Here is a 55939-nt window from a genome sequence, read left to right as displayed (position 1 = left end):
CCGAATGCGTGTGCGCCATCGAGCAGTTACGGCGCAGGGTGCGGGGTCATCGGGGGACCGGTGTGGCGCCGGTCGCGGAGAGGGACACCGACCAGAGCCGGGCCGCCTCGCCGGGTTCGATGGCGTACGCGCGGACACCACCGTCGTCCATGGGCGTGCCGGGTGCAGAGACACGGGCGATGTCGCAGTCCTCCAGGTAGAGACCGCCCCGGCCGTCGAGGAGCGGGGACGTCGCGGCCCACAGCCCGGTGGCGGCCCCCTGGGACGGGGTCTTGAAACCGTCGCCGATGACGGTGCCGTGTTCGTCCACCCAGCCTCGGTCGATCTGCGCCTGGAGCGTCATTTCCCGCTGGAGACCAGTGATGATCTTGCCGGGGTGGAGGGCGAACGCCCGGACGCCGTCGTCCTTCCCGACGGCGTCGAGGTGCACGGCGAAGAGGGCGTTGGCGGTCTTGGCCTGACCGTAGGCCAGCCACTCGTCGTAACCGGTACGGAAGTGCGGGTCGTGCCAGCGGATGCCGGTGAGGGTGTGTCCGGCCGAGCTGTTGACCACGACGCGCGCACCCCCGGCGGCGGCCAGGAGCGGGTAGAGCTCACAGGCGAGAGCGAAGTGCCCGAAGTGGTTGGCGGCGAACTGGCCTTCCCAGCCGGGACCAACGCGCCGCTCCGGGGTGGCCATGACCCCTGCGACGGCCATCAGGAGGTCGAGCCGGTCGAACCGGGCGCTGATGTGCGCGGAGGCTGAACGCACGCTGGTGATGTCGGCCAGGTCCATGGGGACGACCTCGCAGTTCTCCACCCCCTTCAGTGCGACACGGGCAACCTCGGGGCGACGGGCGGGGACGATGACCCGGGCACCGCCGGCCACCAGCGCCCTGGCGGTCTCCAGGCCCAGGCCGGAGTAGCCCCCGGTCACCACGGCGGTCGTTCCGGAGAGATCGAGGCTGGCCATGACGTCCTCTGCGGTGGTGGATGCGGAGAAGGGCGAGCCCAGCGGCTGCTGTTCAGGAGTGGTCATGCCGCGGACGCTACGATCTAGAGCGAGGTCTAGATCAAGTCCAGGTGGGAGCGGCATGACGAACACCGAGGCCGCCGCGCCGTCGCTGAGCATCGGTGAGGTGGCGGAGCGGACCGGACTGAGCGTGCACGCCCTGCGCTACTACGAGCGCGAGGGCCTGTTCGTCGGGCCGGTCGAGCGCACATCGGGCGGTCGGCGGCGCTACACCTCGCTCGATGTCGAGTGGCTGCTCATCTGCGTCAAGCTCCGCGAATCCGGCATGCCGCTCGCCGACCTCAAGCACTTCGCCGAACTGGTACGCCGGGGTCCGGGCAACGAGGCGGAACGGCTGCGGTTGCTCGACGCCCACCGGCAGCGCGTCGACACACAGATCCGGGCGCTGGAGGAGTGCCGGTCCGTCATCGCGTGGAAGGTCGGCGTCTACACCGAGCACCTTGCCCGTGGTGAGGCCGACGGGCTCTGGGACCCGACGGCCTGACGCACGCGGGGGAGACGCGGCGTGCGCGCCGCGCCGTGCCGCTCCGGTGTCTTCAGCGGCCCGCCCCGGTAAGAACTACTTGCGGGTTCCGCCGCGCTGATCGCGCCGGGCGACGCTCTCGGCCTGCCCATCGTGTATGTCGTTCACCCACTCCCAGCCCGGCTTCGTGGACGGGCCGAGGCGTGGGTCGTCGGGGGCGAGACCGTCGCGCAGGGCGTGCACGTACGCACGGTCCTGCTCGATCCGTGCCCGCACCTCATCGCCTCTGCCGACCGACCCGTGGCCGGGGACGACGACGTCGAGGCCGTCCGCCACGTCCTCGAGCAGTCGCAGCCCGACGAGGTAGTCCCCGATCGGGTCGGCGGCATCGTCGAGCATCGGGATCAGGACGTCGGAAAGCATGTCGCCCGCGATGAGAACCCTGCTCTGTTCCAGCAACAGCGCGGCATGGCCCGGGGCGTGGGCCGGGTGTTCGATGATCCGGACTTCGGGGCCGGACCAGGGGATTCGTGTGGTCCCGGCGGGCAGGGCCGTGATGCGGCCGAAGAGGTCCAGTGGTGTTTCCCCGGCGATTTCCGGTGGCAGTCCCTCGGCGAGCCGGGTCTCCCAGTCCGTGTGGGACAGCAGGTCTTCCAGGAATTCCGCGCAGCGGGCCGTCCCGTAGCGAGGCGCGTCGCCCAACTCGGCATGCCAGAGCGCATGATCCCAGTCGGGGTGCGTCGAGAAGCCGGCCGTCACGGGATGGCCGTACACACGAAGGTCGTTCGCCAGACAGGCCATTTCGTCGCCCGTGATCCCGGGGTCGACGAGCAGCACGCCGCCCGTGCCCTGCACGACAACGGTGTTGTTCTGGAGCAACTCGCTCTGGTGGACCAGCACTCCGTCCGCGACCTGCTGCAACATGGGGTCCCTCCCGTTTGTGGCCCGCAGTCGGTTGCTCGGACGGTAGCGCACCGCCGCCGCCCCGAGAGGCGGTTCGTACGGCTATGGGGTGCTGCTCCGAAGGCGGTGGTCCCGGGGCGGGGCGGAGGGTTCGGGCTCGTGGGACGCCACCGCGCCGTCCTCCAGCCACTCCGCGATCTCCGCGTCCGTGCAGCCCGCCGCCGCGAGTACCTCCCTGGTGTCGCCGCCCGCCGGGCTCGGAGGGGCAGCTGCCCGGCCGGGGGTGCGGCTCAGTTTGATGGGGACGCCGACGCCGCGGTAGCCGTCCTGTTCGACGACGAGTTCGCGGTGGCGCACCTGGGGCGCCGTCATGGCCTCGGCGATGTCGTGGACCGGGGACGCCGGGACGCCTCGGGCGAGGAGGTGTTCGGAGAGTTCGGCGCGGCGGCGGTGTGCGATGTGCTCGGTGAGGATGGCGCGCAGCTCCGCGACGTTGCGCACGCGGTCGGGGTTGGTCGCGAAGCGGGGGTCCGTGGCGAGGGCGGGCTCGCCCAACACGTCGACGAGCGCGGCGAATTGGCGGTCGTTGCCGGCGCCGATGAAGAACAGGCCGTCGAGCGTGGCGAAGTTCTCGTACGGGGCGATGGTGGGGTGCGCGGATCCGGTGCGGGACGGAACCCGGCCGTCGGCCAGCCAGGATGCCGAGTGGGGGTGGAGGAGGCTGATGACGGTGTCGAGGAGTGTGGTGTCGACGAGTTGGCCGCGTCCCGAGCGCTGCCGTTCCTGGAGGGCGAGCAGGATTCCGGAGAAGGCGAGGATGCCGGTGACCTGGTCGACGACGGGGACACCGATCCGCAGTGGTGGTCCTTCCCTTTCGCCGTTGATGCTCATCAGGCCGCCGTACGCCTGGAGCACGGCGTCGTAGCCGGGGAGCGCGCCCAGGGGTCCGTCCGTGCCGAAACCGGTGATGCGGCAGTGGATCAGAGCCGGCCAGCGCTCGCGGATCACGTCGTCGGGGTAGCCCCAGGCTGCGAGGGTGCCCGCCTTGAAGTTCTCCACCACGATGTCGGCGTCGGCCATGAGGGTGCCCAGGACGGCGCGGCCCTGGTCGGTGGCCAGGTCGACGACGATGTTCTTCTTGCCGCGGTTGACGTTCGCGTAGTACGCGCTGGTGTCCTCGGTGAGGAACGGCGGCCCCCAGCGGCGGGTGTCGTCGCCCGCCGGGGACTCCACCTTGACGACGGTGGCTCCGTGGTCGGCCAGCATCTGGGTGCACAGCGGTCCCGCGAGGACGCGGGAGAGGTCGAGGACCTTGAGCCCGGACAGGGCGCCCGGCGCAGGGGAGTCGGGGACGGTCACAGGTGTGTTCATCAGTAGGACCTCGGCAGACCGAGCACGTGCTGGGCGACGTAGTTGAGGACCATCTCCTGGCTGACGGGCGCAAGGCGCATCAGGCGTGACTCCCGGAAGTACCGCTCGACGTGGTACTCCTTCGCGTACCCCATGCCGCCCAGGGTCTGGACGGAGGCGTCGGCGGCCTGGAAACCGGCGTCGGCGCACAGCCACTTGGCCATGTTCGCCTCGCGGGCGCACGTCTGCCCCTGGTCGTAGCGCCAGGCGGCGTTGCGGGCCATGAGCCGCGCGGCGTCGAGGCGGGTGAGGGCCTCGGCGAGCGGGAAGGCGATGCCCTGGTTGCGGCCGATGGGGCGGTCGAAGACGACACGGTCCTTGGCGTACTGGGTCGCCACGTCCAGGGCGGCGCGGCCGATGCCGAGGGCCTCGTGGGCGAGCAGGATCCGTTCGGGGTTGAGGCCGTCCAGGAGGTAGCGGAAGCCCTGGCCCTCCTCGCCGATCCGGGCGGTCGCGGGCACCCGCAGGCCGTCGATGAAGATCTCGTTGGAGGCGACGGCGTTGCGGCCCATCTTGGGGATCGGCCGGATGTCCATGGCGCCGCGGTCGATGTCGACGAGGAAGACGGAGAGGCCGTCGGTGGGCTTGGTGACTTCATCGCGCGGCGTGGTGCGGGCCAGCAGCACCATCTTCTGCGAGTCCCCGGCCTTGGTGATCCAGATCTTGCGGCCGTCGATGACGTAGTGGTCTCCGTCGCGGCGCGCGAACGTGGAGACGCGGGTGGTGTCGGTGCCGGCGTCGGGTTCCGTGACACCGAAGCACACATGCAGATCGCCGGTGACCGCGTGCGGAAGGACCTCGCGGCGCAGCCGCTCGCTGCCGTGCTTGGCCAGGACGTTGAGGCCGAAGATGGTCAGGTGCATGGTGGAGCAGCCGTTCATGCCCGCCCCGGACGCGGCCACCTCTTCCAGTAGGAGAGCGGCTTCGAGGACACCCAGGCCACCGCCCCCGTACTCCTCGGGCACGGCGATGCCGAGCCAGCCCGCCTTGGCGAACGCCTCGTAGAACTGCCAGGGGAATTCCGCGCGTTGGTCCTGCTGCGCCCAGTAGTCGGGGCTGAAGGACCGGGCCAGGTCGCGCACGCCCGACCGGATGTCCTTTTGCTGAGCGGTCAGTTCGAAGTCCATGTCGCTGTCACTTCCTTGTGTCGTGGCCGGTGTCGCCGGACGGTTCCAGCGCGGCGAGCACCGAACGGGCATGGGCAAGGACGGGTGCGTCGACCATCCGGCCCTCGTAGCGGAAGACGGCCCCGTGGGTCTCGGCCGCCGCGAGGACTTCGCGGGCCCACCGGCCCTCCTCCTCGGTGGGCGCGAACGCGGCGCGGATGGGCGCGACGTGGCTCGGGTGGATGCAGGCCTTGGCGCGAAAGCCGACGGCCGCGGCGTCCTCGGCCTCGACCGCCAGGCCGTCGAGGTCGGGGATGTCCAGGTGCACGGCGTCAACGGCGTACTTCTGGGCGGCTGTCGCGGCGAGCAGGACACGTGCCCGTGCGTGCAGCACCACGCCGCGGTAGCCGCCGTCCGGGCCGCGGCTGGAGCGGCCGCCCAGGTCGGCGATCAGGTCCTCGCCGCCCCACATGAGTCCCGCGCAGTTGTCGGTGCGTGCGAGGGACTCGGCGGCGAGGACCCCGGCCGCGGTCTCGCACAGGGCGAGGACGGTGCGCGGTGCGCAGGCACGTACGTCGGCCGCCGATTCGGCCTTGGGCAGCATGACCATGGTGTGTTCGGGCAGCGCCGCCAGGTCGTCCTCGCCCCACGGTGTGTCGAGGGCGTTGATCCGTACGAAGGTGTGTGCCGGATCGAGGTGGGGGAGGGCCCGCACGACGGACTGCCGGGCACGGGGCTTGTCCGCGGGGGCCACGGCGTCCTCGAGGTCGAGCACGACGCTGTCGGCGCGGGCGGCGGCCTTGGCGTACCGGTCCGGGCGGTCGGCCGGGCAGAACAGCAGGGCGGGGCCGTTGAGCACGCTCATCGGTCCGCCTTCGCGGGGGAGTCGGCCGGGAGGCGCCGCATCAGGGCCACGCGCCGGACGAGAGCGACGAGTTCACCGCGCTGATTGCGGCCGCGGTGCTCGAAGGTGACCACGCCGTTGTCGGGGCGCGATGCGGACGCCCGCTTGGCGACGACCTCGGTCTCGGCGTAGAGGGTGTCGCCGTGGAACACCGGTGCGGGGAAGGTGACCTGCTCGAAGCCGAGGTTCGCGACCGTCGTGCCCTGGGTGAGCTGGCCGACGCTGAGGCCCACGACGGTGGAGAGCGTGAGCAGGCTGTTGACCAGGCGCTGTCCGAACTCCGTGTCCGCGGCGGCGTGTTCGTCCAGATGGAGGCTCTGGGGGTTCATGGTCAGCGTGGTGAAGAACGTGTTGTCGGCCTCGCCGAGGGTGCGTCCGGGGCGGTGCGCGTACCGCACGCCGGGCTCCAGTTCCTCGAAGTACAGCCCGCGCTGGGTGACTTCGGTGAGTGGACCGGTGTGGGGCTCGGTGGCCGACGGCGTGCCCGGTTTGGTGGTCGGCAGGGGGTGCGGCTCGGTGTGCATGACGATGTCCGTTCGTATTTGCGTCATCGCGTTCGCAGATACGATCAACGTAGGTGTGCGGATGCGGCCGGTCAAGAGTCGACCGGGAGCTTTGGGGGCGGATAGAGTTCGTAGATACGAACCGAGAGGGAGGGCCGCCGTGGCCGAGACCGTCGCCAAGGCGCACAGGACCGTCAGCCGGGTGACCGACATCCTCGAGATCGTCGCGCAGCGGGACGGTGCTCGGATGCATGAGCTCTCCACCGCCCTCGACGCCCCGAAGTCCTCGGTCTTCGGGCTGGTCAAGGGGCTTGTGTCGACGGGTTACCTGATCGAGGAGCACGGCGTCTACCAGCTCGGTCCCGCGCTCGCGAACCTGCTGTCGCAGCCGTCCCTGGACGTGGCCGGGGCCGCGCAGCCCAGCCTCGACGCGCTGCGCGAGCAGTTCCAGGAGACGGCGATGCTCGGCGTGGCGGTCGGTGACTCGGTCGTGTATCTGGCGTCCGCCGAATCGCAGCAGTTGATCCGCTACTCGGCGCCCATCCGCGTCCGCCGCCCGCTGTATCCGCCGAGCGCGGGCAAGGTCGTCCTCGCGTACCGCCCCGCGGCGCAGCGCGAGGCCTACCTGCGCGAGACGCTCACGGATCCGGACGCCTACCGCTCCGCGCTCGACGAACTCGCCGCCGTGCGCACCGATGGCGTGGCGTTCAACAGGGGAGAGACGCTCCCCGACGTCAGCGCGGCGGCCCGCCCGATCCTCGTCCAGGGCGCGGTGCGCGGCGTCATCTCGGTCGCGGGACCCACCCAGCGCATCGCGGAACACCTCCCCGCCATCGCGGACGCGCTCACGGGCGCGGTGGCCGCGGCAGCGTCGCGACTCGGCGGCCGGTAGTCAACGCCCGTGATGCCGGTTGCTCCGACGGCTGAGCCGAGCGAGTAGAAGAGCATGTAGCCGCCGATGACGCTGCTCGTGTGGTGCGCGTAGGCGGCCGTGAGCATGTGTCGATTGCTGACGTGCACCGCCTGCACCGCGAAGTCGAGGACGATCACGCCGCCGACGACCAGCCGGAGCGACCAGGACGCCTGCCCGGCCGCCAACCACGATGCGGCCGGCAGCACGAGTGCACCGCCCGTGGTGAGACCGGCTCGGCCGGTGTCCGCCCCCTGTCCGGCACGGGAGGCGCCCAACGCCCCGGCGAGCCCGGCCATCCCGCTGACGCCCGGCCGCTCCTGCGGGCCGAGTGCGTCCGGGACCATGAAGCATGATCCCGGACGACTGGCAACTCACCGACGACGTCGACGACTTCCTCGCCCGGGCCGGAGGCTTCCTGCGCTCACGGCCCGCGCTGCACAACACCCCACTGACGGACATCGAGAAACTGCGGGCGCGCGGGACCGGCGCGCAAGGGCGCGAAGCGCGCGTCTTCGGCCGTCTGGAGTCGGAGGGTGAAGTCTGCGCCGTCTTCTATCGAAGGCCGAGCGGACACCTGTGGATCACCCCGCTCTCCGTCGAGCAGGTCGACACCCTCGTCGCTCGCCTGATCGGCCTCGGCCACTGCCCGCCCGGCATCCTCGCCGACCACGACACCGCCACCGCTTTCGCGGAGGCGTGGCAGCGGTGCACAGGTGCGAGCCACGTCCCGTTCTGGCAGACGCACCTCTACCGCCTTGGCACGCTCACCCCGCCGCGTCGGCCCCCGGAGGGTCGGGGCCGCGTGGCGGGCGAGAGCGACCGCGAGCAAGTCGTGCGTTGGTGTCGCGAGTTCTGTGTCCTCGTCGGGGAGCAGCCCTCCCTCGACTTGATCGATGCCGGCTCCTGGGGCGACTCGCGTTTCGGTGACCGACACTTCACATTCTGGGAGGGCCCGGACGGCGTTCCCGTCTCCATGGCGGCCGTGACGTCCGTCGTCGGCGGGATGGTCCGGGTGGACCCCGTCTATACCCCGGCCCACCTCCGGGGTCGCGGCTACGCGGGCGCCGTGACGGTCGCGGTGAGCGAGGCGGCGCTGGCCGCGGGGGCGACGGAGGTCGTCCTGTTCACGGACCCGGCCAACCCCACCAGCAACGCCCTCTATCAGCGCATCGGATATGTCCACCTCGCCGACTTCACTGGATACAAGTTGGGCCCTGCCGACTTCTTGACGCCCCTTTCGGCGCTCGCCTAGCCTTCGCATATCCGAGTCATGGTTCGTATATAAGAACTCGTATATGAGGACTCACCCGCTCCTCCGGGCTCCGACGCACCGCAGGCACGGTCCGCGTCCGGCTCGGGCACCGAAAGAAGAGGGACATGGCAAGTACGCTCGACGAAGAGCGCGCGACCGCCTCGCGGGCGCCGAAAGGCGTGCGCTCGGCCGTCATCGCGGGGTCCGCGATGGAGTGGTTCGACTTCTACCTCTACGCCTCGATGGCGGCACTGGTGTTCGGGAAGGTGTTCTTCCCGGCCGGGGAACCCGCGTTGGCCACCATGGCCGCCCTCGGCACCTTCGCGGTGGGGTTCTTCGCCCGCCCCGTCGGCGGCATCGTCTTCGGGATGATGGGCGACCGGCTGGGTCGCAAGAAGGTGCTGTCCCTGACCTTCACCCTGATGGGAGCCTCCTCCGCCTGCATCGGCCTGCTCCCGAGCTACGCCTCCATCGGTGTCATGGCCCCGGTCCTGCTCATCCTGCTGCGCCTGCTCCAAGGCCTGGGCGCGGGCGCCGAGTTCGGCGGGGCGATCGCCGTGGCGTACGAGCACGCGGACACCACGTCGCGCGGTCGGCAGGGCTCGTGGCCCGCGCTCGGGGTGAACGTCGGGCTGCTCGCCTCGTCCCTCACCGTCGCCGCCCTCACCAGCATGAACGACGACTTCCTGTACAGCGTCGGCTGGCGGATCCCGTTCGTCCTGAGCTTCCTCCTCGTCGGCATCGGTCTGTGGGTGCGGCGCAACCTGCCCGAGACACCCGCCTTCAAGGAGATGACACACCAGGAGAGCGCCCGACCCACCACGCGGAAGAAGAACCCGCTCATCCAGCTCTTCAGAACGGACTGGCGCGGCCTCGCCGTCGTCATGGCCATCACCATCGGCTACAACGGCGTGAGCTACACCTTCAAGACGTTCTCGCTCTCCTATCTCACCGACTTCCAGGGTGTCTCGGCCGGCGTCGGCGCCCTGGGCATCAGCATCGCGAGCTGCTGCTCACTCATCACGGTGCCATTGGCGGGCCGCCTGAGCGACGTCATCGGCTCGAAGAAGGTGGTCGTCCTCAGCGCCGCCGCCACCGCCGCGCTGGCCTTCCCGTTCTTCTGGCTCCTCGACACCCGGAACAACTGGCTGATCTGGCTCGGACTCACCCTGGCCACCGGCATCACGGTGCCCGCGCTGCTCTCCGCCCAGGGCGCCTTCCTGGCCCGCCAGTTCCCGCCCGCGGTACGGGGCACGGGCCTGGGCACCGGACGCGAGGTGGGCGGCGCCTTCTCCGGCGGCCTGGCCCCGCTCGCGGCCTTCGCCATCGTGCAGGCGTCCCCGACCCACGCGACATGGGGCGTCTCGCTGCTGTTCCTCGCGGGTGCGCTGTTCATCGGCGTCGGGGCGGTCTGCGACCAGAGCCGGCGGTACAGCAGCGACTTGAACTGACCGGCTCTCAGCCCTTCAGCCCCGACGACGTGATCCCCTCCCGCAAGGGCCGCTGCCCGATCACGAACACCACCACCGCCGGGATCATCGAGAGGACGACTCCGGCCAGGACCACGGAGATCGATCCCGTGCCGAGGTTCCCCTGGAGGGAGACCAGGCCCAGGGGCATCGTGAAGTTCTGGTTGCTGGTCTCCAGGATCAAGGGGCGGAAGAATTCGTTCCAGTGATAGTTGAAGGCCAGTACGCCGACGATGGCGAGGCCGGGCGTCGCCAGTGGCGCGTACACCGAGCGGAAGACCCGCCACGGGCTCGCTCCGTCGATCATGGCCGCCTCGCCCAGCTCCTTCGGCATCGTCAGGAAGTACTGGCGCATCAGGAACGTCCCGAAGGCGGTCGGCACCGCCGGCACGATGAGGGCGAGCAGCGTGTCCGTAAGCCCCATCCCCTTCAGGATCAGGAACACCGGCACGATCGTGACCTGCACCGGCACCATCATCGTGGCCAGGACCAGGCCGAACAGCGGCCGCTTGAAACGGAAGTCGAGGAGGGCGAACGCGTAGCCGGCAAGCCCCGCCGTGATCATCTGTCCGACGGCGATGAGGCCGGTCACCAGCGCGGAGTTGAGCGCGAGCAGCCACACGTCGAGCTGTCCGAAGACCTGCCGGTACGCCGACAGGGTCCCGTCGGCCGGGATCAGCTGCGGCGGCAGGTCGAAGGACTCGGCCGGCGAGCGCAGCGACGTGGACACCGTCCACACCACGGGCCCGATGGTGAGCAGCGCGACGACGAGCAGCCCCGCGACGCGCGCCGCCGTGCCGAGCCGCCGCGCGGTGAGCGAGCCGACCCGCTCGCGCAGCCGCTCCGGCGCGGACGGGGAAGTAGAGGAGTACGACACTGCGGTCATGGTGGGAAGGCCTCTCACTGGTAGTGCACGAAGCGGCGGCTGAGGCGGAACTGCAGTGCGGTGACGGCGAGGATCAGCACGAACAGCACCACGCCCACCGCCGACGCCTCCCCGAACCGCAGCTGCTCGAAGGCGGTCTGGTACAGCACCATCACCGCGGTGCGGGTCGCGTCGCCCGGCCCGCCGTCGGTGAGCACGTACGGCTGCTCGAAGACCTGCAACGCGTTGATGACACCCACGACGGATGCCACCAGCAGCGTGGGGGAGAGCAGCGGGATGGTGATCCGCAGGTGCTTGCGCAGGCCCGTGGCACCGTCCATCGCCGCCGCCTCGTGCAGCTCGCGCGGGATGTTGGCGAGCCCGCCGACGAACAGCAGGAAGGAGAAGCCGAACTGCTGCCACACGTAGACGAGGACCACCGCGGCCATCGCCCAGCCCTCGGACGTCAGCCAGGGCACGGGGGAGGCGCCGACCTGCCCGAGCAGCCAGTTGACGACGCCGAAATCCTGGTTGAACAGGTACTTCATGACAACCGATATGGACGCCGCCGACAGCACGAGCGGGAAGAAGAACGCGGAGCGCAGGGCCTGTTGGATCCAGCGCGGCATCCGACCCTGCAACGCCAGGGCGAGGACGAGCGCGACCGCGAGCTGAAGTGTCACCGCGAACACCATGAAGAGCAGCGTGTTGCGGAAGGCGGTGAGAATCGAGGTGTCGGCGGTCAGCTCGGTGTAGTTGGAGAGTCCGGCGTACGTCGGGCGGTCGATGACGTCCCAGTGGAAGAAGGACAGGACCACCGACCCGACGATCGGCACCACGGTGAAGACGAGCACACCGAGGATGGTCGGCGCGAGGAACAGCCAGGCGGTGACCCGCGCGGCGCGGCTCCTGACCGTGGCGACGGAGGGGCTCCGGGTGCTGCTCATACGTCACGCTCCATGGCTCGCTCCAGGTCCCGTTGCAGCGCCCGCAGCGCCGGTTTGACGCCGCGCCGGCTGCCGAGCGCGGTCGCGGTGTGCTTGGTGAGGGCGAGGTCGACGGCGGCGACCTGCGGAGGGGCCGGGATCGGGCCCGTGGTGGGGAAGCGGTCGAGGGTGTCGTAGAAGACGTCCCAGTGGGCCGGGCCCGTCTTGGCGTACCGCTCGGCGGTGACCATGGAACGGCGGGCCGGAGTGGTCTGGTTCGCCTGGAAGAGCCGTGTCATCACGTCCTTGCGGACCGAGTACTTCACGAACTCCCACGCCTCGTCCTGCCGCTTCGAGGTGCGCAGGATCGCGTACCCGGCGGCGCCGTACTGGTGGCGCTGGGTACGCCAGCGCGGAAAGAACTGGGTGTCGTACGCGTCCCTGCGCACGCCCGCCGTGCTCAGCCCGCCCGCCCAGAAGCCGCCCGCCGGGGTGGCGCCGACGCGGCCGGTGGAGAACGCGCCGATCAGATTGGTGCCGCTGCCGCCCTCGGGCCGCGAGCACAGGCCGTCGTGGACGAGCGAGGCCAGATACTCGTAGACCTCCTCCACCCGCGCGTCGAGCGCCTGCGGGGTGGTCCAGCGGAAGCCGCCGCCGCGGCCGCGCCGCATCCTGGGGTCGTAGAAGGTGTTCCAGAGCCAGTCACCGCCGGGTGCCTTGGACTCGGTGAGGACGTTGGTGCCGTTCGCGAAGAGCCACGGCACGACGCCGCCCCACAGGCGGTTGGTCCAGAAGAACGGGGTGAAGCCGCGGCCGCCCGCGCGCTTCATGTCGCGCAGCAGCGCGGTGAAGTCGTCGCGGGTCCAGTCGGCCGGCGGGAGTTCGGCGCCCGTGCGGGCGAGGACCTTCTTGCTGAGGTACATGTCCGCGGCGTTGAACTCGACGGGAAGCTGGTACAGCGAGCCCTCGTACATCATCGATTCGACGAGGGAGGGGTGCACGTCGGCGAAGAACTCCCGCAGTTCACCGGCGTCCCGGCGGACCCGGTCGTCGAGGGCGAGGCCGAGCCGGTCGGCGAAGAGCTGCACGCCCTCGGTCGCGACGTACACCACGTCGGGGGCGCTGCCCGCGGCGATCTGGGTGAGGATCTTGGCGAAGAAGTCGTTCCAGTCCGTGGCCTGCACGGCGAGGAGCCGCACCTTGATGCCGGGGTGGAGCCGGTGGAAGTCCTCGACCAGGACGTTCTGTTGGTTCGGGTCGATCGCGGAGCCGAGGATCGCGACGGTGAGCATCGACCCGTCGCGGCCCGGGATGTCGGAGGCGGTGAGCCGGTCCCAGTTGGCGGCGGTGGAGGCGAGCCCGGCCGCGGCGAGGCTGTAGCCGCCGGCGCGCAGGAGCGTGCGGCGGCCGGGAGTGCTGCGGCGCGGGGGTGGTGAGGGTGTGGTCATGGCCGCCGTCCCGGGGCAGAGGGGAACATCAAGTCCGACCTAACTCGTGATAGTTGAGGTGACCCCGGGATGATGAAAGCGCCGGGCGGGTCGCGTCAAGAGGGTGGCCCGAGGTTTTTTCGGATCCCGCTCACCCCTTGCGGGACTTGACCTAGCACGAGTTAGGTTCATGCTCGTCCGAGAGGGCCGAATGTTCCGAGAGGGGCGCATGTGATGGCGCGCCCCTCGCCCCGACCGAAAGGCCAACCATGGCGCCCCGACCCGTCACCCGCCGAGCCGCACTCCTCGGGGCCTCGGCCCTGGGCGGCACACTGGCCCTGTCCGTCCCCGCCTCCGCCGCCCCCGCGAGACCCAAGTCGGCGGCAGCGCTGGGCAGTTACCGCGCCACGTACCACTACACGATCCCGGACAACTGGAAGAACGACCCCCAGCGTCCCGTCTGGATCGACGGCGCCTACGCGTACTTCACGCTCTACAACGCCGACTACATCACCGGCGCCGAAGGTACCTCCTGGCGGCTCGCCACCTCCCCCGACCTGGTGCGTTACACGGACCGGGGTGTCGCCCTGCCCAAGGACACCACCTCCGCGGGCGACGCATGGTCGGGCAGCGCCGTCGTCGACGAGGACGACACCGCGGGTTTCGGTGCGGGGGCCGTGATCGCCCTCGTGACGATGGAGCCCGACTCCGCCACCAACTCCCAGGCACAGTACCTGTGGTACTCCACCGACTCGGGCCGCACCTTCCGCCCGCACGGCACCGGGCAGGTCCTGCCCAACCCGGGCGTCAAGGACTTCCGTGACCCCAAGGTGGTCCGCGACACCGACCGCGACCGCTGGGTCCTCGCCCTCGCCGAGCGGAACAAGATCGGGCTCTACACCTCCGACGACCTCAAGTCCTGGACGTACCGCAGCGGATTCGTCCGCGACGGCTACGGCACCCTCGAATGCCCCGACCTGTTCCGCATCAAGGCCGCCGACGACACCTGGCACTGGGTGCTCGCCGCGAGCGCCAACGGCACGTCGAGCGGCCTGCCCGCCACGTACGCGTACTGGACAGGTGACTTCGACGGCGACACGTTCACCGCCGTCGCGGACGCGCCGCGGTGGCTGGACCACGGTCCCGACTGGTACGCCGCGGTGACCTGCGAGAAGAGATCGGCCGACGGGACGGTGGACCCGGCGGCGCGGTACGCCTTCGCCTGGACGAACAGCTGGGAGTACCCGCACAACACACCCACGCTCGTCGCCGACGGCTTCAACGGCACCGACTCCGTCACGCGCGAGATCACCCTCCAACGGGCGGGCGACGGCACCTACTTCCTGGCCTCGCGCCCCACCCCGGCCCTGGACGCGTACGTCACCGACACCACCGCCCTCGGCGACGTACGCGTCGACGGAACGAAACCGCTCGACTTCACCGGCACCGCCTACGAGATCCGCGCCGAACTGCGCTGGACCCCCGGTGAGACGGAGAACATCGGCCTCCAGCTCCGCAAGGCCCCCGGCGGCACCCGGCACGTGGACGTCGGTGTGTACGTCGCCGGTGGCTACGCGTACGTGAACCGCGGCGGCACGCTGTACCCCGGTGGCACCCGCGAGACGCACACCCCGGTCGACGCGGCCGCGGGCAAGCTGGAGCTGCGCGTCCTGGTGGACCGCACGACGGTGGAGGTGTTCGTGGGCGACGGTCGCCACGTCCACACCCACCAGGTGTTCGGCCTGCCCGGCGACGACCGGGTCGCGCTGTACGCGTCGGGCGGCCCGGCCGTCTTCGGCGCGCTGGAGATCCGGGAGTTCGCACTGGGGTGAACCGGGCTCGCGCACGGGCGGGCCCGGTCGATCGGCGCATGTGTGAGTCGAGTTCGTGTGCGCACGCGGGTTGATGTGTGAGTCGAGTTCGTGTGCGTACGCGGGTTGATGTGTCAGCCGAGTTCGTGTGCGTACGGCGGTTCGGCGCCCGCCCGTGACACCGTCACTGCGGCCGCCCGCGCCGCGAACCCGAGGATGTCCCGCCACTGCGCCCCGGTCAGCGCCGCCATCGCCTTCGCGTTCAGCGCGTCGTGGGCACAGAGGCGGTGCAGCAGGGCGGCGTTGACCGTGTCGCCCGCGCCGATGGTGTCCGCCACGGCCACCGGCACCCCGGGCACGGTGACCTCGCCCGCGTGCGTGAAAGCGGTCAGGCCCGCCGCGCCGCGGGTGACGACGACGGCCGAGGGGCCGTGTGCGAGCCAGGAGGCGGGGTCGCCGCCGAGCCAACGGCTGTCGTCCTCGGACAGCTTCACCAGCGTGGTGCTCGCCAGCCAGGAGCGGAAGCGCGCCCGGTAGGCGGCGGGGTCCGGGATCAGGCCGGGCCGGATGTTCGGGTCGAGGGCGGTGCACAGCCCGTCCGCGTGGGCGCGGCGCAGCACCTCCTCGTACGCGCTCGCCCCGGGCTCCAGGACCAGCGAACAGGTGCCGAACGACACCGCCCTTGCCCCGCAGGGGAGTTGGGCGGGCGCGCTGAACAGGCGGTCGGCGGTGCCTTCGACGTAGAAGGAGTAGCCGGCCGATCCGTCGGGGCCGACCGAGGCCACCGCGAGCGTCGTGGGCTCGGCGCCCCGCTGCACGCACGACACGTCGACTCGCGCTTCGCGCAGGCCGGTCAGGAGTTCCTCGCCGAACGGATCGCGCGAGACACGGGACAGGAACGCGGTGCGTTCGCCGAGCCGTCCGAGCGCGATGGCCGTGTTGTACGGGCCGCCGCCGCGCTTGGGGGCGAGGGCGGCGAGCGCACCTCCGGGGCCGGGCTGCGGGACGAGGTCGATGAGGGCCTCACCGGTGACGACGATCAAGGGACGTTTCCCTTCGTGGAGTTGGGGTCGAGCGGGTGCCCCGGTGCCCGGGGCGGCCGATGCTCGCGACGGGGCGTGGTGACTGGGGGAGCCGTGAAGCTATCACGTGTTAGGTTGCGCTGCGCAGGGCTTGCGCGAGAGGCCGTCGGCCCGCTCCACGCCCCGCGAAACGCAGTTGCGCACCTTCTTGCACCCCCTTCACGACGCCGAGGAGTCACGCCGCATGCCGCACCTCACGCACCTCGCCCCGCACACCCCCGCAATGCCCGCCGACGACCGCTCGGCGCCGCGCCACCACGTCAGGCCCGCCGCGGGGAACTGGTGCAACGACCCCAACGGGCCGCTGTACCACGACGGTCGCTACCACCTCTTCTTCCAGCACAACCCGCACGCCGCGGTGTGGGGCGACATCCACTGGGGTCATGCCTCCAGTCCGGACCTGGTCCGCTGGAGCGACCACGGCGTCGCCCTCGCTCCCGGCGCCGAGCTGCCCGACCGGCTCGGTGCCTGGTCCGGCTGCGCGGTCCTCGACCACGGGGTCCCCACCGCCGTCTACACCGGCATGAACCGCGACGACGGCATCGGCAGTGTCATGCTGGCCCGCGCCGCCGACCAGGGGCTCACCCGGTTCGAGGCGCTGCCTCGTCCCGTCGTCGACGGCCCGCCGCCCGGTCTCGACCTGCTCGCGTTCCGCGACCCGTATCTCTTCACCTTTGAGGGCCGCCGCTGGGCCCTGGTCGGCGCGGGACACCGAGGTGCGGATCCGCGGCCCGACGTCCTGCTCTACCGGATCACCGGTGACACCCTCGACTCCCCCTGGGAGTACGCGGGTTCACTCCTCGACGCCGCCGAACCGGCCGCCGCCCGACACGCGATGCCCGCCACGGCCTGGGAGTGCCCCGCCCTGTTCCCCGTGGGCGAGGACCGCTGGACGCTCGTGGTGTCCCTGTGGGTGGACGGTGTCACCCACACCGCCACCCACCTCACCGGCACACTCGCCCCGCACGGCGAGGGTCTGCGCTTCGTACCCGAGCGCGGCGGACTCCTCGACCACGGACGGGACTTCTATGCCCCCACGACCCTCGTCGAGTCCGACCGGACACTGATGTGGGCCTGGAGCTGGGAGTCGCGTACCGAGGCGGAGTCCGTCGCGGCGGGCTGGGCCGGCTGCCTCACGCACCCCCGCGAGCTCGGGCTGCACCCCGACGGCACCCTGCGACACACCTTCGCCCGCGAACTGACCGCCCTGCGCGGCCGGGAACTGCCTCCCGGCGAGCCACTGCCTCCTGCGTACGAGATCCAGGCCGACGTCCACGCCCAGGAACCGGACGCCGAGGTGACGGTGCGCCTGGGTGCCACCCTCACCCTGCGGCTCAACCCCACCCGCGGCACCCTCACGCTGGACCGCACCGCCGCGCCCGCCTCCGCCGCCCGACCCCGCACCGGCACGGTCACCGCCACCGGACCGACCGGCACCGGCGGACGGCTGCGCGTCCTGGTCGACGGGCCGCTCGTGGAGGCGGTGTGGGACGAGCGGGTCGCCCTCACGGAGAAGGTGTACCCGGCGCCGCGGGGCACGTGGCAGGTCTCGGTGACCCAGGGCGCCGCGGACGTCGACGTGACGGCCTGGGAACACCCCTGATGCCGTGACCGCCGGGCGCTCAGGCGCCGGCAGGAGCCGCCACCGAGGAGCGCGCGACGACCGGGCACTCCAGTCGCCGTACATGCCCCGTCGCGAGCGGCTCGCCCGACTCCACCGCGTCGAGCAGCGTGTCCACGGCCTTCGCGCCCATCGCGTGATGCGGCAGCGCCACGGTCGTGAGGGCCGGGACCAGGTGTGCGGCCATCTGGTCCTGGTCGTCGTACCCGACCACGGAAAGCCGCTCGGGGACCGGGATCCCCAGCCGGGCGGCGGCCAGCAACACGCCGGTCGCCACCCGGTCGTTGGCACACACCACGGCCGTCGGCGGCTTCGCCGCGTCCAGCAGCCGCAGCGCGGCCGCGTACCCCTCGTCGATCTGCCAGCCGATCCGCAGCAGCCGCCGCTTGCGCACGGGCGCACCCGCCGCGCGCAGCCCGTCGGCGAAGCCGAGGGCGCGGTCGTCGGCGGCGATGTTCCCTTCGGGGCCGCCCACCAAGGCGATGTCGCGGTGTCCCGCCGCGAGCAGCACGTCGACGGCGCCGCGCCCGCCGGCCCGCTCGTCCGTGACCACGGCGGCGTACGAACCCTCCTTGCGGGGAAGGCAGTTGGCGAGCACTGTGCGGGCCGGGTCCAGGCCCTCGGGGATGTCCTTCGCATTCAGATCCATGGCCGCGTACACGAACCCGTCGACCCGGCGCGCCCGCAGCTCGGCGACCGCCTCGGCCTCCGCGGCGCTGTCGCTGCCCGACTCCATCAGCAGCACCTGGTGACCGCGCGCACGGGCCGCCTCCATCGCGCCGAGCACCATGCGTCCGGCGAACGGGCTCGTCGCGATCGAGTCGCTGAGCATCCCGATCACTCCCGTGCGCCGCGCGCGCAGCGACCGCGCCACCTCGTCGGGCCGGTAGCCGAGCGCGTCCGCCGCCTCCTTGATGCGCTGCTGCGTCCGGGCGGACAGATTCCCCTCGGCGCGCCCGCTGAAGACGAACGACACGGCTGCACGCGAGACGCCGGCGAGCTGGGCGACGTCGCGGGCGGTGGGGCGCTTCACGCGGGGGCTCCTTCGGGGGCCGGGTGCCCGCCCGGGCGTGACCATGTGACCGGGCGGACGGAGCGATGGGCCTCCAGTGTGCCGGATCGCGTCACGGGGGCGCGGGGCGCGGGCACGTCACAGGGAGCGGGTCGAGTCATCGCCCGGGGGTGCGGTGCAACCCGCAGGGCCCCACTGCGCCAGATACTCCTCCACCCCCTCCGCCGTCTCCCCGGCCCACGCCACATAGCCGTCCGGGCGGATCAGGAACAGGCCCGGGCCGTACGCCTCGTACTCGGGGATGCGGGCGCTGCGTATGAAGTCGTCCGCCAGGAGCGGGGATTCGGTTTCGGCACCCACCGCCAGGAGTGGCAGTTCGGCATCCGTCCCCACCGCCAGAAGTGTCCAGTGGGGTCCCCGGAACACGTCGAAGAGGCGGACCCCGCTCCGCCGGCCGTCCGGGGCCCGGTCGCCCGCCCGCAGGGCGTCGTCCGCGAGGTCGGGCCGTGTGTCGTGGGTCAGGGGCGACTCGCGGTAGCCGATGCCCAGTTGGCGCATCTCCCCGCCCCGCCGCGTGTGCCGGCCCTCCGAGCTCGCGCGGTGGATCCGGGTGCTGATGCCGAGGATCCCGGCGGCCACGGGCCTGCGCTCCTCCTCGTATGTGTCCAGGAGCCGGGCAGGGGTGCCGGTGAGGACCGCCGCCAGCTTCCAGCCCAGGTTGTACGCGTCCTGCACGCTGGTGTTCAGGCCCTGGCCCCCGGCAGGGGAGTGGATGTGCGCCGCGTCGCCCGCGAGGAAGACCCGGCCCACCCGGAAGCGGTCCGCGAGTGCCGCCCGAGCCTTGAAGTCCGAGGCCCACGGCACCTCGGCGATGTGCTCCGCGTCCAGCACGGTGCGGCTCGCCAGGAGCTTGGTCACGCCGTCCGGTGTCGGGTCGGGGGTCGCGGACTCGTCGGCGTACTGCGCCGCCAGTTGGAAGAGGCGTCCCTCCTGTGCCGGGTCGGGCGGCAGCGGGCAGAAGGCCACCGTGCCGTCCGCCGCCTTCGGCCACACGTGCCAGTGCGTGTCCGGGAGCGGGGCGTCGGCCGTGAGCCGCACGTCCGCCACCAGCATCGGCTTCGGGTCGACGGTCTCCCCGGTCATGCCGATGCCCAGCAACTTGCGGACCGTGGAACGGCCGCCGTCCGCCGCCACCACGTAGTGGGCGCGCACCGCCGAGCCGTCCTCGAAGGTCGCCGTCGCCGAGTCCCCGTCCTGGGTGAGGCCGCTCAACGCCGCGCCGAAACGGACCTCTCCGCCCAGCTCCCGCAGTCGCGCGTACAGCACTTCCTGCGTGCGGCCCTGGGGTATCAACCAGCCCTCCGCGTACGGGATCTGCTCGGTGGGCTCGGAGCGCTCCATCATGTCCCACTCCTCGCCCGGCCGGTCGCCCTCCCACACCCGCATCGTCGGGTACCGCGTGCCCGCCGCGTGGATCGCGTCGAGGACCCCGAGGTCGTACAGCACCTCCTGCGTGCGGGGCTGGAGCCCCTTGCCCCGCGAGCCGGGGAACAGGCCGTCCGCCCGCTCGACGAGCAGCGCCCGCGTACCGCGCCGCGCCAGATCCACCGCGAGCGCGAGCCCCGTCGGGCCCGCCCCCACGATCAGCACCTCCGTCGATTCGGCGGCCTCGGCCTCTGCCCCTGACTCTGCCCTCGTGTTCTGCTTCGCGCCCACTGCCACCCACTCCTTAACGTCGTTAAGTTCCGCTGTGTCGAGCATCGCCTTAACGGCGTTAAACTGTCAAGCGTGTCCGAGAACGAGAAGCCGAACGAGAAGTCGAACGGGCAGTCGAGCGCGCAGTCGAGCGCGCAGCCCGCCAAGGCCAAGCCCGCCAAGGCGCAGTCCGCCAAGACGAAGCTCGACAAGGCGCACGTCGCCGGCACCGCCCTCGACGTGCTGAACGACGTCGGTCTCGAAGGGCTGACCCTGCGCGCCATCGCCAAGCAGCTGAACGTGCAGGCCCCCGCCCTGTACTGGCACTTCAAGAACAAGCAGGCGCTGCTGGACGAGATGGCGACCGTGATGTTCCGGCGGATGACGGAGGCGGGCGGGGCGTCCCTCGCCTACGAGCCGGCGGGGGACTGGCGGGAGCATCTGCTGCGGGTCAACCGGCAGCTGCGGGCCATGCTCCTGCGGTACCGCGACGGGGCGAAGGTCTTCAGCGGCTCGCGGCTCACGGGCACGGACCACGGCCCGGAGCTCGAGGCGCATCTGCGGCTGCTCATCGACGCCGGATTCACCGCCGAACAGGCCGCCTGGGCGAGCAGCACGGCGAGCATGTACACGCTCGGCTTCGTCACCGAGGAGCAGGGCATGCTTCCCGAGCCGACGCGGGACGAGACGCTCGTGGACCTCGCCGAACGCGCCGAGAAGCTCGCCGACTACCCGCTGGCCGCGGCCGCGGGGGACCAGCTGTTCGCGGCGTACGACGAGCGGTTCGAGGAGGGGCTCCAGCTGATCGTCGCGGGGATCGAGGCGCGTTACGGGGTGCGTTGAGCCGCCCGCGCCGTGCGGTTAACGGCCGGGGTGGGCGGCATCGTTCGGGCGGCGTCGTTCTCAACCCCTGAACACCGCCGCCCCGGGCCTTGAAACTCTTGTTGAATCCAATGATCGACGACTACGCCTACCGCACCGAAAGTGAACCCCTGTGACCAGCATCGCGTACCAAGGCGAGCACGCCTCCAACTCGGCGACCGTCGCCCAGACGTTGTTCCCGGGGTGCACGGAACTGCCCTGCGTCGGCTTCGAGCAGGCGCTGGACGCGGTGACGTCGGGCGACGCCGACCTGGCGGTGATCCCCGTGGACAACTCCACGGCCGGTCGCGTCGCCGATGTGCACCACCTGCTCCCGGAGTCTGGCCTGTTCGTCGTCGGCGAGTACTTCCACGCCATCCGCTTCGACCTCATGGGTGTGCCCGGGGCTTCGCTCGGCCAGGTGGAGTGCGTCCGCAGTCATGTGCACGCTCTGGGGCAGTGCCGCAAGATCGTGCGCGCGGGCGGCTGGCGCACCCGCGTCAGTGACGACACCGCGGGCGCCGCCCGCGAGGTGGCGGAGCTGAACGACCCCCGGCACGCGGCGCTCGCTCCGCCGGCCGCGGCCGGGCACTACGGTCTCGAGGTGCTCCAGGCGGGCGTCGAGGACGACCCGGCCAACACCACGCGGTTCGTCGTCCTGTCCCGTGACGCCGATTTCGCCCCCGTGTCGGGCGGACCGACCATGACGAGTCTGTTCTTCGCCGTTCGCAACATTCCGAGCGCCCTGTACAAGGCGCTCGGCGGATTCGCCAGCAGCGCGGTGAACCTCACCAAGATCGAGAGCTATCAGATGGGCGCGGGCCTCAACCCGAGCTGCTTCTACGTCGAGATCGAGGGCCACCCCGACGAGCCACGTGTCGCGCTCGCCCTCCAGGAGCTGCGGTTCTTCTCGTCCGAGGTCCGTGTGCTCGGCGTCTACCCGGCCCACCCGCACCGGTTGGCGGAGCGCAACGTGTGAGGCGCACCGATCGCACGTAGGGGTGGTCCGGCCGTGTGGCCGGACCACCCCTACGTGCTTGCGGCCGTCAGGCGGGCTGCGCCGCGGGCGCCGGGGCGGGGATCCTGCGGGTCCTGCCCGTCTCGCGGAGGAACAGCAGGCCGGTGGTCGCGATCAGCGCCGAGGTCAGGCCGTGGATGCCGACCGCGGCGGCGATGGTCCCGTGGTGCGTCAGAACGTTGATCATGTCGCCGAACGGGGCGACGGCCTCCATCAGCAGGACCCAGCCCAGGGCGCGCCGGTGGCCCGTCACCAGCAGGATGCCGATGACCAGGCCCATCGAGAATTCACGGATCCCCTTCATGACGAGGAAGCCGTCGCCGTCGCCCGCCGGCCAGTTCGGCAGGCCGACGCCGGGAGTGGACGCTGCCGGGGCCAGGATGAAGGACAGCCCGAGGTAGAGAACGAACAGGGCGCCGACGGTGGCCAGGACGGTGTTGACGTTCTTCAGTGACACGGTGCTGCTCCTTCGATGTTGAGCCCGGTGTGGGTCAAGGTGCGGGGGCGGGAGGTAGTCGTCTCACGCCTCGATCTGCTCGAAGATGTGCGGGTACGACACGATGTCGTCGGGGAACTCGGCGGCCAGGCGCTGGAACTCCGGGCTGCCGAACGCGGCGGCGAGCGTCTCGGTCGACTCCCAGACCGCGACGTTCATCAGCAACTGACTGCCGGCGGTCCCCTTGTGCATCCGCAGGGAGACGAATCCCGGCCGGGCCTTCATGAACTCCGCCTGCCTGCGGAAGAGGGCCAGGAACGCCTCGGTCCTCTCCTTCGGGACGACGAAGGTGTTGGCCAGGACGATGCGCCCGGTCTCCTCCTTGAACTGCGCGAACATCGGCGTACTCGGGTCCAGGCTCTGCAGCTCGGCCATTCTCGGCACTTCCTCTCGCTGTCGGGTGTCCCGTGGCTGGGCGGCCGGGCCGCCGCCGTACTGGATCCGGCGGCGCTCACGACCGTGCCAACATCCGTTTGCCAACGCTTGTTGGTCAACGTGTGTTGGCAAACGTAGGGCTGTGGCCCTGGACTGTCAACACGCGTTGGCCTACATTTGTTGGCATGGCAGGCAGCACGGAGAACAAGCAGGCCGCGCGGCGATCCGACGGCACCCGCGCAGCGATCCTTGCCGCGGCCCGCGAGCGGTTCGCGGCGGACGGCTACGAGAAGGCGACCATCCGGGCCATCGCGCGCGACGCGGAGATCGACCCGTCCATGGTGATGCGCTATTACGGCAACAAGGCGGGCCTGTTCGCGGCGGCCGTCGCGATCGACCCCGACCTGCCCGGCCTGACCGTCGAACCGCACGAGGAGATCGGCCGCACGCTGGTGCGCCATTTCCTCACCCTGTGGGAGGAGAACGGGGAGCTCACCGCGCTGATGCGGGTCAGCGCCACCGACCCGGCCGCCGCCGAACGCATGCAGACCGTGCTGCGCGAGCAACTGATCCCGCTGGCCCGCCGCGTGGGCCCCGAGCCGGAGCAGGCATCGGCCCGGGCGGCGCTGTGCGCCTCGACCGTGCTCGGGCTCGCGCTGACGCGCTATGTGCTGCGCTTCCCGGCGAGCGTGGCGCTCGACCACGAGGAGATCGTGGACTGGCTCGGCCCCACGATGCAGCGGTATCTCACCGCGCCCAGGCCCTGAGGAACGAGGAAGGGGCGGTCACCGCGACCCGATGAGCGTCCGGCCCGGCGTTCCGACCGGTCAGCCCCCGAGACGCGCCGCCGCCCGGCTGTTGTGGAGGTACCGCGCCCGCCCGTGCTCGTCCTCGCCGACCAGGACGAACACCTCGTGCCGTCCCGCGCGCTTCTCCACGGTGATCAGCCGGTCGGGGCCGAGGCCCGCCAGTTGCTGGGTGATGCTGTCCTCGCCGAGCAGCACCCGGGCCTCGTCGGTGCGCGGCGTGGTCGTCAGCCACGGGGTGCCGTCGGAGTGGACCGTGACCTCGAAGTCGAGCAGCGTGGAGCGGTACGTGCCGGTGGCCCGGTGCGCGTCGACCGGGGCCGGCTCCTCGGGGACCCGGGGCGGGGCCGCGAGCCGTGCGCCGGCGAGCTCGCCGAGCAGGTGGGCGCCGATCTCGTGGAACAGCGCGGCGGCGTCCCCGCCGTTGGTGAGCACCGCGACGGCGACGCCTTCCTCCGGCACCACCCGCAGGAAGGCGTATTGCCCGATCGTGCCGCCGTCGTGCCCGATCATGGAACCCTCGGGCTGGTCGAACAGCATCCAGCCGAGCCCCCAGCGGTCGCCCAGCGCCCCCAGCGGCGGCACGGACACCTGCGTCTCGCGCATCCCGTCGAAGGAACGGTCGGCCAGGTGCAGTTGGACGAAGCCCAGCAGGCCGCGGGCGGGCATCGCCAGCGCGGCGCCCGCCGGGGCGGTGGCGGGCGGCAGACCGTAGACCGGCGCCGGCTGCGCGTCGGGGCCGAGGTGGCCGATGGCCGGCAGCTCCAGGATGGCCTCGCCCACGTGGGTCGCCACGTGGCCGAGTTCGAGCGGGGTCACCAGGTGCTCGCGCAGTGCCGCGTTGAATTTCTGCCCGCGCAGCACCTCGACGAGGCGGCCGAGGACGACGTAGCCGCTGTTGCAGTACGAGAACTGCTCGCCCGGCGGATACAGCTGCTCGGCGTCGGCCAGGGTGGGCAGATAGCGCTCGACCGCGTCCTCGTTGGCGCCCGTGTCGGTGAAGCGGTCGCCCTCGATGCCCGAGGTGTGGCAGAGCAGTTGGCGGACGGTGACGGTGGCGGCGGCGTGCTCGTCGGCCAGGGTGAAGTCGGGCAGGTACTGGCGCACCGGCCGGTCCAGGTCGAGGCGGCCCTCGTTGGCCAGTTGCTGGATCAGGGTCGCCGTCCAGACCTTGGTGATCGACCCGATCTGGAAGACCGCGTCCGTCGTGACGGGCACCCCGGTGGCCCGGTTCACCACGCCGGCGGCCGCGTCCACCACCTCGCCGTCCACCAGCACGGCGACCTGTGCGCCGGGCACCTTGTGCACGGCGATCAGCTTGGGCAGGTTCTCCGTGATCCAGTCCTGTGCGACGGCCGCTCGTGGCATGGCTTCTCCCTCGTGGGCGCGGGTTCGTGGGCGCGAGTGGGTCAGCCAATGGTGCTATCGGTCCCGGCGTTTCGGAACCGGGCGGTGCCGGTGGAACCGCGCGGCCCGGCTCAGACGCCGAGTCCCGCGTGGGCGAGGGCCTGCTTCAGCAGGGCGCCGTGGCCGCCGGGCATCTCGCTCTGCACGGACGGCGAGAGGGCGTCCTCGGGGCTGAACCACACCAGGTCGAGCGCGTCCTGCCGGGGCTGGCAGTCCCCGGCCACCGGAACGATGTAGGCCAGCGAGACCGCGTGCTGGCGCGGGTCGTGGAACGGCGTGACGCCCTGCGTCGGGAAGTACTCGGCGACGGTGAACGGTTGCAGGGAGGCCGGCACGCGGGGCAGCGCCACCGGGCCGAGGTCCTTCTCGAGGTGGCGCAGGAGCGCGTCGCGGACGCGCTCGTGGTGCAGTACGCGGCCGGAGACCAGCGTGCGGTTGACGTTGCCGTCGGGGCCGATGCGGAGCAGCAGGCCGACGCTGGTCACCTCACCGCTGTCCGCGACGCGTACCGGCACGGCTTCGACGTAAAGGATCGGCATACGGGCACGGACCAGCTCCAGCTCGTCGGAGGCCAGCCACCCGGGCGTTGTCTCGGTCATGTCGGGCATGGCGTGATCATATTTCAGCGGCCCCGTTCTGTGGCCGAATTGCCCTCGCCCGGGCCTCGTTGCAAGGGCTACTTGGTGGTGTGCGTGAGGTAGACCTCGACGTCGGTGTAGGCGCCCTTGATGGCGCCGGCGCCAGCGGGCCAGTCCAGGGTGACGGTGTGCGTCTCGTTCGGGGGCGTCACCAGGATGTTGGTCGGGGACGCGAGGCTCTCGCGGGAGCTGTCGATGTCGTAGGCGAGGTTGAAGACGGCCGCGGCGCCGGCCTGGACCTCGGTGTCGCTGCCGGAGCCCGACTTCGCGTCGGTGGCCTCCGACTTCGAGCCGCCCTCGGAAGAGGAGGAGGAAGAGGAAGAGGAGGACGAGGGCGAGGTGTCCTTGGAGGACGTGTCCGACGTGCTGTCACCGCCGCCGCAGGCGGTGAGCGAGAGGGGGGCGGCGACGCCCAGCGCACGGCCCCGCGGCCGCGTCAGCCGGCCGCGCCCCGCACCGGTCGGCCGGGGAGCGCGTCGGCCCGCAAGGCGCCGTCCGAGACGACCGGCACCCCCGCCACGTACAGGTGCCGGACCCCGAGCGAGGGGCGGGTCGGGTCGGCGTACGTGGCCGTGTCGGTCACCGTGGCCGGGTCCAGGACCACGAGGTCGGCGTCCGCGCCGACGGCGAGGCGGCCCTTGGCGCGGACGGCCGGCGACACGTCGTCAAGGATGCGTGCCGGGAGGTAGGAGCAGCGGCGGAAGGCCTCCGGCCAGGACCAGGCCCCGGTCTCCCGCACCATCAGGCGCAGCGTCTTGGCGAAGGTCCCCGCCGTACGGGGGTGTGTCGTGCCGCCGGGCGGCAGCGGCCAGTCGGTGCTGTCGTGGCTGCCGTCGGGCCAGAAGACGGGCATCGCGTCGCTGGCGACCACCGCGTCGGGGAAGGCGAGCGCCTGCCGCAGCAGGGCCAGGTCGCGCGGATCGTCCTCGTCGAGGAACTCCAGGAGGCAGGGCGCGCCCGGGTCCTGGGCCCGCAGCTGCTCCAGGCGGGCCGCGTCCGCGATCCGTTCCCCGGTCTCGACCATGACGACGCTGCTGGGGCCGAGGCCCTTCAGGCGCAGCCGCTCCGGGGCGATGAAGGCGGCGCCGACGGCCGTGCTGCCCGCCCCGTACGGGTAGGCCTCCACGGTGACGCGCGAGCCCGAACGCCGCGACGCTTCAAGGGTGTGGAGCACCCGGTCGATGTGCCGGCCCGAGGTGCTGTTGACGTGACAGTGATGCATCGCCGCGCCGGTCTCGGCCGCCGCGGTCGCGATCTCCGTGGAGCCGTCGACGGGGACCGCCGGATCCATTTCGACCAGTTCCCGGACGTGGGTGAACGTGGGCGCGCCGGCCTTCGCGGCGAGCCGGGCCACCGCAAGGAACTCGGCCGGCTCGGTGGTGGGCGCGTACCCCATCAGGACGCCGATCCCGAGGGCGCCCTGGGCGAGTTCGTTCTCGAGCAGTGACAGCCAGGACGCCAACTCGCGCGGCGACGAGGAGCGTTGCCAGCGCGGGTCGCCCAGCACGGCCAGACTGGACGCGATCCGGGCGTCGGGGGAGATGCCGGCGAGTACCTGCGCCCGCGCGCCGCCCCAGGAGGCGGAGAAGCCGAAGTGGAGCGGGCGCCCGTCCGCCGCGGCCTCGGCGTAGGCCCGCTCGACCGGCATCAGACCGGCCTCCAGATCGAGCGCCGTGGTCACGCCGTCCATCGCCTGCAAGCGGTGCCCGGCGATGGAGTGGACATGGCTGTGCAGGTCGACGAATCCGGGGCCGACGACGAGCCCGGTGGCGTCGATCAGCTGCGTGTCCGGCGGTGGTGCGAGGTCGGCCCCCACAGCGGCGATCTTCCCGTCGGCCACGAGCACGTCGGCCGTCCCGTCGAACCCGTCGGCGGGTCGATGACGCGACCGCCCCGAAGCAGTGTCCGCATGCCCGTCTCCCTCTTGAACGCTCTTGAACGTCTGTCGGCCGGCCCCGCGTGCGCCTCGGGGCCGGCCGGTGGAACGTCACTCGGTCGTACCGCTCGGTCGTACCGTTCCGCTGTCCCGCTCAGCTGTCCCGCCCAGTCAACTGGCCCCGAGCCGGAAGTGGAAGATGCCCCAGGTGAGGTCGGTCCCGCGACCACCGTCGATCCAGTGGCCGAGCCCCGTCTTCATCTGGGTGAGGTAGTCGTGGCTGATCCTTCTGGCCAGACCCTCGGCCTCCAGGCGCTCGGTCTCCTCGAGGACCCGCGTGTAGTGGTTCACCAACTGCTCGCGGTGCTCCTCGAAACCGCCGTCGACGGCGGTGAATCCGAGCCGGTCGAGCTCGCGGGTGTAGAAGCCGGGGGAGCCCATGTCGTCCAGATGGATCCGGTCGAGGATCGGCTGAAGCACGTCCGCGCGGCCGCCGTCCGTCGCCGCCATCGGGTCGGTGAAGATGAGCCGGCCGCCGGGCCGCAGCACCCGGGCGATCTCCTTGAGGACCTGGACCCGGTTCCCGCTGTGCAGGAACGCGTCCTGGGACCAGACGACGTCGACCTGGTCGTCCGGGTACGGGATGTCCTCGAAGGAGCCGTCCACGACCTCGATTCTGTCGGTGAGCCCGCGGGCGGAGTTCAGCTCCTTGTGGCGCTGGTTCTCCACCTCGCTGAGGTTGAGGGCCAGGACCCGGCAGCCGTACGTCTCGGCCAGGTAGCGCGCCGAACCGCCGAACCCGGAACCGAGGTCGAGCACCACGGAGTCCCGCGTCAGGTCGAGCTTCGACGCCATGTGCTCGACGGTCCGCCTGCTGGCGTCCGCGATGGGTTCCGCGGGACTCTCGTACAGGCCGATGTGGATGTCCTCGCCGCCCCACACCGTGGCGTAGAAGGTGTCGGCATCGGGGGAGTTGTAGTAGCTGCGGGCGGTGCCGACCGCGCCCTTGTACTGCTCCTCCGCTGCGTCCGTCCTGTACTCCTTCTCCGCCACATGGACGAAGAAGTCCGGCTGTTCACGCCGGTAGGTGTGCTGGAAGTCGCCGTAGGTCTCGATGCGCTGGAAACCGACGTCGGACATCAGCCGCCGCGTGTAGTCCTTCCGCAGCGGAAACATGTTGAGGTAGTACCTGGATTTGTCGGGGAAGCTGTACCGCATGCGGCACAGGCCTTCGTCGACGTACTCCGGTTCCACGATGACGTCCTCACCGCAGTAGTAATAGCGGTGTTTGCTCGTGTATCCGTCGTCCAGGATCGCGTCGTAATTGCGCTGGTCCAGGATGAGAATTCCGTCGTGCTTGAGCATCGCGTAGAACTCGGCCAGCGCCTTGCGCCGGTCGCGTTCGGAGAAGAGATGCGTGAACGAGTTGCCGAGGCAGACGATGGCGTCGTACTCCCCGTGGACGTCCCTGTTGAGCCACCGCCAGTCCGCCTGGACGACCCGCAGGATGTGCCCGCCCTGCTTCTGGCCGTTCTCGAAGGCCCTCGCCAGCATCTCGGCGCTGCCGTCCGCGCTGACGGTCTCGAACCCGGCGGACAGCAGCGCCACCGAGTGGAATCCCGTGCCCGTCGCCACGTCGAGCACGCTCTTCACCCCCCACTTCCGCAGCAGGTCGATGAAGAAATTGCCTTCGCTCTCCGCCCTCTTCTCCCAATCGATGAGGGAGTCCCACTTCTCGACGAAGCTGGGGACGTATTCCTCGGTGTAGTGCCCGGTTTCGCGTACTTCGACAGGGTTGTCGCCGAACTCTTGGGCCGGTTGCACGATGATGGGGGACCTTTCAGTTTTGAGGTGTCTTGCCCTGGCGCGGCAGCCCAAGACGGCACAGAGCTCCGGTCTCGGGAGCCGCACGGTCTGTGTCGGATCGCTGTCCAAGACGGTGCGCTCCCATGCCTCCAAAGTTCGTATACAGGTGCCCAGTTGAGGCGGAGACCGGTCCTGGCCAGTGCCTCTGTGTCTCAAGATTGTCCGAGGCGGAGAAGGTGAAGGTGGCTCGCATAAGGGGTGTTGGTGGGCGAACCGCCGCACCGGCGATAGTCGGCCAGGGCTGGAATTCGTCCCGCGGCGGACGTGTGTGGTGTGCGGAGGTGTTGACGTGCGGTCCACCCCGCGTGAGATCTTGGCTCCCGTTCAGGAGTGTTCGGTAAGTCAGAGGCCGTTCGGGATTCCGGACGTTGCCGCAACTCCCGTGAAAGGGGAGGGACATGTCGACATCCGGAGGCCGGCCCATACGACGGCGTGAGTTCATGGCCGCATCGGCCCTCGGCACCGCGGCCGTGGCGGCCGGATCCTGGCCGGCCGCCGCCCAGGTGCCCGCGTCCGGACCCGGCGCGGCCCACGTGCCCGGGAAGAGTCTCCCGCCGTACGTCGGCGCGGGCAGCACGGCGCCCGTCCGGCCGTTCCGGCTGAACGAAGTGGCCCTGGGCAAGGGCCTTTTCCAGGAGAAGCGCGACCGGGTGAAGGCCTTCGTCCGCGCCTATGACGAGCGGCGCTTCCTCGTGCTGTTCAACAGGACCGCGGGCCGGCTCAACCCGACCGGCGTGGAGGTACCCGGAGGCTGGGAGGACGGCGGCCTGCTCAGCGGCCACTGGGCAGGCCACTACCTCACCGCGCTCGCCCAGTCCCACGTCGACCAGGGCGAACAGGTCTACCAGGACAAGCTCGACCACATGGTGCGCGAACTGGCCGCCTGCCAGGACGCCCTGAAGGGCAGGACGGTGCACCCCGGCTATCTCGGCGCGCTGCCCGAGGACACCGTGCTGCGCGCGGGCCCGCCGCGGTTCGCCGTGTACGGCAGCGACCCGGACAAGAACACGTGGGCGCCCTGGTACACCCAGCACAAGATCATGCGCGGCCTCCTCGACGCCTACACCCTGACCGGCAACGAGCAGGCCTTCGAAGTCGTCAGGGCCATGGCGGACTGGGCCCACCTGGCCCTGACCCTCGGCGACACGCAACACCCCGACTACCGGGGGCCCGTCACCCGCGACGACCTCAACTATCTGTGGGACACCTACATCGCGGGCGAGTACGGCGGCGCCAACGAGGTCTTCGCCGAGATCCACGCCCTCACCGGCGACGCGCGCCACTTGGAGACCGCCCGGCTCTTCGACAGCCGCGAGTCCCTCTTCCAGGCCTGCGTCGACGACCGCGACATCCTCACCACCACCGACGCGACCCGGCCCGGCCGCAGACGCCCGAACCACCTGCACGCCAACACGCACGTTCCCAACTTCGTCGGCTATCTACGGGTCTTCGAACAGAACCGGGACGACGACTACCACCGCGCGGCGCGGAATTTCTTCGGCATGGTCGTCCCGCACCGGATGTTCGCGCACGGTGGCACCAGCGGGACCGTGCCCGGCGCCAACACCAACCCGGAGGCGTTCCAGAACCGCGACAACATCGCCCACGCCATCGCGGGCGACGGCGCCGAGTCCTGCACCACGTACAACCTGCTCAAGCTGGCGCGCAATCTCTTCGCCTTCGACCCCGACCCGGCCTACATGGACTACTACGAGCGCGGCCTGGTCAACATGGTGCTCGGGCAGCGCGCCGACACGGACCGCACGGACGACCCGCAGCTCGCCTACTTCCAGCCGCTGACCCCCGGCGCCGCCCGCGACTACGACAACACGGGCACCTGTTGCGGCGGCAGCGGCCTCGAAGGCGGCACCAAGTACCAGGAGACGGTGTACTTCCGCTCCGCCGACGACAAGACCCTGTGGGTCAACCTGTACATCCCCTCCACGCTGCGCTGGCGGGAGCGGGACTTCACGGTCACCCAGACGACCGGCTTCCCGCGCGAACAGGGCAGCACACTGAACGTCGAGGGACGCGGCCGGCTCGCCCTCAAGCTGCGCGTCCCCAGCTGGGCGGCCGACACCCGGGACGGCTTCGCGGTCTCCGTCAACGGACGCCGCCTCACGGGCCCGCGCCCGAAGCCGGGCAGCTACCTCACCATCGACCGCGACTGGCGCCCCGGTGACACCGTCGAGATCTCGATGCCGTTCACCGTCCGCGTCGAGCGCGCCCTCGATCGTCCGGAGATCCAGTCGGTGTTCTGGGGCCCGCTGATGATGCCGGTACTCGGCGAGGTGGCCAAGGGCGAGTTCCAGGAGCTGACGCTCTACCGGCACCTCAAGCGCGACGGTGACTACGCCCGGTCGGCGTTCAGACCGGGCCGCGGCCAGACCCTCACCGCCGGCCGGCACACCTTGCGCCCGCACTACGTCGGCGACCGGAAGCCCCAGTCCGCCTACTTCAAGCGCGTCGAACCCGAGGTGGTCTTCGGCTCCCTCGCCACCGGCGTCCCCAACCGCAAGCGCGACGACGACCTGCCGCACTACGACGTGCCGGTCGACGGAGTCACCTCGCCCGGCGACGACGGACTGACCTTCCTCGACGTGGTGTGGGACGGGGCGCCGTTCGCCGAGCACCGCGACTTCGTCCGTCGGGTGGAGCGGACCGCTGCTGAATGGGCCGCTGCCGGACTCTTCACGGAGGAACAGCGCGCCACCGTCGTCGAGCGTGCGGCCGCGGCGGAGCGGGAGCTGGCACCCTAGCTCCGTGCGGAGCGGTGCCGTGCCGTCCCGTGTCTTCCCGTGCCGTCCCGGCTCCGGCGATGAATCCCGGCGCGATGGCCGGTCTGCACCTTCGACGGTCGATCCATCGCACATCAGGAGGGCAGCATGGCCGCTTCCTACACGTTCGACGTGTTCTCCAGCCTCGACGGGTTCGGCGCCGCCGACGGCGGGAGCTGGACCGGGTACTGGGGAAAGCAGGGCCCCGAGCTCCTCGACCACCGCCTCGACCTGTACCGCGAGGAGCAGCGGATGGTCTTCGGGGCGAACACGTACCGGGCGTTCACGCGGATGCTGGCCTCCAGCACCGAGGAGTCGGAGGTCCGCGACCCCTGGGTGACGCGGATGATCGGCCTGCCGGCCACGGTCGTGTCGAACACGCTGGAAGAACCGCTCGACTGGCCGGACGGGACCGTCGCGCCGGGCGACGCCGTCGATGTCGTCGCCCGGCTCAAGGCGGAGTCCCCGGTGCCGCTGCGGTCGCACGGCAGCCTGTCCATGAACCGGGCGCTGATGGCCGCCGGTCTGGTGGACCGCGTCCAGGTGACACTCTTCCCCGTGATCACCGGGAGGACCGGGCTCGACCCGATCTTCCAGGGCGCGGCCGACTTCGACCTTGAGCTTCTCGAACAGCGCACGCTCGACAGCCACATCCAGGAACTCGTCTACCGGCCGATCCTGCATGTCTGATCATTGACGGTCCGAGGCCGCCAGGGACGGCACCTCCGGAAGCGCCGTCCCGTGCACCCACGCCCGGAACACCGTGTCCACGGGCCGGCGGGCGAACCGCTCCAGATGCGCGGCGAACATCTCCGTCGTGACGACGCCGTGCCGGTGCAGGTCCGTCCAGGCGCGCAGCGCGCGGAAGAACGCCTCGTCGCCGAGCGCGCAGCGCAGTGCATGGATGGCCAGGGCGCCGCGTTCGTAGAGGCGGTCGTCGAACATGTGCTTGCGGCCGGGGTCGGCCAGGGACAGGTTCTCGGGGAGCCCAGCGAGCAGCCGGTGGGCCGCTGCCGCCAGGTCCTGGGCGGTGCGGCCGCCTGAACGCTCGCACCACAGCCACTCGGCGTACTTGGCGAGGCCTTCGTTGAGCCAGATGTGCTGCCAGTCGGCGACGGTGACGCTGTTGCCGAACCACTGGTGGGCCAGCTCGTGGGCGACGAGGCGCTCCGCCCCGCGGGCGCCGTCCACATGGTTGGTGCCGAACAGCGACAGGCCCTGCGCCTCGACGGGGACGTCGAGCTCCTCGTCGGTGACCACCACCGCGTACTCGCGGAAGGGGTAGGGGCCGAACAGCTCCTGGAACAGGTCCATCATCTGCGGCTGGCGCGCGAAGTCGCGGGAGAACTCGGTCAGCAGGTGGGCCGGGAAGTGCCCGGTCTGCGGGACCCCGTCGAGCCCCGGGTCGCCGAGCAGCGCCGTCTGGAATCTTCCGATGGCCAGGCCGACCAGATAGCTGGAGGTGGGCGCGGGCTGCTCGTACACCCAGGTCGTGGTCGAGGCCCTCGTCGTACGGGTGAGGAGGCGGCCGCCGATCACCACCTGGTACGCGGAGGGGGTGGTCAGGGAGATCTGGTACGCGGCCTTGTCGGCGGGCCGGTCGTTGCACGGGTACCAGGAGGGGGCGCCGACCGGCTGGCTGGCCACGAGCGCGCCGTCGGTCAGCTCCTCCCAGCCCAGGCCGCCCCAGGGGCTCTTCACCGGCTTCGGGTTGCCGGAGTAGTGCACCTCGACGGTGAACGCGGCGCTCGCGGACAGCGGCTTGGCCGGCCGGATCCGCAGCCGGCCGCCGCGCAGCGTGTAGTGGGCGGGACGGCCGTCGACCCGGACCCGGCCGATGCGGAAGTCGGCGAAGTTCAGCTGGAACTCGTCGAGTTCGGCGTGGCCCGCGATGGCGCTGAGCCGGGCCGTGCCGGCCAGCCGGTTGGGCTCGGGCCGGTAGTCCAGGTCGAGTTCGTAGCGGTGCACCCGGTAGCGGGGGTCCCCATTGGACGGGAAGTAGGGGTCCGGCTTGTGCTGCCCGTTCACGCCTCGTCCGCTCCCTGTCCCCGTGCCCGGTCTCGTCGCCGGGCCCGTTCTCGTACGACATGGCCAACGCCCGGCCACCACCCGCCGGTTCACGGGCGCCAGGCCTCGATCGGATTGCCCAGCCACCGGCTGCCCGACGGCACCGATTCGCCGGCCATCACCAGGGACGCGGGCCCCAGTGTGCTGCGGGCGCCGATCTCGCTGCCCGGCAGCACGATTCCGCCAGGGCCCAGCGTGGCGCCCTCTCGGAGGGTCACAGTATCCGTCCGCAAGATCCGGTCGTGGAAGAGGTGCGTTTGCAGGACACAGCCGCGGTTCACGGTCGCCCCGGCCTCCAGGGTGACCAGGTCGGTCTCCGGCAGCCAGTAGCTCTCGCACCACACGCCCGCCCCGATGCGCGCGCCGAGCCCGCGCAGCCAGGCGGTCAGGACGGGGGTGCCGGGCACGGACCCGGCGAGCCACGGCACGGCGAGCATCTCCACGAAGGTGTCGGCCAGTTCGCCCCGCCACACGAACCCGCACCACAGCGGGTGTTCGCCCGTGCGGTGGCGGCCGACCAGCAGCCACTTGGCCACGATCGACGTCGCGCACGCGAGGACGCCCGCTGCCAGCAGGACGGGGCCGCCCAGGAGCGCCGCCGCCCACAGGCCGTACGCCGCCGCGAGGGCGGCCAGCACGCCGAGGACGAGGACGACCAGGGCGGCCGAGCAGAACACCGGGACGAGCCGGCCCAGTTCGACGAGGGCGCGCGCCCAGCGCAGCCGCGCAGGGGGTGCGTACGTGCGGCTCGGGTCGGAGCCGGTCGCCGGGCGGGGCAGCCGGACCGGCGGCAGGCCCAGGTACGAACTGCCCTGCTTGGCCTTCTTCGGGGTCGCCGACAGGACACCGACCAGACCGTCGTCCGGCACCGAACGGCCGGGCGCCGTCATGCCCGAGTTGCCGAGGAACGCCCGGCGCCCGATCCGGGCACGCCCGATCCGCACCCAGCCGCCTCCGAGTTCGTACGGCGCGGTCAGCGTGTCGTCGGCGAGGAACGCGCCGTCGCCGACCGTGGTGAGGCCCGGCAGCGCGAGCACCGTGGACACCTCCGCGCCCCGGCCGACCCGCATGCCGAGCAGCCGCATCCACACCGGCGTGACGAGGCCCGCGTACAGGGGGAACAGCGTCTGCCGCGACAGGTCCATCAGCTGGGTGACGGTCCACGACTGCCAGCCCGCCCGGCTGTGCACCGGGAACGTTCCGGCGGTGAGCCCGAGTCCGATCAGACGGACGCCGGCCAGGATCAGCGCGGCGTACGCGAGTCCGTAGGCGAGGGCCGCGGGGACGACCGCGAGCAGTCCGCCGCGCACGGCCTCGCCGAGACCGGCACTCGCGGGCACGAAGGCGTGGGCGACCAGCAGGGCCGGGAGGGCGGACAGGAGCGGCAGGAGGGTGAGGGAGAGGCCCGCGACCCCGTACAGCGCGCGCCAGCCCGCCGTGCGCGGCGGCCGGTGCTTCGGCCACTCGCGCTTGGCCTTGCCGAGCTTGACCGCGGGGGAGCCCGCCCAGCGCTGGCCGGTCGGGATGTGGCCCCGGGCGGCGGAACCCGGCGCGATCTCGGCGCGCTTGCCCACCCGGGCGCCCGGGAACAGCACGCTCCGCGTGCCGACGACGGCGCCCGCACCGACCTTCACCGTGCCGATCTCCAGGCGGTCGCCGTCGAGCCAGTGCCCCGACAGATCGACCTCGCTCTCGATGGCGCAGCCGCGGCCGAGCTTGAGCAGCCCGGTGACCGGAGGCAGCGAGTGCAGATCGACATCGGGGCCGACGCGGGCGCCGAGCGCGCGGGCGTAGCGCTGAAGCCAGGAACCGGTCAGCGAGGTCGCGCCGCTGTGCTCCGCGAGGCGTTCGGCGGCCCACAGTCGCAGATGGACACGGCCGCCGCGCGGGTACGTGCCCGGCCCCACGCCGCGCAGCAGCAGCCGGGCGCCGCCCGCCGCGAGGGCAAGGCGCCCCGGCGGACTGAACAGGAGCAGCGCCGCCGGGGCGACCAGCCACCAGGAGGTGGAGGGTGCCCACGCGAAGCCGCCGAGCCGGTGCAGAACGTTGGACAAGGCGGCGAGCGCGACCGTCCAGCGCAGGCCGTTGAGCGTGAACAGCGGGATCAGGAGCAGGAGTTGGACGATCTTCGCGCGGTTGGGCACCGGGGTGATCACGCGCTGGGAGCCGTCGTCCTGCGCCGATTTCTCCAGGCGGCGCGCCAGCTTGCGCAGGACGGGACGCTCGTAGATGTCGATGACGGCCGCGCTCGGGTAGCGGGTGCGCAGCCTGGTGGTCAGCTGGGCAGCGGCGAGGCTGCCGCCGCCGATGGCGAAGAAGTTGTCGCCCGCGCCGGTGACGGGGACGCCGAGCGTCTCGCTCCATTGCTCGGCGAGCCAGGCCTCCGTGCCGTAGAGCTGCTCGGCGGGGGCGCCGGTCCCCATGTCGGGCAGCGGCCACGGCAGCGCGTCGCGGTCGACCTTCCCTGAGGTGCGCGTGGGCAGCTCGGCGACCGGGGCCAGCAACGGCACCAGAGCGGCGGGCAGTTGGCCCCGCAGCTTGTCCACGGCGGCCGCGTGCTGCCAGCCCTCCTGGGTGACGAGGTACCCGACGAGCAGCTGGTTGCCGCCGCGTGCGGTGCGCACGGCGCAGGCCGCGCCCGCGACCCCCGGCAGCGCCTGGAGCGCGGCGTCGACCTCGCCGAGCTCGATGCGCCGCCCGCCGAGCTTGACCTGCTCGTCGCCGCGCCCGAGGAAGACCAGGCCCTCAGGATCGGCCTTGACCAGGTCGCCGCTGCGGTAGGCGCGCGACCAGCCCAGGGCGGGCAGCGGCGCGTACTTCTCGGCGTCCTTGACCGGGTCGAGGTAGCGGGCCAACCCCACGCCACTGATGACGAGTTGACCGCTCTCGCCCATCGGCACGGGCCGGTCGGACTCGTCGACGACCGCGAGTTCCCAGCCGTCCAGCGGCAGCCCGATGCGCACCGGCTCGGCGCCGGTCATCAGGGAGGCGCAGGTGACGACGGTGGCCTCGGTGGGGCCGTACGTGTTCCAGACCTCGCGGCCCTCGGTGACCAGGCGCTGGACGAGTTCGGGCGGGCAGGCCTCGCCGCCGAAGATCAGCAGCCGGACGTCGTTGAGGGCCTCCGGCTCCCACAGGGCGGCCAGCGTCGGCACGGTGGAGATCACGGTGATCTCCTGCTCGGCCAGCCAGGGACCGAGGTCGGCGCCGCCGCGCACCTGGGAGCGCGGCACCGGCACCAGACACGCGCCGTGCCGCCACGCCAGCCACATCTCCTCGCAGGACGCGTCGAACGCGACGGAAAGGCCCGCCATGACGCGATCCCCCGGCCCGACGGGATCCTCGGCGAGGAACAGCGCGGCCTCCGCGTCCACGAACGCGGCGGCGCTTCGGTTGCTGACGGCGACGCCCTTGGGCCTGCCGGTCGACCCGGAGGTGAAGATGACCCACGCGTCGTCGTCCGGCCCGGGCCGCCCGGCGGGAGCGGTCGAGGTGTGGGCGACGTCGAACGCGAGCCCCGCCCCGATCACGGTCCGCACTCCCGCCTCGCCGAAGACGAGTTCGGCCCGCTCGTCCGGGTCCTCGGCGTCCACGGGTACGTAGGCGGCGCCCACGGCCAGCACGCCGAGAATCGCGACATACAGCTCGTTCGTGCCGGACGGCACCCGCACGCCGACCCGGTCGCCGCGCCCCACGCCCGCCCCGGCCAGACGCCGGCGCAGCCGGTCGACCTCCGCGTCCAGCGCCCGGTACGTCAGACGGCGCACGCCGTCGTCGAGTGCGGGCTCGTCGGGATGCTCGCGGACGGTCGCGTCCAGGATGTCGACCAGGGTGCGCGGGGCGGCGGCGTCCTTCGCGAAGAAGTGCGCCGGAGCGTCGAGCCGTTCGGTCAGCTCCGCTTCCAGCAGGCTGAGCTCGTCGTGTGCGCGAGTGGCGTCCATCAGGTCCCAACGTCGAGACGGCGACAGCCCGGCGGACGCGACGCAAGTGCCCCCGAACTGCCCGGAGTTGCCAGGCCCGGGCCGGACAACCGGGACATGTTACGGCGTCCGGGGTGTTCGGCGCGGATCGTGCAGGTCAATCGGGGCGTGGGGCGGGGGTGTTGAACTCCTGGGCGTGATCGCCCAGTTGCCGACCAGATGTGGCCGCGCGCAGAGCCCGGCATCGCCCCGGCGCACGGAACCTCCCGGCGGCGGGGCGATGTACGTGGAGAGGGCGTGGACGCCCGTGGCGTCGGCCGGTCGTGCTCTTCTAGTTGTGCTCCTCGTCGATGGTGACCGCGGCGCCATTCTCGATCTTGACGACGACCCGGACGCCGCCCTTCTTCGCCGCGGCTTCGAGCTCGCCCTCGGTGCAGCGCTTGTTGTCGCCGTTCTCGCCGCAGATCCAGCCGTTGCCGTTGATGGTCGTGGCGGTGGCGCTGTAGAAGGCGGTGGTGTTGCCGTCGCTGTCGACCAGGGAGTACTTGCCGGGGGCCATGTAGCCGAGTTCCCCGGAGCGCAGGCCGCTGGGCTTGTCGGTGTCCGAGTCGCCGCCACCGCTGTCGGCGTGGTCCTCGACGATGCTGACGGCCGTGCCGTTCTTGATCTTCACGGTGGCGGAGACGCCCTTCTTGGACGCGGCCTCGAGCTGGTCCTCGGTGCACTTGGTGGCGGCCTGGCCCTCGGCGTCGCCGCAGATCTCGCCGGCGCCCTGGATGTCGGTGTCGGTCGAGGTGAAGAACGCCTGCTCGGTGTCCTTCAGGTCGGAGACGGTGTACTTGCCGGGCGCCAGGTAGGAGACGTTGCCGAACCAGGTGCCGCTGACGCCCTTGCCCTGGGACGTGCCGCCCGAGCCACTGCCTGCCTGCGACTCCGAGCCCTCCCCGGCCCCCGAACCGGCCGCCCCGCCCTTGTCCTTCGCGTCCGATGCCGCGGTCGACGACGACGCCGAATCGCTCGACGCGGCGCCCTCGTCCGCGCCGCCCTGGCAGGCCGTGAGCAGGGTGGTCGTGGCCATCAGGGCGGCGGCGGTGAGGACGGCCTTGCGGCGGTGGTTGCGAAACATGGTGTGGTTCCCCCGTTGCTGGATGGGCGTGCGGTCGGTCGAACGGTTGGGCTCTGTGCCCTTGTTCGATCTTGAGCCTGCCTGATCGCATGTGTTCGGGGGAAGCGCCGTTACGAGGTGATGACGATCTCGCCGTGCCCCTAAGACACCCAAGACACGAGGGACACCTCAGACAGCCCAGACACCTGAGACGGTCACGCGGGGAGGGCGTCCCCGGGGAAGCCCGCGCACGGGTGAACCTCGCAGCGCATCATTCCGGCCCGTACGCACGGGTCCCCGGCCATGATCTCCGCGGCCTCCTCGGCCGACACGGTCATGACCGCGGCACCGGCCACGGTGTCGGAGGCGACCGGACACAGGATCGCGATCACCCCGTCGGCCCGCAGCGACACCATGCGCCGCTGGTGTTCGCGTTCGATCGCGTCCGCGCCCTCCATGGTGCGCTCCGGCCCCCAGTGGAGGAGTGCCAGGCTGTAGGGCTTCGCGGTCGCTGCCAGAGCCTGAACCTGTTCGTCGGTCACGGTCGTGGTCATGCTGTCTCCCTACGTCGCGATGCGATCGGCCAACGCGACGATAATTCCCCCGGCCCCGCGGACGTGGGTCATCCGCCACACGTCCTCGAGGTAGCTCAAGCCGACGCCGGGGCACGGGCGCGGGGAATACGGGTCGTTCCCGGCAGCCGGTGGACATGGATCGTTGCCGGGGGCGGGAAGGATCACGCGGGCCGTGGTTGTCCCACAATGGGCGCATGCCGGAAGCCTCGTACACCCCACCGCGCTTTCCCCGGGCCTGGCTGGCGGCCAACGTGTTGCTGCTGGCCGGGATGACGGCCTGGGGCGCCGCCGTGTATCCGCGCCTGCCCGACCGCATCCCGCAGCACATCGGCGGCAGCGGTGTCGACGCCTGGACGGACAAGTCCGTGGGCGCCGCGTTCGTACTCGTCTTCGTCTACGCGGGTGTGACCGCGCTGTTGTCCGCCACCGCCGCGATGGTGCTGCGGGCCACGCCGACCGCCGAACTGCCCGACGGCGGGCCCCGGTTCGCGATCACCGGCGGTCAGCGGCCCGCGACGCGCACCGGAGCCCGCCGGATGGCCGTCGCGCTGCTCGTCACCAACTTCGGGATCGGGCTGTCCTTCGTCGTCGGCAACCTCGTGCAGTGGCGCACGAGCGTCGCGTCGGAGGTTCCGTGGTGGTTCTTCGTCGGGCTGCTGGCACCGATCGCGGCCGGCACCGCCCTCACGATCGTCGTGGGCGTGCAGGACCGCAGGGCGGGCAACAGGCGACGACGGGAGCTCGGCCGCCCCTAGGGCTACGTCCCCGCTGATGTGTCCCACAGGGAGCGCGTGCCGTGGCCGGCCACGTCCAGGGCCAGTTCCGCGTACATCGCGTTGGCCCAGGAGAACCAGTCGCGGGTGAACTTGTCCGGGTCGTCCTTGTGGAAGGACTCGTGCATCGCCCCCGTGCCGCCGTCGGTGGCGATCAGAGTGTGCAGCAACTGGAGCCGCCGGTCGGGGTCGTTGCTGGTCAGGCCCTCCACGGCGAGGGCGATCGGCCAGATGTGACCGTCGGGGGTGTGCGGGCTGCCCACGCCCTCGGCGGCCGTTCCGCGGTAATAGGTCGGGTTGGCGGGGGAGAGCACGAACGCGCGGGTGGCCAGGTACAGCGGATCCGACGGTGAGACGTCGGCGACCAGCGGAAGGGACAGCAGGCTGGGCATGTTGGCGTCGTCCGCGAGGAGCGCGTTGCCGAGCCCGTCCACCTCGTAGGCGTAGATCGTGCCCTGGTCGGCGTGGTCGGCGTGGTCGGCGTGGTCGACGGTGCCGTGCCGCCGGGTCGCCGCGCGCAGTTCGCCCGCCAATTGGGCCGCCTCGTCGGCGAGTTCGGTGTCCCGCGCGTGCCGCGCCATCGTGGCGACGCCGTCGAGGGCCGCGGCGGCGCACAGGTTGGCGGGCACGTTGTATCCGTAGGTGCAGGCGTCGTCGCTCGGCCGGAACGCGCTCCACGTCATCCCGGTCGGGGCGACGGGTGTGCCGCGTCCCTCATTGACCAGGGTGTCGGTCGGCGGGACGTTCGCGCGCACGAAGCGGTACGTCGACAGGTGCTCGTGGTCCTGCTCCGTGCGCCAGACGGAGATCGCGGAGCGCGCCGCCTCCAGCGCCTGCGCCAGGTGGTCCGTGCGCCCGGTCGCCCGCCAGAAGCGGTGCGCGAACAGGAGCGGGAAGGCGAGGGAGTCGACCTCGTACTTCTCCTCCCAGACCCACGGGTCCTCGCACAGGTCGTCCGCGTCGTGGGCGCGGCCGGACGGCTCGGCGTTGAACGCGTTGGCGTACGGGTTGTGCGCGATCTGGCCGAACTGGCGGCGCAGCACGGCGAGGAGCAGGTCCTGAAGGTCCGTGTCGTCCTTCAGGAGCGCGAGGTACGGCATCATCTGCGTCGTCGAGTCGCGCAGCCACATGGCGGGGATGTCGCCCGTCACGACGAAGGCGGTGCCGTCCGGCATCGGGCGGATGGTGCGGGCCAGAGTGTCGTCCAGGCAGCGCACCAGCGTCTGTCCGAAGCGGGGGTCGCCGAGCTCGTCGAGACGGCGGACCGCCTGCTGGACGACCGGGTTGTGCTGGACGCTGGTGGGGAACGGCATCGTCGGCCTTTCGGTGGCGGGCGATGCCAAACGTAGATCACTGGCGTGGGGCGCGGAAGGGCGCGGCGGACATCGGGCGCGGGTGTCGGCGCGCCGGTGGACGGGCTGTCGCAGGACCGGACACCGCAGGTGCGGGGCGCGGCGTCAACCCGGACGACACCGTGCCGGTGAGCTTCCAGGACCTGCGCACCCTCAAGTCCGCGGCCCGTCGCGTGCCCGCACGTCCATTGACAGTGCGTCAGGTCTCCCGCACCGTGCCGCCATGAGCATCGTCCCGCCGCCCGCCCGATTCCGTCCCCGCGGTGCCGAGTCCTGGCGCGATCCCTACGCGATGTACGCGGCCCTGCGCGACGACGATCCGCTGCACCACGTCGAGGACGGCGACTACTGGGTGCTCTCGCGCTACGACGACGTCCTGGACGCGCTGCGCCGCCCCGAGGTGTTCTCGTCGCGCAAGGGTCTGACGGTGGTCGGCGACGACATGGCCGCGGCCGGTGTCGATGCCGCGCCGCCGCTGGTCATGCTGGACCCGCCGGAGCACACCGAGTTCCGCGGGCTGCTCACGAGGGGATTCACGCCGCGCCGCGTGGAATCCGTGGCCGACGCGGTAAGGGACTTCGTGCGCACCCGCCTCGACGCGATCGACGCGGCGGGTGACCCCGTCGACATCGTCGCCGAGCTGATGCGGCCGCTGCCGTGCTTCGTCGTCGCCCACTACCTGGGCGTCGACGAGGCCGACCGGCAGCGCTTCGCCGGCTGGACCCGAGCGATCGTCCAGGCGGGCGCCCAGGGCCACGCGCTCGACGCGCACGAGGCCGTCGCCGACCTCTTCGCGTACTTCTCCGCACTCGTCGAGCGGCGCCGCGCGGACCCCGCCGACGACACCGTCTCCGACCTCGTCCGGGTCCTGGGCGACGATCCGCAGGCCGTGATCCGGATCCTCGGCTTCGCCTTCACGATGATCGCGGGCGGGAACGACACGACCATCGGCCTGCTCTCCACCGCCGCCCAACTCCTCACCGAAGAAACCGGGTTGAGGGACCGGATCGCATCGGACCCGGAGTCGGTCGGCCCCTTCGTCGAGGAGGCACTGCGCCTGGCCTCGCCCGTCCAGGGGCTGGCCCGCACCCTCACCGAGGACCTGAGGCTGCACGGCAGGGCCGCGCCCGCCGGGGCCAGGGTCCTGCTGCTCTACGGATCAGCCAACCGCGACCCCCGCGCCTTCGGCTCCCGCGCGGACGAGGTCGACCTGGACCGTGGAGCCCCGCAGCACCTGGCCTTCGGCTACGGCCCGCACCACTGCCTGGGCGCCGCCGCGGCCCGCCTCCAGGGCCGGACGGTGCTCACCGAACTCCTCTCCCGCTTCCCCCGGTTCACGGTCGATGCCGCACGCGGCACGTTCGCGGACGGTGCCTACGTGCGCCGGTACGAGACGCTGCCCTTCGCGACCGGTGGATGACGGGAGACCCGGTCCCCGCCGAGGTCTGGACCCCGCGAGGCTCTCCGGCGAGCATGGTCCGTGCACGGTACAGCGGCCGGTGCGCGGGACCGGACCCGCCTGCCGTACGCGCATCACCTCCGAGAAGACGAGCGGGATCGACGAGGGGACGGCCGTATGCCACTGGAACCGGTGACCCAGATGTTCCTGGCGGAACTGGCCGAGACCGACGGCCCGGCGATGCACGAGTCGACACCGGCCGTCGCCCGGCTGCACGGCCCGATCCTGTCGGGTCTCAGCGGCCGGGGCCCGGACGTGGGCGAGGTGCGGGAGGTCAAGGTCGAGGGCCGGGACGGCGGGCGGTTCCGCGTCCGGGCGCTGCGTCCCGAGGGCGCCCCGCAGGCGATCCTCGTGTACTTCCACGGTGGCGGCTGGGTGCTCGGAGACATCGACCTGCAGTACGACCACGTGGGCCGCCGCCTCGCGAACGCGACGCGGGCGACCGTGGTGATGGTCAACTACCGCAAGGCACCCGAGCATCCGTTCCCGACCGCGATCGAGGACAGCTGGGCGGGGCTGACCTGGGTCGCCGAGCACGCGGCCGAACTCGCCCCGGGCGGAGCCCCGTTGCTCGTCGCCGGGGACAGCGCGGGCGGCAACATCGCCGCCGTGATGACCCATTGGGCGCGCGATCGCGGCGGCCCGGCCATCGACTACCAGGCCCTCGTCTATCCCGTCACCGACTGCGACCTGGACCGGCCTTCGTACGTCGCGCCGCAGAACCAACTCCTGCTCTCCCGCGACACGATGGCCTGGTTCTGGGACCACTACCTCCCCGACGAGCGGGCCCGCACCCACCCGGACGCCTCCCCGCTGCGCGCCGCCAGCCTCGCGGGCCTGCCCCCAGCGCTCGTCTACGTCGCCGAGTGCGACCCGCTGCACGACGAGGGCGTCGCGTACGCGCACGCCCTGCGCGAGGCGGGCGTCCCGGTCGCACTCGAGGAGGCCACGGGCCAGATGCACGCCTTCTTTCAGATGGTGGGCATCCTGCCCGGCTTCGAGGACGGGCTGCGCCTGGTGGCGGAGCACATCAACACGTACGTCGCCGAAAGGACGGTGTGAGCCATGGCCGACCACGACGTGATCGTCATCGGCGCCGGGTTCGCCGGCCTCTACCAACTGCACCGGCTGCGCGCGCTCGGCTTCGACACCCTGGTCGTCGAGGCCGGGGCGGATGTCGGCGGCACCTGGTACTGGAACCGGTACCCCGGCGCCCGCTGCGACATCGAGTCCGTCGAGTACTCCTACTCCTTCGACGCCGACCTGGAGCAGGAGTGGGACTGGAGCGAGCGCTACGCCGCCCAGCCGGAGATCCTCTCCTATGTCCACCATGTGGCCGACCGCTTCGACCTGCGCCGTGACATCGTGCTCAACACCCGTGTGGAGTCGCTCGTCTGGGACGAGGCGGCGGGCCGCTGGACGGTGACCGCGTCCGACGGCACACCCCGCACCGCCCGCCACGTCATCGCGGCCACCGGGTGCCTGTCCGTGCCCTCACGGCCCGGTTTCGAGGGGCTCGCGGACTTCGCGGGCGAGGTGCTGTGGACGTCGGGCTGGCCGCACGAGGGCGCCGACCTGACCGGCAAGCGGGTCGCCGTGATCGGCACCGGTTCCTCCGGGCTCCAGACGATCACCGCGATCGCCCCGCTGGTGGGCTCGCTCACCGTCTTCCAGCGCACCCCGTCGTACGCGGTGCCCGCCCACAACGGCCCCAACGCCGCACGCCTCGCCGCGGCGCGGGCGCGCTACCCGGAGCGCCGCGAGGTGTCCCGTGCCTCCTCGAAGGGCTTCGACTGCGGCGAGGACGGACAGGTACTGCTGGCCGAGACCGAAGAGGCCGACATACGCAGGGAGTTGGACCGTCGCTGGGACGAGGGCGGGCTCTGCTTCGGCAGCGGCTTCAGCGACCTGCTCAAGGACGCGCAGGCCAATGAGGCCGTCGCCGAGTACGTCCGCGCCCGGATCCGCGAGAAGGTGAAGAACCCCGAAACCGCCGAGCGGCTCACCCCGCGCACGTACCCGATCGCCAGCAAACGGATGTGCATCGACACCGGCTACTTCGAGGTGTTCAACCAGGACAACGTCACCCTGGTGGACCTCACGGAACGACCCATCGGGCGCATCACGGAGCGCGGCATCCGCACCGGGGACGGGATCGTGCACGAGCTCGACGTCATCGTCATGGCGACGGGGTTCGACGCGATGACCGGCGCCCTGAACGCCATCGACATCCGGGGCGCCGAGGGCCGCTCACTGCGGGAGAAGTGGGAGCACGGGCCGCGCACCTACCTCGGCCTGATGTCGGCCGGCTTCCCCAACCTGTTCACCGTGACCGGCCCCCAGAGCCCGTCCGTTCTCTCCAACATGATGACCTCGATCGAGCACCACGTGGACTGGATCACCCGCGCCCTCACCAACCTGCGCGAGCGCGGGCTGCACCGCATGGAGGCCGACCCCGACGCCGAGGACAACTGGGTCAACACCACCAACGACCTCGGCGACCTCACCCTCATGCCGCAGGCCGCCTCCTGGTACATGGGCGCCAACATCCCCGGCAAACAACGGGTGTTCATGCCGTTCATCGGCGGCGTCGGCCTCTACCGCGACCTCACGAACGGTATCGCGGTGAGCCACTACCACGGGTTCGAGCTGAGCTGACGTCGCTGCTCAGCCGGCGTGGCGTTTGCGGTAGCGGATGTGGGTGGCCAGCGGTGAGTGGAGCACCTCGACGGGCTCGAAGTCGAAGGACTCGACGCCGTCGAAAATGCGCTCGCCGCTGCCGAGCAGGACGGGTGCGATGTCGAGGGCGAGTTCGTCGATCACGCCGGCGTCGAGTGCCTGTCGGACCGTCGAAGCGCCACCGGCGATGTCCACACCCTTGCCGTCGGCGGCCTTGAGCGCCTGCGCGTAAGCGGCGTCGAAGCCGTCGGTCACGAAGTGGAAGGTGGTGCCGCCCGCCATCTCGATCGGTGCGTGGGCGTAGCGAGTGAGCACGAAGACCGGGGCGTGGTACGGGGGCTCGGAGCCCCACCAACCGTCCCACGGCTCGTTCCACTCGCCCCGGATCGGCCCGAACATGTTCCGGCCCATGACGTAGGCGCCACGCGGGCGCATCAGCCAGCCGTTGGCCGTCCTGTCGGCCTCGGTCGCGCGCGGATCGCCGATGTGCCAGCTGTGCAGCTCCTGGCCGCGCTTGCCCAGCGGATCGTCCCGGCTCTGGTCGGGCCCGGCGACGAAACCGTCGAGCGAGATCGACATGTGGCAGGTGGTGTCGGACATCAGCTTCTCTCCGGCAGACGGCGGTTGCGGGGCGTCCTGAGGCCATCGGACCACAGGACACACGTACAGACCGACAGGGACGACCGAACTCATCGCGACATCGCGAAGCTCTCGAACTCAGTTCTCGACGCGCATCTCGCTGCGGACGTGTCCCGTGAGCTCCGCCGCGTCCTCCGTGGACACACCGAGGGACCCGTCGTGTGGGGTGACGATCCCGACCGTCGAGTAGTCGGCCCAACCGCACACCGCCGTTTCCATGCGCGGTTTGTCGTCGTCCCAGTTGTCCACCTCGTAGTCCGCGCACTCCATCACTGCTCCGTCGAGTGAGTCCGCCTCCCTGTCCTCCGCCACGGACAGCTGCGAGACGACGTGGCCGGGAGCCTTGTCCGTAGCCGCGGTGAGCTTCTTCTCCACGAGCTCGAAGTAGTACGTCAAGGCCAGTTCGGGGTTTTCGAACCTGCCGTATGCGGCCGTGACCGAGAAGCTCTTGCCGTCCTGCGCACGCTGCAGCGAGTCCGCGGCCGCGCCCGGATCAGAGGTGTCGACGTTGCCGAGCATCTGGTCGGAGTAGCTGGCGGCGAGCTCCGTGGGCTTCTTCATCTCGTGCCACGCCAACACCTTGGGGTCGTCCGAGGCGAGGTTCGGGTCTGCCTCGTCGCCGTTGCGGTAGTAGTTGGAGAACGACATCGTCGACGGCGCGGTCAGCGTGTGCGGGCCGTCGTCCTTGAGCCCCTTGTAGCCGAAGAACCAGAACAGCGCGCCACCGATCGCCACCAGAGCCACCGCCACACCGCCGGTGATCAACAGGGCCTTGCCGCCTCCGCCACGGCGCGGAGGGTATCCGCCCGGCTGCTGCGGGAACCCGTAACCCCCTTGCTGCGGCTGCCCGTACGGAGCGGGCTGCCCGGGCTGGGCGTACGGGCCGGGCTGCCCCTGCTGCGGGAACGGGCCCGGCTGTCCCGGCTGCGCACCGTACGGGCCCGGCTGACCGCCGTACGGACCGGGTTGCCCGCCGTACCGTCCCGGCTGCTGCGGGCCGCCGGCGTACGGGCCCGGGTGGTTGCTGCTCACTGGTGAAATTCCTCCCCCGTGCGGATGCGTCAGGACATCCTGCCCGACGCACCCGGCCCGTGCGTAACTCGAGTACCGGGCGCCATGAGGGCGTTGTCAGTGGGGCCTGGCACTGTGTCCGTATGAGTCGGATCATCTCGTTCAGCACGGCGGACAAGGCGCAGGTCATCGGGTTCCTCGGCGCCGCCGAGAAGTTCACCGCGGAGCAGCGGCGCATCGCCGCCTTCATGCACGAGCGGGCACAGGCCCGGCAGGCGGACGTGGAGCGGCAGGAGCTGGGCTGGGAGCTGACGGTGCCCGAGGCGCTCGACCACCTGCTCTCCGGGCACGCCACGTGCACCGCGGAGGCGGCGGGCAACGCGTACGCGGCGGCGATGCAGATAGTCATCGACTGCAACGCCTCGGACCCGGTGGACCTCGCCGTCTACGCGAAACCGGCGACGTTCTTCGACGCGCTCGACACCGAGTTGCGCCGTGCGGGAGTCCCCGTCGGCCTGCTCCCCGGCGCCCACGTCATGGGCGGCCTGCCGGCCGAGTTCCCCTTCCCGCTACCGCTGCCCGAGCACGCCATGGAGAACTTCGGCCACTGGCCCCTGGACAGGGTCAAGCCGGCGATCGACGCCTACCGCGCGGTCCTGGACAAGGTCGACGAGAGCTTCGCCTTCGACCTGCAACTGCTCATCGAACGGCTCGAGTTCGAGCACGAGGAGTGGGAGGAGCACCACGACCGGGACTGGTTCACCCAGGACACGATCTTCTTTTCGATCACCGGGTGACGGGGATGTCTGATTCTCCTCGGCAGCGAAGGAGCCGTTCATGAAAGCCAAGCCCGCGCGCACCGTGGTCGCCTTCCCGGGGACGTTCTGCTCGCCGGTCATCTACGAGCGGATGCGGGGGCTGCTCGACGCGCGCTTCGACGTGCGCGCGCTCTCCTGGATGACGGAGGCACCGAGCCGCACCCTCGACGGCGTGGCCGCCTGGGTCGCCGACCGGCTCGCCGCCGACGGGTGCGGACCGGTGCTGCTGATCGGGCACTCCACCGGCGGTGCCATCGCCCTGCGCCTGGCGCTGTCCCGCCCGGACCTCGTCGGCGGACTCATGCTGATCGACACCGGGCCCCACATGCGCGGGCACGGCGATGTCACCGCTCTGGTGGACGTGATGGAGCGGGACGGCGCCTCCGGCGTGGTCGGCCCGCTGCTCGACCGTTCCTTCCACCGCGCCCCGACACCCGAGGACCGGCAGCGCCTGCTCGACTACGCGCTCAAGGCGCCCCTGGGCGCGGCGCTGGAGGTGCTGCGCAGCCAGCAGGCCGCCGACCTCACCCCGGAGCTGCCCTCGCTGCGGATGCCGGTCTCCGTCGTGCACGGCCGCTTCGATCCCGTCCGGAGCGTCGAGGCCGCCCAGGATATGGCCGCCGCGATACCAGGCGCCCGCCTGCACCTCGTCGAGGCGGGCCACAGCCCCATGTACGAGACACCCGCCGCGGTGGCCGCGGCCGTGGAGGAACTGGACGAGCGCATCGGGGCCTGACCGCCCGCCCGCTCCGGGCGAACCGGACCGCCGGTAACCCCCTGTGGAGGTGGCGCGTCGTCAAAAGGGCCCGTGGCGAAGCGATTCAAGATCCCGGGACGGCTTCACTCGAACGTGTGGCGGGAGGTAGGGTCGCAAGCGGCACGCGGGCTTCCGCGACCTGCCTCCTTCCCCCCACCGTCCCCTCCTCGCAGTCGGCCCCCACGCCCTGTTCCCCTCGAGGTCCGCATCCATGATTGAGATACCCGAGCTGGCCGCGGGCGCGCTGGCCGCCGGGACCGTTTCGGCGTTCGTGCTCGGCGGCGGGCTCGCCAAGGCCCGTCAACGCGGCGGCAGACAGCGTGTCGAGGCCGCCTCGCTCCGTTCCCGCCTTGAAGCGTCCCGCCTGGAACTCGAGGCATCCCGGGAGGAAGCGGAGGCCGCCCGCGAGGAACTCGACGAGCTCACCGCGGCGTTCGCCGCCGAGATCGCCCACCTGTCCGGCACCCGCATGCCGGCCACCGCAACCCACACCGCCCACCCGCACTACCAGGTGCCCGGCCCCCTCCAGCCCGAACTCGGCGGCAAGGAGCTGGCCGACGGCCTCGACGCCGTGCTCGACGTGCTGCGCGGAGCCATCGCCCAGGAGCGCAAGCGGGTCGACGCCGCGGCGCGCGCCGGGATGCGCGGCGCCACCCGCGAGATCCAGGCGGGCCTGTACCGGTTGCAGGACGTCCTGCGCGGCCTTCAGGAGCGCTACGACGACCCGGAGTTGGCGCAGACCCTGTTCGCGCTCGACCACGAGAACGAGCAGTCGCTGCGCCGCGCGCAGGTCGCCGCCGTGGTCTGCGGCGCCTGGGTCGGTCTCGCCCGCGGCGAGTCGCATCTGGTGGAGGCCGTCACCGGCGGCCAGTCCCGGCTCGCCGGATACGAGCGGGTGGACATCCACAACCACCTCGAGGACGGCACCGGGCTGATCTCGCACGCCGTCGAGCCGGTCGCCATCATCGTGGCCGAACTGCTCGACAACGCGCTGCGCCACTCCTCGTCCGACACCTCCGTGAGCGTGCATCTCGAACGCGTCCACCACGGCGTCAGCGTGACCGTCGACGACGCCGGTGTCGGCATGAGCTCCGACGAACGGGCGCACGCCCAGCGGATGGTGGCGGGGCAGGAGCCCATCCTCCTGTCGGAGCTCGGCGACCCGCCGCGCATGGGACTCGCCGCGATCGGCCAGCTCACCCGGCAGTTCGACCTCTCCGTCGACCTGTCGTCGCCCTCCCCGTACGGCGGTGTCCGCGCGGTCCTGCTCGTCCGCGACCACCTCCTGTGCACCATCGCCCCCGAGGAGCGCAGGCCCGCCGCCGCGGCGCCGCGCTCCACGCGCGAGACCGCCGACGACACCGTTCACGACACCACGCATGCCCTCGCGGCGGACGAGACACCGGCCGCCCCGGCCCGGGTGGCCCCGGCCGTGCCGCCCGCCCGGCCGGACACCCCGCCCACCGACGGAGACGAGCTGCCCCGGCGCCGCCGCCGGGTCCGCACCGACGCGCGGCCCGCCGAAGGGCCCGCGCCGAAGAAGCCGCGGCCCGCCGCGCACCGCAGCCCCGAGGAGCAGGCCGCCGCGCTCGGCGCCCTCCAGGCGGCCACCGCCGCGGCGCGGGAGGAGCGGCCCGCACAGCAACCGCACGACAGCGCCGGCGACCGCCCCGGCACCGGCGAGCACAGCGAAGGGAACACCCCCGATGAGTAGCCGCGACCTCGGCGACAGCGCTTGGGTCCTCGATCCGATCCTGGAGATCCCGCACGTCCAGGCCGCCGTCCTGCTCACCAGGGACGGCCTGGTCTCCGGATACACCGAGGCGCTGACGCAGGCGTCCGCGGAGCGTGTCGCCGCCATCACCAGCACCGTGCAGGGCGCCTGTCGCACCGCGGCGGCCGCCTTCGCCGACCAGGAGTCCGCGGACGTGCGCCAGGTGGTCATCGAGTCCGACCACGGCTACATCCTCGTCGCGCCCACCGCGCACGGCACCTGTGTGGCCGCCTTCGGCGACCCCGAGGTCCGGCTCGACCTGCTCGGCCACCGGGTCCACTCGCAGGTGGCCAGGCTCGGCGAGAAGGCCATGGCGGCCGCGCCCCGTGGTGCCGACGGCGGCGTCGGGGAATGACGGGCCGCCGGAGCGGCCGCCCGCTGGTCCCCGCGTACCTCGCCACCGGCGGAGTCGCGCGGCCCAGCCGCAACAGCCTGGAGCGGCTCTCCGTGCTGACGGGGGTCGGCGCGCCCTGGCCCGCCGGTCTGCCCGCCGCGCAGCACGCCTTGCTGCGCACCCTGGACGGCGGCTCGCTCACGGTCGTCGAGTCCGCCGCCCTGCTCGAACTGCCGGTCTCCGCCGTACGGGTGCTCGCCGCCGCACTGGTCGACCAGGGGCTCGTGGGTGCCCGCCCGCCGGTCCCGCCCGCCGCGCAGCCCGATCCCGATCTGCTGAAGAGAGTCGCCGATGGCCTCCGCGCCCTCAAGCGCTGAGCCCGCGTCCGCGGGCGCCAACAGCTCCGTGCATCTCCCGGACACCGCACGCGAGTTGGTGAAGATCCTCGTCACCGGGCCGTTCGGGGTGGGCAAGACCACCCTGATCGACTCCGTCTCCGAGATCCGCCCGCTGCACACCGAGGAGCAGCTCACCGAGGCATCGGCGGCCGTCGACGACCTCGCGGGCGTGCGGGAGAAGACGACCACGACCGTCGCCATCGACTTCGGGCGGATCAGCCTCAACGGCGGGGCCGTGCTCTACCTGTTCGGCACCCCCGGGCAGGAGCGCTTCCGCGCGCTGTGGGACGACATCGCGTACGGCGCGCTCGGCGCCCTCGTGCTGGTCGACACCCGCAGGATCGACGAGTCCTTCGACGCCCTCGGCCTCGTCGAGGAGACCGGGCTGCCCTACGCCGTCGCCCTCAACACCTTCCCGGACAGCCGCAGTTATACCGAGGAGCAGATCCGGGTCTCCCTCGACCTGGACCCCGACACCCCCATGGTGGTCTGCGACGCCCGCGACACGCACTCCTCCGTCGACGCGCTGCTCGCCCTCGTGCAGCACCTGATCGACCGCAGCATCCCGGAGCCCCGATGACGTATCCCGCGCAGGCCGAGGCATTCCACCTGTCGGCGCCGGTCCGCCTGTGGGAGGACGGCTTCGCCGCCGACCCGCACAGCTACTACGCGGCCCTGCGCGCCCAGGGCCCGGTCGGCCATGCCGAACTCGCCCCCGGCGTACCCGCGTACGTCGTCACCGACCGGCGGGCCGCCCTCGACCTGCTGCACGACACCGAGGCCTGGTCGCACGACCCGCGGCAGTGGGAGGAGAGCGTCGACGGCGACGCACCGATCCTCGGCATGATGCGCTGGCGGCCCAACGCGCTGTTCAACGACGGCGATCTGCACGTGCGCTACCGGCGCTCCCTGTCCGACGCCTTCGACCTGGTGGAGCCGCACGACCTGCGCGAGCGGGTGCACCGTGCCGTGGACGTGCTGGCCGCCCGGATGGCGCCGCGGGGGCGGGCCGACCTGGTGAGCGATTTCGCCCGCCCGCTGATGTCACTGGTCTTCAACAACCTCTTCGGCCTGCCGGACGCGGAGAGCGACCGGCTCCAGGCCGCGATCGCACGGATCATGGACGGTGGCGAGGACGCCGCGCGCGGCGAGGAGGAGTTCGGCCGCTACATCCTGGACCTCGTCGCCGCCAAGAGCGCCGAACGCGGCCAGGACCTCACCAGCTGGCTGCTCGACCACCCCCTCGGCCTCACCCCCGAGGAGGTCACCTGGCAGGTCTTCCTCATGCTCGGCGCTGGCCACGAGCCCACCGCCAACCTCGTCTCCAACTCGCTGTCGCGGATCCTCGGCAACCCGGCGTACTACTCGACGCTGACCAGCGGATCCCGGCCCGTCATGGACGCGGTCGTCGAGGTCCTGCGCCACGAGACCCCGCTGGCCAACTACGGCATCCACTTCGCCCGCGAGCCGCTCACCTTCCACGGTGTGTGGGTGCGCGCCGCCGTCCCCGTCGTCATCTCCTACGGGGCCCTCGGGCACACCGCGGAGGAGGCGGCCGCACAGTCCCCGGCCCCGCGCCACCCGCAGGATGCCTCGCACCTGTCCTGGTCGGCGGGGGAACACTCCTGCCCGGTCAAGCAGCACACCCTGCTCATCGCCACCGAGGCCATCGAACGCCTCACCCAGTGGCTGCCCGACCTCGAACCGCTCACGCCGCGCGAACAACTGACGTGGCGCACGGGCCCGTTCCACCGCTCCCTGACGGAACTGCCCGTCCGCTTCGTCCCCCGTACCGCATCCCAGTCAGGAGTAGCCGGGTGACCGAGATCGCGTCTTCGTCCCGCATCGCCATCGACCCGTTCGGCGCCGACCTTCCGGCCGAGGCCGCCAGACTGCGCGAGGCGGGATCCGTGGTCCCCGTCGCCCTGCCCGGCGGCATCCCGGCCTGGGCGCCCACCCGCTACGACACGCTGCGCTCGCTGATCCTGGACCCGCAGGTGAGCAAGGACCCGCGCAAGCACTGGTCGCTGTGGCCCGAGGTCGGCGAACACCCCGAGTGGGGCTGGGTGCTCGGCTGGGTCGGCGTGGTCAACATGCTCTCCACGTACGGCCCCGACCACACCCGCCTGCGCAAGCTCGTCGCGCCCAGCTTCACCGCCCGCCGCACCGAGGCGATGCGCCCCCGCGTCGAGCACATCACCGAGACCCTCCTCCAGGCCCTCGACGCGGCGGCCTCCGACGAGGTCGTGGACCTGCGTCCCCTGTACGCCAACCAGCTCCCGATGCAGCTGATCTGCGAACTCTTCGGTGTCCCCGACGAGTTGCTGGACCCGGTGGAGCGGCTCGTCGACGCCATCATGGACACCTCCGACCCGAGCCCCGAGCACGGCGCGTTCGTGCAGGAGCAGATCGGCACCGTGCTCCCGGCGATCATCGCCCACCGCACCGAGCACCCCGGCGACGACATGACCACCGAACTGCTGCGGGTGCGCGCCGAGGACGGCGACCGGCTCAGCGACGAGGAGCTGCTCTACACGCTGCTCCTGGTCATCGGCGCCGGCTTCGAGACGACCGTCAACCTGATCGGCAACGCGGTCGTCGCCCTGCTCACCCACCCCGAGCAGCTCGCCGCCGTCCGCGCGGGCGAGATCTCCTGGGACGCCGTCATCGACGAGACGCTGCGCGTGCACCCCTCCATCGCCAGCCTGCCACTGCGCTTCGCGGTCACCGACGTGACGGTCGACGGAGTCACCATCCCGGCGGGCGACGCCATCCTCACCACGTACGCCGCCTCGGGCTACGACCCCGAGCACTACGGCCCCACGGCCGACGAGTTCGACGCGACCCACGCCGCCGACGACCACATGTCCTTCGGCATCGGCGTCCACCGCTGCATCGGCGCACCGCTGGCCCGCCTGGAGGCCCGCACCGCACTGCCCGCCCTCTTCGACCGCTACCCGGACCTGCGGCTCGCGGCGGCTCCCGAAGAGCTGCGCCAGGTCCCGTCGTTCATCGCCTATGGCTGGCAGCAGATCCCGGTACGCCTGCACGGCTGAGCGGCGCGCGCCCCGGTCAGGTGTGCAGTTGTGCGCGGAAGTCCTGGGGGTCGACGGCGGGGCCGTCGACCTTCACGACGGGGACGACCTCGTCGTCGTACCAGCACACGGGCGTGCCCACGACGCCGTAGGACGCGAAATCGCCCACGGCTCGACCGGCCCAGTCGCCGTAGGTGTTGTCGATGACCTTCTGGTCGAAGCCGGGGGAGCGGAGTCCGTTGACCTTGCTCGCCAGTGACAGCAGCACCGACGGCTGGGCGAAGTCGTCGTTGCCCGGCGGGAACGGCTGTGCGCCGAACAGCACGGCCAGGTAGTCCATGAACTGCCGCCGCCCCACGTCGCTCGCCGCGGCGAGGGCGCTCAGGCCGCGCACCGATCCGCTGCCTCCGACCGTGTCGTCGAGCGTGGCCGAGAAGTGGAACATGACCACGTACGAGCCCTCGTCGGCGCCCTGCCGCATGGTGTCGAGCAGACTCTCCGCCATGCGGTGACTCGCACGGTCCCGCAGCTCGAGGAACACCTGGAGCTTGTGGGGGCTGCCCAGGCTTCCGTAGTACAGAACCGTGTCGTCCGAGCCTGTGGTGTTCGCCGGATTCATGTACAAAATGGTCCCATAACGGCATGAAACGCGCCGGTACGCCGACCCGGCGCAGGGCGATGCACGGCACGACGGCTGGGAGATGATCGACGGATGGGAAGCGCCGGCCAGCCTCGGGCGCAGGCGGGGC

50 protein-coding genes (1 of these 50 cut by a window edge) are annotated in these 55939 nt (G+C 71.5%); 24 read left to right on the top strand and 26 right to left on the bottom strand.

The features are described from left to right. Nucleotides 1-46: 46 nt before the first annotated feature. A complete protein-coding gene (locus ACNYS0_RS05000; protein WP_422471428.1) occupies nucleotides 47-1018 on the bottom strand; it encodes an SDR family NAD(P)-dependent oxidoreductase in 972 nt (323 codons plus the stop codon). Nucleotides 1019-1073: 55 nt separating this feature from the next. Here ACNYS0_RS05000 and ACNYS0_RS04995 point away from each other — a divergent pair, with 55 nt between their 5' ends. Continuing rightward, nucleotides 1074-1496: a MerR family transcriptional regulator gene (locus ACNYS0_RS04995; protein WP_422471427.1), complete on the top strand. Its 423-nt coding sequence runs from the start codon at nucleotides 1074-1076 to the stop codon at nucleotides 1494-1496. A 75-nt stretch (nucleotides 1497-1571) separates the two neighbouring features. On the opposite strand, the gene ACNYS0_RS04990 is transcribed toward ACNYS0_RS04995, so the two are convergent. The 5 genes from ACNYS0_RS04990 to ACNYS0_RS04970 form a co-directional block, all read right to left on the bottom strand. Beyond that, nucleotides 1572-2399 carry an MBL fold metallo-hydrolase gene (locus tag ACNYS0_RS04990; RefSeq protein ID WP_422471426.1) on the bottom strand — a complete coding sequence of 276 codons (828 nt, stop codon included), beginning with the start codon at nucleotides 2397-2399 and terminating at the stop codon, nucleotides 1572-1574. An 81-nt stretch (nucleotides 2400-2480) separates the two neighbouring features. Further along, nucleotides 2481-3749 (bottom strand): CaiB/BaiF CoA transferase family protein, encoded by a 1269-nt coding sequence (locus ACNYS0_RS04985; protein ID WP_422471425.1) that lies wholly within the window; start codon nucleotides 3747-3749, stop codon nucleotides 2481-2483. Then, nucleotides 3749-4915: an acyl-CoA dehydrogenase family protein gene (locus tag ACNYS0_RS04980; RefSeq protein ID WP_422471424.1), complete on the bottom strand. Its 1167-nt coding sequence runs from the start codon at nucleotides 4913-4915 to the stop codon at nucleotides 3749-3751. Before ACNYS0_RS04980 ends, ACNYS0_RS04985 begins: the two co-directional genes overlap by 1 nt. A 7-nt stretch (nucleotides 4916-4922) precedes the next feature. Further along, the gene (locus ACNYS0_RS04975) at nucleotides 4923-5759 is read right to left on the bottom strand and encodes an HpcH/HpaI aldolase/citrate lyase family protein (RefSeq protein ID WP_422471423.1); all 837 of its coding nucleotides are present in this window, start codon (nucleotides 5757-5759) and stop codon (nucleotides 4923-4925) included. Further along, nucleotides 5756-6349 (bottom strand): MaoC family dehydratase, encoded by a 594-nt coding sequence (locus ACNYS0_RS04970; protein ID WP_422471422.1) that lies wholly within the window; start codon nucleotides 6347-6349, stop codon nucleotides 5756-5758. The genes ACNYS0_RS04975 and ACNYS0_RS04970 overlap by 4 nt, the downstream gene beginning before the upstream one ends. A gap of 112 nt (nucleotides 6350-6461) precedes the next feature. On the opposite strand from ACNYS0_RS04970, the gene ACNYS0_RS04965 reads away from it, so the two are divergent. From ACNYS0_RS04965 to ACNYS0_RS04955, 3 genes are all read left to right on the top strand, one after another. Continuing rightward, a complete protein-coding gene (locus tag ACNYS0_RS04965) occupies nucleotides 6462-7193 on the top strand; it encodes an IclR family transcriptional regulator (RefSeq protein WP_422471421.1) in 732 nt (243 codons plus the stop codon). Between the two features lie 370 nt (nucleotides 7194-7563). Then, nucleotides 7564-8466, top strand: a complete 903-nt coding sequence (locus tag ACNYS0_RS04960) for a GNAT family N-acetyltransferase (RefSeq protein ID WP_422471420.1) — start codon at nucleotides 7564-7566, stop codon at nucleotides 8464-8466. Nucleotides 8467-8591: 125 nt separating this feature from the next. Next, nucleotides 8592-9917 carry an MFS transporter gene (locus tag ACNYS0_RS04955; RefSeq protein WP_422471419.1) on the top strand — a complete coding sequence of 442 codons (1326 nt, stop codon included), beginning with the start codon at nucleotides 8592-8594 and terminating at the stop codon, nucleotides 9915-9917. 7 nt (nucleotides 9918-9924) lie between these two features. On the opposite strand, the gene ACNYS0_RS04950 is transcribed toward ACNYS0_RS04955, so the two are convergent. The 3 genes from ACNYS0_RS04950 to ACNYS0_RS04940 are packed head-to-tail and all read right to left on the bottom strand — an operon-like array spanning nucleotide 9925 to nucleotide 13174. Continuing rightward, nucleotides 9925-10821, bottom strand: coding sequence for a carbohydrate ABC transporter permease (locus ACNYS0_RS04950; protein ID WP_422413455.1), 897 nt, complete (start codon nucleotides 10819-10821; stop codon nucleotides 9925-9927). 14 nt (nucleotides 10822-10835) lie between these two features. Further along, nucleotides 10836-11747, bottom strand: a complete 912-nt coding sequence (locus ACNYS0_RS04945) for a carbohydrate ABC transporter permease (RefSeq protein WP_422471418.1) — start codon at nucleotides 11745-11747, stop codon at nucleotides 10836-10838. Continuing rightward, nucleotides 11744-13174: an extracellular solute-binding protein gene (locus tag ACNYS0_RS04940; RefSeq protein ID WP_422471417.1), complete on the bottom strand. Its 1431-nt coding sequence runs from the start codon at nucleotides 13172-13174 to the stop codon at nucleotides 11744-11746. The genes ACNYS0_RS04945 and ACNYS0_RS04940 overlap by 4 nt, the downstream gene beginning before the upstream one ends. 248 nt (nucleotides 13175-13422) lie before the next feature. On the opposite strand from ACNYS0_RS04940, the gene ACNYS0_RS04935 reads away from it, so the two are divergent. Then, a complete protein-coding gene (locus ACNYS0_RS04935) occupies nucleotides 13423-14985 on the top strand; it encodes a glycoside hydrolase family 32 protein (RefSeq protein WP_422471416.1) in 1563 nt (520 codons plus the stop codon). A gap of 113 nt (nucleotides 14986-15098) precedes the next feature. On the opposite strand, the gene ACNYS0_RS04930 is transcribed toward ACNYS0_RS04935, so the two are convergent. Next, nucleotides 15099-16007: a carbohydrate kinase family protein gene (locus ACNYS0_RS04930; protein WP_422471415.1), complete on the bottom strand. Its 909-nt coding sequence runs from the start codon at nucleotides 16005-16007 to the stop codon at nucleotides 15099-15101. Nucleotides 16008-16230: 223 nt separating this feature from the next. On the opposite strand from ACNYS0_RS04930, the gene ACNYS0_RS04925 reads away from it, so the two are divergent. Further along, nucleotides 16231-17649, top strand: coding sequence for a glycoside hydrolase family 32 protein (locus tag ACNYS0_RS04925; protein WP_422471414.1), 1419 nt, complete (start codon nucleotides 16231-16233; stop codon nucleotides 17647-17649). A gap of 19 nt (nucleotides 17650-17668) precedes the next feature. On the opposite strand, the gene ACNYS0_RS04920 is transcribed toward ACNYS0_RS04925, so the two are convergent. Together ACNYS0_RS04920 and ACNYS0_RS04915 are read right to left on the bottom strand one after the other, a co-directional pair. Next, nucleotides 17669-18700 carry a LacI family DNA-binding transcriptional regulator gene (locus ACNYS0_RS04920; protein WP_422471413.1) on the bottom strand — a complete coding sequence of 344 codons (1032 nt, stop codon included), beginning with the start codon at nucleotides 18698-18700 and terminating at the stop codon, nucleotides 17669-17671. A 117-nt stretch (nucleotides 18701-18817) separates the two neighbouring features. Next, nucleotides 18818-20395, bottom strand: a complete 1578-nt coding sequence (locus tag ACNYS0_RS04915; protein ID WP_422471412.1) for an FAD-dependent monooxygenase — start codon at nucleotides 20393-20395, stop codon at nucleotides 18818-18820. 219 nt (nucleotides 20396-20614) lie between these two features. On the opposite strand from ACNYS0_RS04915, the gene ACNYS0_RS04910 reads away from it, so the two are divergent. Further along, the gene (locus tag ACNYS0_RS04910) at nucleotides 20615-21217 is read left to right on the top strand and encodes a TetR/AcrR family transcriptional regulator C-terminal domain-containing protein (protein ID WP_422482460.1); all 603 of its coding nucleotides are present in this window, start codon (nucleotides 20615-20617) and stop codon (nucleotides 21215-21217) included. 151 nt (nucleotides 21218-21368) lie between these two features. Then, nucleotides 21369-22214 carry a prephenate dehydratase gene (locus tag ACNYS0_RS04905; RefSeq protein WP_422471411.1) on the top strand — a complete coding sequence of 282 codons (846 nt, stop codon included), beginning with the start codon at nucleotides 21369-21371 and terminating at the stop codon, nucleotides 22212-22214. 67 nt (nucleotides 22215-22281) lie between these two features. Here the strand turns inward: ACNYS0_RS04905 and ACNYS0_RS04900 are convergent, their stop codons facing one another. After that, nucleotides 22282-22710, bottom strand: a complete 429-nt coding sequence (locus ACNYS0_RS04900) for a DUF4267 domain-containing protein (RefSeq protein WP_422471410.1) — start codon at nucleotides 22708-22710, stop codon at nucleotides 22282-22284. Nucleotides 22711-22773: 63 nt separating this feature from the next. Then, nucleotides 22774-23124: an antibiotic biosynthesis monooxygenase family protein gene (locus ACNYS0_RS04895; protein ID WP_422471409.1), complete on the bottom strand. Its 351-nt coding sequence runs from the start codon at nucleotides 23122-23124 to the stop codon at nucleotides 22774-22776. A gap of 185 nt (nucleotides 23125-23309) precedes the next feature. Here ACNYS0_RS04895 and ACNYS0_RS04890 point away from each other — a divergent pair, with 185 nt between their 5' ends. Continuing rightward, on the top strand, nucleotides 23310-23891 hold the full coding sequence (locus ACNYS0_RS04890; RefSeq protein WP_422471408.1) for a TetR/AcrR family transcriptional regulator: 582 nt from the start codon (nucleotides 23310-23312) through the stop codon (nucleotides 23889-23891). Nucleotides 23892-23951: 60 nt separating this feature from the next. Here the strand turns inward: ACNYS0_RS04890 and ACNYS0_RS04885 are convergent, their stop codons facing one another. The 4 genes from ACNYS0_RS04885 to ACNYS0_RS04870 form a co-directional block, all read right to left on the bottom strand. Further along, the gene (locus ACNYS0_RS04885; protein ID WP_422471407.1) at nucleotides 23952-25298 is read right to left on the bottom strand and encodes a serine hydrolase domain-containing protein; all 1347 of its coding nucleotides are present in this window, start codon (nucleotides 25296-25298) and stop codon (nucleotides 23952-23954) included. Between the two features lie 110 nt (nucleotides 25299-25408). After that, complete coding sequence (locus ACNYS0_RS04880; RefSeq protein ID WP_422413417.1) at nucleotides 25409-25945, bottom strand: NUDIX hydrolase family protein; 537 nt, start codon at nucleotides 25943-25945, stop codon at nucleotides 25409-25411. A gap of 466 nt (nucleotides 25946-26411) precedes the next feature. Beyond that, the gene (locus ACNYS0_RS04875; protein WP_422471406.1) at nucleotides 26412-27821 is read right to left on the bottom strand and encodes an amidohydrolase family protein; all 1410 of its coding nucleotides are present in this window, start codon (nucleotides 27819-27821) and stop codon (nucleotides 26412-26414) included. Nucleotides 27822-28022: 201 nt separating this feature from the next. After that, entirely contained in the window at nucleotides 28023-29675 is a 1653-nt protein-coding gene (locus tag ACNYS0_RS04870) for a glycine/sarcosine N-methyltransferase (protein ID WP_461857805.1), read from the bottom strand. Between the two features lie 440 nt (nucleotides 29676-30115). On the opposite strand from ACNYS0_RS04870, the gene ACNYS0_RS04865 reads away from it, so the two are divergent. Then, nucleotides 30116-32476 carry a glycoside hydrolase family 127 protein gene (locus tag ACNYS0_RS04865; RefSeq protein WP_422471405.1) on the top strand — a complete coding sequence of 787 codons (2361 nt, stop codon included), beginning with the start codon at nucleotides 30116-30118 and terminating at the stop codon, nucleotides 32474-32476. 126 nt (nucleotides 32477-32602) lie between these two features. Then, nucleotides 32603-33184 carry a dihydrofolate reductase family protein gene (locus tag ACNYS0_RS04860; protein WP_422471404.1) on the top strand — a complete coding sequence of 194 codons (582 nt, stop codon included), beginning with the start codon at nucleotides 32603-32605 and terminating at the stop codon, nucleotides 33182-33184. Here ACNYS0_RS04860 and ACNYS0_RS04855 read toward each other — a convergent pair whose 3' ends face one another. The 4 genes from ACNYS0_RS04855 to ACNYS0_RS04840 all read right to left on the bottom strand — a co-directional run bounded on the left by ACNYS0_RS04855 (nucleotide 33185) and on the right by ACNYS0_RS04840 (nucleotide 40140). Then, entirely contained in the window at nucleotides 33185-34522 is a 1338-nt protein-coding gene (locus tag ACNYS0_RS04855; RefSeq protein WP_422471403.1) for a M1 family metallopeptidase, read from the bottom strand. 89 nt (nucleotides 34523-34611) lie between these two features. Continuing rightward, nucleotides 34612-38502, bottom strand: coding sequence for a Pls/PosA family non-ribosomal peptide synthetase (locus tag ACNYS0_RS04850; protein ID WP_422471402.1), 3891 nt, complete (start codon nucleotides 38500-38502; stop codon nucleotides 34612-34614). A 310-nt stretch (nucleotides 38503-38812) separates the two neighbouring features. Further along, the gene (locus ACNYS0_RS04845; protein ID WP_422471401.1) at nucleotides 38813-39607 is read right to left on the bottom strand and encodes a hypothetical protein; all 795 of its coding nucleotides are present in this window, start codon (nucleotides 39605-39607) and stop codon (nucleotides 38813-38815) included. 194 nt (nucleotides 39608-39801) lie between these two features. Continuing rightward, entirely contained in the window at nucleotides 39802-40140 is a 339-nt protein-coding gene (locus ACNYS0_RS04840) for a YciI family protein (RefSeq protein ID WP_422471400.1), read from the bottom strand. Between the two features lie 215 nt (nucleotides 40141-40355). Here ACNYS0_RS04840 and ACNYS0_RS04835 point away from each other — a divergent pair, with 215 nt between their 5' ends. After that, nucleotides 40356-40916: a DUF1648 domain-containing protein gene (locus tag ACNYS0_RS04835; RefSeq protein ID WP_422471399.1), complete on the top strand. Its 561-nt coding sequence runs from the start codon at nucleotides 40356-40358 to the stop codon at nucleotides 40914-40916. Between the two features lie 2 nt (nucleotides 40917-40918). Here the strand turns inward: ACNYS0_RS04835 and ACNYS0_RS04830 are convergent, their stop codons facing one another. After that, nucleotides 40919-42247 carry a glycoside hydrolase family 125 protein gene (locus ACNYS0_RS04830; RefSeq protein ID WP_422471398.1) on the bottom strand — a complete coding sequence of 443 codons (1329 nt, stop codon included), beginning with the start codon at nucleotides 42245-42247 and terminating at the stop codon, nucleotides 40919-40921. 262 nt (nucleotides 42248-42509) lie between these two features. Between ACNYS0_RS04830 and ACNYS0_RS04825 the strand changes: the two genes are divergently transcribed. The 3 genes from ACNYS0_RS04825 to ACNYS0_RS04815 all read left to right on the top strand — a co-directional run bounded on the left by ACNYS0_RS04825 (nucleotide 42510) and on the right by ACNYS0_RS04815 (nucleotide 46403). Continuing rightward, entirely contained in the window at nucleotides 42510-43706 is a 1197-nt protein-coding gene (locus ACNYS0_RS04825) for a cytochrome P450 (protein WP_422471397.1), read from the top strand. A 156-nt stretch (nucleotides 43707-43862) separates the two neighbouring features. Further along, nucleotides 43863-44807: an alpha/beta hydrolase gene (locus ACNYS0_RS04820; protein ID WP_422471396.1), complete on the top strand. Its 945-nt coding sequence runs from the start codon at nucleotides 43863-43865 to the stop codon at nucleotides 44805-44807. Nucleotides 44808-44810: 3 nt separating this feature from the next. Next, complete coding sequence (locus ACNYS0_RS04815) at nucleotides 44811-46403, top strand: flavin-containing monooxygenase (RefSeq protein ID WP_422471395.1); 1593 nt, start codon at nucleotides 44811-44813, stop codon at nucleotides 46401-46403. Between the two features lie 9 nt (nucleotides 46404-46412). Here the strand turns inward: ACNYS0_RS04815 and ACNYS0_RS04810 are convergent, their stop codons facing one another. Then, nucleotides 46413-47024: a dihydrofolate reductase family protein gene (locus ACNYS0_RS04810; RefSeq protein ID WP_422471394.1), complete on the bottom strand. Its 612-nt coding sequence runs from the start codon at nucleotides 47022-47024 to the stop codon at nucleotides 46413-46415. A gap of 117 nt (nucleotides 47025-47141) precedes the next feature. Beyond that, on the bottom strand, nucleotides 47142-48095 hold the full coding sequence (locus tag ACNYS0_RS04805; protein WP_422471393.1) for a hypothetical protein: 954 nt from the start codon (nucleotides 48093-48095) through the stop codon (nucleotides 47142-47144). A 122-nt stretch (nucleotides 48096-48217) separates the two neighbouring features. Here ACNYS0_RS04805 and ACNYS0_RS04800 point away from each other — a divergent pair, with 122 nt between their 5' ends. From ACNYS0_RS04800 to ACNYS0_RS04765, 8 genes are all read left to right on the top strand, one after another. Beyond that, the gene (locus ACNYS0_RS04800) at nucleotides 48218-48871 is read left to right on the top strand and encodes a DUF7691 family protein (RefSeq protein WP_422471392.1); all 654 of its coding nucleotides are present in this window, start codon (nucleotides 48218-48220) and stop codon (nucleotides 48869-48871) included. Nucleotides 48872-48911: 40 nt separating this feature from the next. After that, a complete protein-coding gene (locus ACNYS0_RS04795; protein WP_422471391.1) occupies nucleotides 48912-49628 on the top strand; it encodes an alpha/beta fold hydrolase in 717 nt (238 codons plus the stop codon). A 232-nt stretch (nucleotides 49629-49860) separates the two neighbouring features. Then, a complete protein-coding gene (locus tag ACNYS0_RS04790) occupies nucleotides 49861-51363 on the top strand; it encodes an ATP-binding protein (RefSeq protein WP_422471390.1) in 1503 nt (500 codons plus the stop codon). Continuing rightward, the gene (locus ACNYS0_RS04785) at nucleotides 51356-51778 is read left to right on the top strand and encodes a roadblock/LC7 domain-containing protein (protein ID WP_422471389.1); all 423 of its coding nucleotides are present in this window, start codon (nucleotides 51356-51358) and stop codon (nucleotides 51776-51778) included. The genes ACNYS0_RS04790 and ACNYS0_RS04785 overlap by 8 nt, the downstream gene beginning before the upstream one ends. Beyond that, a complete protein-coding gene (locus tag ACNYS0_RS04780) occupies nucleotides 51775-52134 on the top strand; it encodes a DUF742 domain-containing protein (protein ID WP_326021268.1) in 360 nt (119 codons plus the stop codon). The genes ACNYS0_RS04785 and ACNYS0_RS04780 overlap by 4 nt, the downstream gene beginning before the upstream one ends. Continuing rightward, a complete protein-coding gene (locus ACNYS0_RS04775; protein WP_422471388.1) occupies nucleotides 52109-52735 on the top strand; it encodes a GTP-binding protein in 627 nt (208 codons plus the stop codon). Before ACNYS0_RS04780 ends, ACNYS0_RS04775 begins: the two co-directional genes overlap by 26 nt. Then, nucleotides 52732-53976 carry a cytochrome P450 family protein gene (locus tag ACNYS0_RS04770; RefSeq protein WP_422471387.1) on the top strand — a complete coding sequence of 415 codons (1245 nt, stop codon included), beginning with the start codon at nucleotides 52732-52734 and terminating at the stop codon, nucleotides 53974-53976. The genes ACNYS0_RS04775 and ACNYS0_RS04770 overlap by 4 nt, the downstream gene beginning before the upstream one ends. A 5-nt stretch (nucleotides 53977-53981) precedes the next feature. Continuing rightward, nucleotides 53982-55211 carry a cytochrome P450 family protein gene (locus tag ACNYS0_RS04765; protein WP_422482455.1) on the top strand — a complete coding sequence of 410 codons (1230 nt, stop codon included), beginning with the start codon at nucleotides 53982-53984 and terminating at the stop codon, nucleotides 55209-55211. Nucleotides 55212-55227: 16 nt separating this feature from the next. Here ACNYS0_RS04765 and ACNYS0_RS04760 read toward each other — a convergent pair whose 3' ends face one another. Beyond that, the gene (locus ACNYS0_RS04760) at nucleotides 55228-55809 is read right to left on the bottom strand and encodes a DsbA family protein (protein WP_422471386.1); all 582 of its coding nucleotides are present in this window, start codon (nucleotides 55807-55809) and stop codon (nucleotides 55228-55230) included. Between the two features lie 93 nt (nucleotides 55810-55902). Here ACNYS0_RS04760 and ACNYS0_RS04755 point away from each other — a divergent pair, with 93 nt between their 5' ends. Further along, nucleotides 55903-55939, top strand: partial view of a hypothetical protein gene (locus ACNYS0_RS04755; protein WP_422471385.1) — the 5' portion only. Its footprint extends 290 nt past the window's final position; 37 of the gene's 327 nt are visible here — the first part of the coding sequence; its start codon is at nucleotides 55903-55905; the stop codon falls past the right edge of the window.

Source organism: Streptomyces anthophorae (genome assembly GCF_049310305.1).
GTDB lineage: Bacteria > Actinomycetota > Actinomycetes > Streptomycetales > Streptomycetaceae > Streptomyces.
Note: the sequence above shows the minus strand (reverse complement) of the source record. Positions and strands in the feature narration are given on the sequence as shown.

What these genes read in the sequence shown, in the direction of transcription:
- ACNYS0_RS05000 (WP_422471428.1), bottom strand. Translation starts at nt 1,018, where the DNA reads ATGACCACTCCTGAACAGCAGCCGCTGGGCTCGCCCTTCTCCGCATCC.
- ACNYS0_RS04995 (WP_422471427.1), top strand. Translation starts at nt 1,074, where the DNA reads ATGACGAACACCGAGGCCGCCGCGCCGTCGCTGAGCATCGGTGAGGTG.
- ACNYS0_RS04990 (WP_422471426.1), bottom strand. Translation starts at nt 2,399, where the DNA reads ATGTTGCAGCAGGTCGCGGACGGAGTGCTGGTCCACCAGAGCGAGTTG.
- ACNYS0_RS04985 (WP_422471425.1), bottom strand. Translation starts at nt 3,749, where the DNA reads ATGAACACACCTGTGACCGTCCCCGACTCCCCTGCGCCGGGCGCCCTG.
- ACNYS0_RS04980 (WP_422471424.1), bottom strand. Translation starts at nt 4,915, where the DNA reads ATGGACTTCGAACTGACCGCTCAGCAAAAGGACATCCGGTCGGGCGTG.
- ACNYS0_RS04975 (WP_422471423.1), bottom strand. Translation starts at nt 5,759, where the DNA reads ATGAGCGTGCTCAACGGCCCCGCCCTGCTGTTCTGCCCGGCCGACCGC.
- ACNYS0_RS04970 (WP_422471422.1), bottom strand. Translation starts at nt 6,349, where the DNA reads ATGACGCAAATACGAACGGACATCGTCATGCACACCGAGCCGCACCCC.
- ACNYS0_RS04960 (WP_422471420.1), top strand. Translation starts at nt 7,564, where the DNA reads ATGATCCCGGACGACTGGCAACTCACCGACGACGTCGACGACTTCCTC.
- ACNYS0_RS04955 (WP_422471419.1), top strand. Translation starts at nt 8,592, where the DNA reads ATGGCAAGTACGCTCGACGAAGAGCGCGCGACCGCCTCGCGGGCGCCG.
- ACNYS0_RS04950 (WP_422413455.1), bottom strand. Translation starts at nt 10,821, where the DNA reads ATGACCGCAGTGTCGTACTCCTCTACTTCCCCGTCCGCGCCGGAGCGG.
- ACNYS0_RS04945 (WP_422471418.1), bottom strand. Translation starts at nt 11,747, where the DNA reads ATGAGCAGCACCCGGAGCCCCTCCGTCGCCACGGTCAGGAGCCGCGCC.
- ACNYS0_RS04940 (WP_422471417.1), bottom strand. Translation starts at nt 13,174, where the DNA reads ATGACCACACCCTCACCACCCCCGCGCCGCAGCACTCCCGGCCGCCGC.
- ACNYS0_RS04935 (WP_422471416.1), top strand. Translation starts at nt 13,423, where the DNA reads ATGGCGCCCCGACCCGTCACCCGCCGAGCCGCACTCCTCGGGGCCTCG.
- ACNYS0_RS04925 (WP_422471414.1), top strand. Translation starts at nt 16,231, where the DNA reads ATGCCGCACCTCACGCACCTCGCCCCGCACACCCCCGCAATGCCCGCC.
- ACNYS0_RS04895 (WP_422471409.1), bottom strand. Translation starts at nt 23,124, where the DNA reads ATGGCCGAGCTGCAGAGCCTGGACCCGAGTACGCCGATGTTCGCGCAG.
- ACNYS0_RS04890 (WP_422471408.1), top strand. Translation starts at nt 23,310, where the DNA reads ATGGCAGGCAGCACGGAGAACAAGCAGGCCGCGCGGCGATCCGACGGC.
- ACNYS0_RS04885 (WP_422471407.1), bottom strand. Translation starts at nt 25,298, where the DNA reads ATGCCACGAGCGGCCGTCGCACAGGACTGGATCACGGAGAACCTGCCC.
- ACNYS0_RS04880 (WP_422413417.1), bottom strand. Translation starts at nt 25,945, where the DNA reads ATGCCCGACATGACCGAGACAACGCCCGGGTGGCTGGCCTCCGACGAG.
- ACNYS0_RS04865 (WP_422471405.1), top strand. Translation starts at nt 30,116, where the DNA reads ATGTCGACATCCGGAGGCCGGCCCATACGACGGCGTGAGTTCATGGCC.
- ACNYS0_RS04860 (WP_422471404.1), top strand. Translation starts at nt 32,603, where the DNA reads ATGGCCGCTTCCTACACGTTCGACGTGTTCTCCAGCCTCGACGGGTTC.
- ACNYS0_RS04850 (WP_422471402.1), bottom strand. Translation starts at nt 38,502, where the DNA reads ATGGACGCCACTCGCGCACACGACGAGCTCAGCCTGCTGGAAGCGGAG.
- ACNYS0_RS04845 (WP_422471401.1), bottom strand. Translation starts at nt 39,607, where the DNA reads ATGTTTCGCAACCACCGCCGCAAGGCCGTCCTCACCGCCGCCGCCCTG.
- ACNYS0_RS04840 (WP_422471400.1), bottom strand. Translation starts at nt 40,140, where the DNA reads ATGACCACGACCGTGACCGACGAACAGGTTCAGGCTCTGGCAGCGACC.
- ACNYS0_RS04835 (WP_422471399.1), top strand. Translation starts at nt 40,356, where the DNA reads ATGCCGGAAGCCTCGTACACCCCACCGCGCTTTCCCCGGGCCTGGCTG.
- ACNYS0_RS04830 (WP_422471398.1), bottom strand. Translation starts at nt 42,247, where the DNA reads ATGCCGTTCCCCACCAGCGTCCAGCACAACCCGGTCGTCCAGCAGGCG.
- ACNYS0_RS04825 (WP_422471397.1), top strand. Translation starts at nt 42,510, where the DNA reads ATGAGCATCGTCCCGCCGCCCGCCCGATTCCGTCCCCGCGGTGCCGAG.
- ACNYS0_RS04820 (WP_422471396.1), top strand. Translation starts at nt 43,863, where the DNA reads ATGCCACTGGAACCGGTGACCCAGATGTTCCTGGCGGAACTGGCCGAG.
- ACNYS0_RS04815 (WP_422471395.1), top strand. Translation starts at nt 44,811, where the DNA reads ATGGCCGACCACGACGTGATCGTCATCGGCGCCGGGTTCGCCGGCCTC.
- ACNYS0_RS04810 (WP_422471394.1), bottom strand. Translation starts at nt 47,024, where the DNA reads ATGTCCGACACCACCTGCCACATGTCGATCTCGCTCGACGGTTTCGTC.
- ACNYS0_RS04800 (WP_422471392.1), top strand. Translation starts at nt 48,218, where the DNA reads ATGAGTCGGATCATCTCGTTCAGCACGGCGGACAAGGCGCAGGTCATC.
- ACNYS0_RS04795 (WP_422471391.1), top strand. Translation starts at nt 48,912, where the DNA reads ATGAAAGCCAAGCCCGCGCGCACCGTGGTCGCCTTCCCGGGGACGTTC.
- ACNYS0_RS04790 (WP_422471390.1), top strand. Translation starts at nt 49,861, where the DNA reads ATGATTGAGATACCCGAGCTGGCCGCGGGCGCGCTGGCCGCCGGGACC.
- ACNYS0_RS04785 (WP_422471389.1), top strand. Translation starts at nt 51,356, where the DNA reads ATGAGTAGCCGCGACCTCGGCGACAGCGCTTGGGTCCTCGATCCGATC.
- ACNYS0_RS04780 (WP_326021268.1), top strand. Translation starts at nt 51,775, where the DNA reads ATGACGGGCCGCCGGAGCGGCCGCCCGCTGGTCCCCGCGTACCTCGCC.
- ACNYS0_RS04775 (WP_422471388.1), top strand. Translation starts at nt 52,109, where the DNA reads ATGGCCTCCGCGCCCTCAAGCGCTGAGCCCGCGTCCGCGGGCGCCAAC.
- ACNYS0_RS04770 (WP_422471387.1), top strand. Translation starts at nt 52,732, where the DNA reads ATGACGTATCCCGCGCAGGCCGAGGCATTCCACCTGTCGGCGCCGGTC.
- ACNYS0_RS04760 (WP_422471386.1), bottom strand. Translation starts at nt 55,809, where the DNA reads ATGAATCCGGCGAACACCACAGGCTCGGACGACACGGTTCTGTACTAC.